The sequence below is a fragment of the Gandjariella thermophila genome, from assembly GCF_005405885.1.
Lineage (GTDB): Bacteria > Actinomycetota > Actinomycetes > Mycobacteriales > Pseudonocardiaceae > Gandjariella > Gandjariella thermophila.
Window position 1 is genome coordinate 1 of record NZ_BJFL01000022.1, and the last position, 57,671, is coordinate 57,671.

Annotated in this window: 49 protein-coding genes and 1 riboswitch (1 of these 50 running past the window's edge); of the genes, 22 read left to right on the top strand and 27 right to left on the bottom strand. The window is 72.2% G+C overall.

Annotated elements, in window-relative coordinates; genetic code table 11:
* Positions 1–85 precede the first annotated feature (85 nt).
* The 4 genes from FFT21_RS18895 to FFT21_RS18910 form a co-directional block, all read right to left on the bottom strand.
* Positions 86–616, bottom strand: a complete 531-nt coding sequence (locus FFT21_RS18895) for a DUF3558 domain-containing protein (protein WP_137815238.1) — start codon at positions 614–616, stop codon at positions 86–88.
* Positions 613–1,011 (bottom strand): hypothetical protein, encoded by a 399-nt coding sequence (locus tag FFT21_RS18900; protein ID WP_137815239.1) that lies wholly within the window; start codon positions 1,009–1,011, stop codon positions 613–615. The genes FFT21_RS18895 and FFT21_RS18900 overlap by 4 nt, the downstream gene beginning before the upstream one ends.
* 103 nt (positions 1,012–1,114) lie before the next feature.
* Positions 1,115–1,303: a DUF397 domain-containing protein gene (locus FFT21_RS18905; RefSeq protein WP_137815240.1), complete on the bottom strand. Its 189-nt coding sequence runs from the start codon at positions 1,301–1,303 to the stop codon at positions 1,115–1,117.
* Between the two features lie 9 nt (positions 1,304–1,312).
* On the bottom strand, positions 1,313–2,161 hold the full coding sequence (locus tag FFT21_RS18910; RefSeq protein ID WP_137815241.1) for a helix-turn-helix domain-containing protein: 849 nt from the start codon (positions 2,159–2,161) through the stop codon (positions 1,313–1,315).
* A 165-nt stretch (positions 2,162–2,326) separates the two neighbouring features.
* Here FFT21_RS18910 and FFT21_RS18915 point away from each other — a divergent pair, with 165 nt between their 5' ends.
* Positions 2,327–2,695: a hypothetical protein gene (locus FFT21_RS18915; RefSeq protein ID WP_137815242.1), complete on the top strand. Its 369-nt coding sequence runs from the start codon at positions 2,327–2,329 to the stop codon at positions 2,693–2,695.
* Here the strand turns inward: FFT21_RS18915 and FFT21_RS29240 are convergent.
* From FFT21_RS29240 to ald, 8 genes are all read right to left on the bottom strand, one after another.
* Positions 2,665–2,838 carry a DUF6104 family protein gene (locus FFT21_RS29240; RefSeq protein ID WP_192909632.1) on the bottom strand — a complete coding sequence of 58 codons (174 nt, stop codon included), beginning with the start codon at positions 2,836–2,838 and terminating at the stop codon, positions 2,665–2,667. The genes FFT21_RS18915 and FFT21_RS29240 overlap by 31 nt on opposite strands.
* A gap of 85 nt (positions 2,839–2,923) precedes the next feature.
* The gene (locus FFT21_RS18920) at positions 2,924–6,733 is read right to left on the bottom strand and encodes a multifunctional oxoglutarate decarboxylase/oxoglutarate dehydrogenase thiamine pyrophosphate-binding subunit/dihydrolipoyllysine-residue succinyltransferase subunit (RefSeq protein ID WP_137815243.1); all 3,810 of its coding nucleotides are present in this window, start codon (positions 6,731–6,733) and stop codon (positions 2,924–2,926) included.
* A 236-nt stretch (positions 6,734–6,969) separates the two neighbouring features.
* Positions 6,970–10,785: an ABC transporter ATP-binding protein gene (locus FFT21_RS18925; RefSeq protein ID WP_137815244.1), complete on the bottom strand. Its 3,816-nt coding sequence runs from the start codon at positions 10,783–10,785 to the stop codon at positions 6,970–6,972.
* A 70-nt stretch (positions 10,786–10,855) separates the two neighbouring features.
* Positions 10,856–11,713, bottom strand: coding sequence for an ABC transporter permease (locus tag FFT21_RS18930; RefSeq protein WP_137815245.1), 858 nt, complete (start codon positions 11,711–11,713; stop codon positions 10,856–10,858).
* Positions 11,695–12,768, bottom strand: a complete 1,074-nt coding sequence (locus FFT21_RS18935) for an ABC transporter ATP-binding protein (RefSeq protein ID WP_137815246.1) — start codon at positions 12,766–12,768, stop codon at positions 11,695–11,697. The genes FFT21_RS18930 and FFT21_RS18935 overlap by 19 nt, the downstream gene beginning before the upstream one ends.
* A 313-nt stretch (positions 12,769–13,081) precedes the next feature.
* Positions 13,082–13,534: a hypothetical protein gene (locus FFT21_RS18940; protein ID WP_225978552.1), complete on the bottom strand. Its 453-nt coding sequence runs from the start codon at positions 13,532–13,534 to the stop codon at positions 13,082–13,084.
* A gap of 55 nt (positions 13,535–13,589) precedes the next feature.
* Complete coding sequence (locus FFT21_RS18945; protein WP_137815247.1) at positions 13,590–13,805, bottom strand: hypothetical protein; 216 nt, start codon at positions 13,803–13,805, stop codon at positions 13,590–13,592.
* Between the two features lie 347 nt (positions 13,806–14,152).
* On the bottom strand, positions 14,153–15,277 hold the full coding sequence (ald, locus tag FFT21_RS18950; protein WP_137815248.1) for an alanine dehydrogenase: 1,125 nt from the start codon (positions 15,275–15,277) through the stop codon (positions 14,153–14,155).
* A gap of 323 nt (positions 15,278–15,600) precedes the next feature.
* Positions 15,601–15,694, top strand: a riboswitch (glycine riboswitch).
* A gap of 142 nt (positions 15,695–15,836) precedes the next feature.
* Between ald and FFT21_RS18955 the strand changes: the two genes are divergently transcribed.
* The 3 genes from FFT21_RS18955 to FFT21_RS28875 all read left to right on the top strand — a co-directional run bounded on the left by FFT21_RS18955 (position 15,837) and on the right by FFT21_RS28875 (position 18,722).
* Positions 15,837–17,210: an L-serine ammonia-lyase gene (locus tag FFT21_RS18955; protein ID WP_137815249.1), complete on the top strand. Its 1,374-nt coding sequence runs from the start codon at positions 15,837–15,839 to the stop codon at positions 17,208–17,210.
* A 452-nt stretch (positions 17,211–17,662) separates the two neighbouring features.
* Complete coding sequence (locus FFT21_RS18960) at positions 17,663–17,983, top strand: GYD domain-containing protein (protein ID WP_137815250.1); 321 nt, start codon at positions 17,663–17,665, stop codon at positions 17,981–17,983.
* A gap of 565 nt (positions 17,984–18,548) precedes the next feature.
* Positions 18,549–18,722 carry a hypothetical protein gene (locus tag FFT21_RS28875; protein ID WP_153816561.1) on the top strand — a complete coding sequence of 58 codons (174 nt, stop codon included), beginning with the start codon at positions 18,549–18,551 and terminating at the stop codon, positions 18,720–18,722.
* A gap of 6 nt (positions 18,723–18,728) precedes the next feature.
* Here the strand turns inward: FFT21_RS28875 and FFT21_RS18965 are convergent, their stop codons facing one another.
* Entirely contained in the window at positions 18,729–19,145 is a 417-nt protein-coding gene (locus FFT21_RS18965) for an SSI family serine proteinase inhibitor (protein WP_137815251.1), read from the bottom strand.
* Positions 19,146–19,346: 201 nt separating this feature from the next.
* Between FFT21_RS18965 and FFT21_RS18970 the strand changes: the two genes are divergently transcribed.
* The gene (locus FFT21_RS18970; RefSeq protein ID WP_137815252.1) at positions 19,347–19,862 is read left to right on the top strand and encodes a hypothetical protein; all 516 of its coding nucleotides are present in this window, start codon (positions 19,347–19,349) and stop codon (positions 19,860–19,862) included.
* A gap of 77 nt (positions 19,863–19,939) precedes the next feature.
* On the opposite strand, the gene FFT21_RS18975 is transcribed toward FFT21_RS18970, so the two are convergent.
* Complete coding sequence (locus tag FFT21_RS18975) at positions 19,940–20,860, bottom strand: SGNH/GDSL hydrolase family protein (protein ID WP_137815253.1); 921 nt, start codon at positions 20,858–20,860, stop codon at positions 19,940–19,942.
* 208 nt (positions 20,861–21,068) lie between these two features.
* Here FFT21_RS18975 and FFT21_RS18980 point away from each other — a divergent pair, with 208 nt between their 5' ends.
* Positions 21,069–22,373, top strand: coding sequence for an MFS transporter (locus tag FFT21_RS18980; protein WP_137815254.1), 1,305 nt, complete (start codon positions 21,069–21,071; stop codon positions 22,371–22,373).
* Here the strand turns inward: FFT21_RS18980 and rdmE are convergent, their stop codons facing one another.
* Both rdmE and FFT21_RS18990 read right to left on the bottom strand, forming a co-directional pair.
* Positions 22,374–23,987 carry an aklavinone 12-hydroxylase RdmE gene (gene rdmE, locus FFT21_RS18985; protein WP_137815255.1) on the bottom strand — a complete coding sequence of 538 codons (1,614 nt, stop codon included), beginning with the start codon at positions 23,985–23,987 and terminating at the stop codon, positions 22,374–22,376.
* 230 nt (positions 23,988–24,217) lie between these two features.
* Positions 24,218–25,084, bottom strand: coding sequence for a hypothetical protein (locus FFT21_RS18990; RefSeq protein WP_137815315.1), 867 nt, complete (start codon positions 25,082–25,084; stop codon positions 24,218–24,220).
* A 266-nt stretch (positions 25,085–25,350) separates the two neighbouring features.
* Between FFT21_RS18990 and nicT the strand changes: the two genes are divergently transcribed.
* Positions 25,351–26,457: a Nickel transporter NicT gene (gene nicT / locus FFT21_RS18995; protein WP_137815256.1), complete on the top strand. Its 1,107-nt coding sequence runs from the start codon at positions 25,351–25,353 to the stop codon at positions 26,455–26,457.
* Positions 26,458–26,460: 3 nt separating this feature from the next.
* Here nicT and FFT21_RS19000 read toward each other — a convergent pair whose 3' ends face one another.
* The 4 genes from FFT21_RS19000 to FFT21_RS19015 form a co-directional block, all read right to left on the bottom strand.
* A complete protein-coding gene (locus FFT21_RS19000; protein ID WP_137815257.1) occupies positions 26,461–28,671 on the bottom strand; it encodes a phospholipase A2 in 2,211 nt (736 codons plus the stop codon).
* Positions 28,672–28,886: 215 nt separating this feature from the next.
* Positions 28,887–29,009, bottom strand: a complete 123-nt coding sequence (locus FFT21_RS30345; protein WP_192909633.1) for a twitching motility protein PilT — start codon at positions 29,007–29,009, stop codon at positions 28,887–28,889.
* 15 nt (positions 29,010–29,024) lie between these two features.
* Positions 29,025–29,630: a class I SAM-dependent methyltransferase gene (locus FFT21_RS19010; RefSeq protein WP_137815258.1), complete on the bottom strand. Its 606-nt coding sequence runs from the start codon at positions 29,628–29,630 to the stop codon at positions 29,025–29,027.
* Between the two features lie 70 nt (positions 29,631–29,700).
* A complete protein-coding gene (locus FFT21_RS19015) occupies positions 29,701–29,910 on the bottom strand; it encodes an MHS family MFS transporter (RefSeq protein ID WP_137815259.1) in 210 nt (69 codons plus the stop codon).
* Positions 29,911–29,963: 53 nt separating this feature from the next.
* Between FFT21_RS19015 and FFT21_RS19020 the strand changes: the two genes are divergently transcribed.
* Positions 29,964–30,470 (top strand): hypothetical protein, encoded by a 507-nt coding sequence (locus FFT21_RS19020; RefSeq protein WP_137815260.1) that lies wholly within the window; start codon positions 29,964–29,966, stop codon positions 30,468–30,470.
* Positions 30,471–30,695: 225 nt separating this feature from the next.
* Here the strand turns inward: FFT21_RS19020 and FFT21_RS19025 are convergent, their stop codons facing one another.
* Together FFT21_RS19025 and FFT21_RS19030 are read right to left on the bottom strand one after the other, a co-directional pair.
* Positions 30,696–31,454, bottom strand: a complete 759-nt coding sequence (locus FFT21_RS19025) for a class I SAM-dependent methyltransferase (protein ID WP_225978553.1) — start codon at positions 31,452–31,454, stop codon at positions 30,696–30,698.
* 545 nt (positions 31,455–31,999) lie between these two features.
* Positions 32,000–32,638: an SACE_7040 family transcriptional regulator gene (locus tag FFT21_RS19030; RefSeq protein ID WP_137815261.1), complete on the bottom strand. Its 639-nt coding sequence runs from the start codon at positions 32,636–32,638 to the stop codon at positions 32,000–32,002.
* 75 nt (positions 32,639–32,713) lie between these two features.
* Between FFT21_RS19030 and FFT21_RS19035 the strand changes: the two genes are divergently transcribed.
* The 9 genes from FFT21_RS19035 to FFT21_RS19075 all read left to right on the top strand — a co-directional run bounded on the left by FFT21_RS19035 (position 32,714) and on the right by FFT21_RS19075 (position 44,547).
* On the top strand, positions 32,714–34,327 hold the full coding sequence (locus tag FFT21_RS19035; RefSeq protein WP_137815262.1) for a carboxyl transferase domain-containing protein: 1,614 nt from the start codon (positions 32,714–32,716) through the stop codon (positions 34,325–34,327).
* A 5-nt stretch (positions 34,328–34,332) separates the two neighbouring features.
* Positions 34,333–36,333, top strand: coding sequence for an acetyl-CoA carboxylase biotin carboxylase subunit (locus FFT21_RS19040; protein WP_137815263.1), 2,001 nt, complete (start codon positions 34,333–34,335; stop codon positions 36,331–36,333).
* Between the two features lie 57 nt (positions 36,334–36,390).
* Entirely contained in the window at positions 36,391–37,554 is a 1,164-nt protein-coding gene (locus FFT21_RS19045) for an acyl-CoA dehydrogenase family protein (RefSeq protein WP_137815264.1), read from the top strand.
* A gap of 184 nt (positions 37,555–37,738) precedes the next feature.
* Positions 37,739–38,584 (top strand): helix-turn-helix domain-containing protein, encoded by an 846-nt coding sequence (locus FFT21_RS19050; RefSeq protein ID WP_225978554.1) that lies wholly within the window; start codon positions 37,739–37,741, stop codon positions 38,582–38,584.
* A gap of 2 nt (positions 38,585–38,586) precedes the next feature.
* Positions 38,587–38,757 carry a DUF397 domain-containing protein gene (locus FFT21_RS19055; RefSeq protein WP_137815266.1) on the top strand — a complete coding sequence of 57 codons (171 nt, stop codon included), beginning with the start codon at positions 38,587–38,589 and terminating at the stop codon, positions 38,755–38,757.
* A 396-nt stretch (positions 38,758–39,153) separates the two neighbouring features.
* Entirely contained in the window at positions 39,154–41,118 is a 1,965-nt protein-coding gene (locus FFT21_RS19060) for a S53 family peptidase (RefSeq protein ID WP_137815267.1), read from the top strand.
* 108 nt (positions 41,119–41,226) lie between these two features.
* Positions 41,227–42,891, top strand: a complete 1,665-nt coding sequence (locus FFT21_RS19065; protein WP_137815268.1) for a S53 family peptidase — start codon at positions 41,227–41,229, stop codon at positions 42,889–42,891.
* Between the two features lie 236 nt (positions 42,892–43,127).
* Positions 43,128–43,493 (top strand): hypothetical protein, encoded by a 366-nt coding sequence (locus FFT21_RS19070; protein WP_137815269.1) that lies wholly within the window; start codon positions 43,128–43,130, stop codon positions 43,491–43,493.
* Between the two features lie 97 nt (positions 43,494–43,590).
* Positions 43,591–44,547, top strand: coding sequence for a VWA domain-containing protein (locus FFT21_RS19075; RefSeq protein WP_137815317.1), 957 nt, complete (start codon positions 43,591–43,593; stop codon positions 44,545–44,547).
* A gap of 163 nt (positions 44,548–44,710) precedes the next feature.
* Here the strand turns inward: FFT21_RS19075 and FFT21_RS19080 are convergent, their stop codons facing one another.
* The gene (locus tag FFT21_RS19080; protein WP_137815270.1) at positions 44,711–46,393 is read right to left on the bottom strand and encodes a potassium channel protein; all 1,683 of its coding nucleotides are present in this window, start codon (positions 46,391–46,393) and stop codon (positions 44,711–44,713) included.
* Between the two features lie 814 nt (positions 46,394–47,207).
* On the bottom strand, positions 47,208–47,978 hold the full coding sequence (locus tag FFT21_RS19085) for a crotonase/enoyl-CoA hydratase family protein (protein ID WP_137815271.1): 771 nt from the start codon (positions 47,976–47,978) through the stop codon (positions 47,208–47,210).
* A gap of 340 nt (positions 47,979–48,318) precedes the next feature.
* Between FFT21_RS19085 and FFT21_RS19090 the strand changes: the two genes are divergently transcribed.
* Positions 48,319–49,176, top strand: coding sequence for a hypothetical protein (locus tag FFT21_RS19090; protein WP_225978555.1), 858 nt, complete (start codon positions 48,319–48,321; stop codon positions 49,174–49,176).
* A gap of 4 nt (positions 49,177–49,180) precedes the next feature.
* Here the strand turns inward: FFT21_RS19090 and FFT21_RS19095 are convergent, their stop codons facing one another.
* Together FFT21_RS19095 and FFT21_RS19100 are read right to left on the bottom strand one after the other, a co-directional pair.
* A complete protein-coding gene (locus FFT21_RS19095) occupies positions 49,181–50,812 on the bottom strand; it encodes an acyl-CoA dehydrogenase family protein (protein ID WP_137815272.1) in 1,632 nt (543 codons plus the stop codon).
* A 2-nt stretch (positions 50,813–50,814) separates the two neighbouring features.
* Positions 50,815–51,444, bottom strand: a complete 630-nt coding sequence (locus FFT21_RS19100; RefSeq protein ID WP_137815273.1) for a TetR/AcrR family transcriptional regulator — start codon at positions 51,442–51,444, stop codon at positions 50,815–50,817.
* 134 nt (positions 51,445–51,578) lie between these two features.
* Between FFT21_RS19100 and FFT21_RS19105 the strand changes: the two genes are divergently transcribed.
* Positions 51,579–52,979, top strand: a complete 1,401-nt coding sequence (locus tag FFT21_RS19105; protein ID WP_371856829.1) for an FAD-binding oxidoreductase — start codon at positions 51,579–51,581, stop codon at positions 52,977–52,979.
* Positions 52,980–53,035: 56 nt separating this feature from the next.
* Positions 53,036–54,280: an SAM-dependent methyltransferase gene (locus tag FFT21_RS19110; protein WP_137815274.1), complete on the top strand. Its 1,245-nt coding sequence runs from the start codon at positions 53,036–53,038 to the stop codon at positions 54,278–54,280.
* A 186-nt stretch (positions 54,281–54,466) separates the two neighbouring features.
* Here the strand turns inward: FFT21_RS19110 and FFT21_RS19115 are convergent, their stop codons facing one another.
* Positions 54,467–55,789 carry an acyltransferase family protein gene (locus FFT21_RS19115; RefSeq protein ID WP_137815275.1) on the bottom strand — a complete coding sequence of 441 codons (1,323 nt, stop codon included), beginning with the start codon at positions 55,787–55,789 and terminating at the stop codon, positions 54,467–54,469.
* A 254-nt stretch (positions 55,790–56,043) separates the two neighbouring features.
* On the opposite strand from FFT21_RS19115, the gene FFT21_RS19120 reads away from it, so the two are divergent.
* Together FFT21_RS19120 and FFT21_RS19125 are read left to right on the top strand one after the other, a co-directional pair.
* Entirely contained in the window at positions 56,044–57,396 is a 1,353-nt protein-coding gene (locus tag FFT21_RS19120; RefSeq protein ID WP_137815276.1) for a dihydrolipoyl dehydrogenase family protein, read from the top strand.
* Between the two features lie 2 nt (positions 57,397–57,398).
* A protein-coding gene (locus tag FFT21_RS19125) for a DUF488 domain-containing protein (RefSeq protein WP_137815277.1) crosses the window boundary here: on the top strand, positions 57,399–57,671 show its beginning. It continues 276 nt past the right edge of the window; only the first 273 of its 549 coding nucleotides appear in the window; it begins with the start codon at positions 57,399–57,401; its stop codon lies beyond the right edge, outside the window.

Sequence of the window (57,671 nt, forward strand, 5' to 3'; positions counted from 1 at the left end):
GCTTCTTCATCCCCAACAGCGACGCGGCCCCGTCCTCCGCGTCGTGCCACCGGTCCTCCCACCACCCCATTCGAAACGCCCCCCTTTACCTCGGCAACCTCGGCTCAACCATCTGCGCGATCTGCAAAGCCTGCGCGCACGGATCGCCCTGCTTATCGAAGTAGCCTACGGCTATCGCAACGTACCCGGTACCAACAGCCATCGCCTGCGTGCATTCAGTGTTCGACCGCGAGATCTGGAAATGGACGCCCGGTCGATCGTTTACGGTGTTCTTCGCTAGGTTGACGTACTGTTCAGGATGTTTCGTGAAGTAGTCCAGGCCGTCCTTGGCTTTAGTTGAACTCACGAACAATTTCTTGCTGGTCCACGCACACCCGGTCTCTCCGGAAGCGTTGGCGGGCTCGCTCTGAGTAGGAACCTCAAGCTGCTGCAGTTCTTGCGGCTTGAGCAAGCCGCATGGGTCGACCGTGTCGATCATGCGGAGGGATGCCGAATTGGCCGAAGAGGCACCGGTCGGACTCGGCTGCCCGCTCACAGAACTTCCGCACGCGGCCACGCACAGCACCACTGTTCCGCCCAGCAACAACCGACATGCTGCAAGACCCTGCACGCTCACGCCTTTCCGCTGAACGACTGGGAGTTGGTCTCCTCGGCCTGCTGGTACGCCCGGCCGGCGTCCTCGTAGGTGCTGGCCAGATTCTCAACGATTTGAGCAGCCTTGTTGAGCACGTCCCAGGCCGAGTTCGGTCCGCCCTGCGCCTTGTTGGCGAACTTCGCTGACAGTGCGTTGCCCTCAGCGCAGTCACCGAAGTTCTGCCGACGGGCCAACTGCTGCGCTCGCCGGGCGAACCTACGTAGCTGGTTGGCGTAGTCGTGGCAGGCCTGGGCGGCCTTCTGGGCGCTGTCGGGGTTGATGAAGAGTTGGCCGCCGTCGACGGCGGCGCGGAGGTTGACGGACTGCTGCTGGAGGTTCGCTAACCCAGCGGCGGACTGCATGAACCCATCGGCCATGGTCAACGTCCTCCCTCGGTGATCTGGCCGCCCCGTAGCGTAGCTGAGACGCAACGCGCCGGGTGGCCGGTTCCGAGAAACCAGCCACCCGGCGAGCGGGGGCTCAGCGGTCGACCGTACGGAGGAAGGCTCGCCATTCGGCGGGGGCGAAGGCCAGCAGTGGGCCCGTTGGGTTCTTGGAGTCGCGCACAGCCACCAGCGAAGTGGTGAAGGCCACTTCCACGCAGTTGGTGTCAGAGGCGCTGTAGCTGCTCTTGTGCCAGGTCAGCGCGGATGTCTCGGGTGCCGCCATGACATGCTCCTAACGATCGCCCAGCTCACGTGCCACGCCGGCGATCAGCTCGACTGACTCGCGCTGGTCCAGGGCCAGATCTATGAGGCTCATGACCAGCTTCCGGTAGGTTTTCACGTACCCCGGGTCCTCCAGGAAGAGGCTGGACGTGCGATTCTCAAGATGCACGATCGGCGCGTTGTCGAAATCCAAGATCACGAAGGGGCCGTCTGAGCCCGCATGCGCACCTGCGGACAGCGGTACGACATGTACTCGGATGCGCGGTCGGGTTGCCATCGTCACCAGATGCCCCAACTGCTGCAGCATGATGTCCGTGTTGCCGACGGGCCGGCGGAGTGCGGGCTCATCGATGATGGCGACGAGCTGCGGCGGGAACTCGCGGCTGAGGACGGACTTCCGGGCCAACCGGGCGGCCACGCGGCCTTCGATACGTTCTTCCGGGACATCGAGGCCGCGCATGACGGCGCGGGTGTACTCGGCCGTCTGTAAGAGCCCTGGGATGAGCATGGACTCGAAGTTGGTGATGAGTTTGGCGTCGGCTTCGAAGCCGACGTACGTGCGGAAGCGGGCCGACAGGGTGTCGCCGTAGGCGCGTTGCCACCAGCCGCGGTCGTTCGCCTCCCGGGCAAGGTCGAGTAACTCCTCGCGGCGGCGGCCGTGGACGCGGTAGAGGGCGAGCAGCGCGGCGACGTCCTCGACCCGGGCGCCGCGCCGGCCGTTCTCGATGCGGCTGATCTTGCTTGCCGACATGCCGACCTGGCGGCCGGCCTCCTGGCAGGTCAACCGTCTGCCTTCGCGGAGCGTGCGAAGTTCGGTGCCGAGTTGACGGCCCTTCACGGTCGGGTTGGGTTCGGGCATGGTGGTTTCCCCCTGGGTGATGCGCGAGGTGGCGCAACATTAGGAGCCCGGCGCGGCGGAATGTGAGTGGTGTCACCCGGGAGTGTTATTGCGTGCCAGGCTGGCATGGCGGGCGACTCATTCTCGGTGGGGCATGGGTTCCCGCCGAGAAGGAGATGTTTCGTGATGGAAGCCCTCTCGCCGGCGCTGGTCGGCGTATTTTCCCGGCTGCGCAATGATTTGTACCGGTACCTGGACGGTGTCGAGGAACTTGCCCGGGACGGGGAGGACGACGAATTCCTGAACGCGCGGGCGGACGTGGAGACGCTGGTCGGTTGTGTGCGGACGCTGCTGGCCGAGCATCGTCCGGACGCGGACGGTTGCTGTGCCGTCTGCCCGCCCGGCGGGATCGGCTGGCGGTACGGCAGGTCGCCGTGGCCCTGCCCGGTGGTCAACACCGTCTACCGGTTCCTCGAAGCGCCGCACCGGGCGCTGATCGAGAAGGAGTTCGCCGACGAGTGGGGTCACTCGTCGGCGTCGTCGCGGGCGAGGTAGGTGGCCAGCCGTTCGACGGCGTTCTCGAACTCGGGGTGGTCGTCGACGAAGTCGCGCATCTTGTCCGCCAGCCAGGCCAGCGACACCTGCTCGTCGCCGCGCCGGTCCGCCAGTTCTTCGATGCCCCGGTCTGTGAAGTACACCGAGCCTCCCTAGCCTCATGACCGCGCCGCCGGACCCGGGCGGGTCCGGCGGCGCGTACAGGGTATATCGGCGCTGGTCAGCGGCTCACTCGAAGGCCTTGGTGATGATCTCCCGCTGCTCCACCTCGTGCACCTTCCCGGACCCGGCCGACGGCGCGGCCATCGGCCGCCGGGACACCCGGCGCAGCCGGGAGAGCTGGTCGGGCAGCATCTCCGGCAGGATCAGACCGAAGAACGGCCACGGACCCTGGTTCGCCGGCTCCTCCTGCACCCAGCGGATGTCGGTGGCATTCGGGTACCGCTGCAGCGCCTTGCTCAGCTTGGCGTCGGGCACCGGGTAGAGCTGCTCGACGCGGATGATCGCGGTGTCGGTGATGCCGCGGGTCTCCCGCTCGGCGTTCAGCTCGTAGGCGACCTTCCCGCTGCACAGCAGAATGCGGCGGATCGCGCTCGGGTCGGATACCTTCGGGTCGTCCAGCACCGAGCGGAACTTGCCCTCGGTGAACTCCCGCAGGCCGCTGACCGCGGCCTTCAGCCGCAGCATCGACTTCGGCGTGAACACCACCATCGGCCGCTGCACGCCGTCCAGCGCGTGCCGGCGCAGCAGGTGGAAATAGTTCGCCGGGGTGGACGGCAGCGCCACGGTCATCGAACCCTCGGCGCACAGCTGCAGCCACCGCTCGATCCGGCCGGAGGTGTGGTCCGGCCCCTGACCCTCGTGCCCGTGCGGCAACAGCACGACCACGTTGGACCGCTGGCCCCACTTGGCCTCACCGGAGGAGATGAACTCGTCGATGATCGACTGGGCGCCGTTGACGAAGTCACCGAACTGTGCCTCCCACAGCACCAGTGCCTCCGAGTTGGCCACCGAGTAGCCGTACTCGAAGCCCAGCGCGGCGAACTCGGACAGCGCCGAGTCATAGGCGAGGAACTTGCCCTGCTCGGCGGCGAGGTTCTGCAGCGGGGTGTACTCCTCGCTGGTCTTCCGGTCGATCAGCACCGAGTGCCGCTGGCCGAACGTGCCGCGCCGGGAGTCCTGGCCGGCGAGTCGCACGGTGCGGCCCTCCAGCACCAGCGAGCCGAACGCGAGCAGCTCGGCGAACGCCCAGTCGATGCCGCCCTCGCGGGCCATCTTGGCCCGGCGTTCCAGCACCGGCTTGACCCTTGGGTGCGGCACGAACCCGTCGGGCAGCTTGACGTGCGCGTCGGCGATCCGCTCGATGGTCTCCAGCGGCACCGCGGTGTTCACCTTGGCCGGCACCTGCTGCTCGGACTCCACCGAGGGGCTGGGCGCCGGTGGGTGCTTCTCCAGCTCGCGGACCTCGTTGAACACGTGTTCCAGCTGGCTGGCGTAGTCGCGCAGGGCGCGTTCCGCCTCGTCCACGGTGATGTCGCCGCGGCCGATCAGCGCCTCGGTGTAGGTCTTCCGGACGCTGCGCTTGGTGTCGATGATGTCGTACATCGCCGGCTGCGTCATCGACGGGTCGTCACCCTCGTTGTGGCCGCGCCGCCGGTAGCAGATCATGTCGATGACGACGTCCTTGTTGAACCGCTGCCGGTACTCCACGGCCAGCTTGGCCACCCAGTAGCAGGCCTCCGGGTCGTCACCGTTCACGTGGAACACCGGGGCCTGGATCATCTTGGCCACGTCCGTGCAGTACTTGCTGGACCGGGCGTGCTCCGGGTTGGTGGTGAAGCCGACCTGGTTGTTGATGACCACGTGCACGGTGCCGCCAGTGCGGTAGCCGCGCAGCAGCGCCAGGTTCAGCGTCTCCGCGACCACGCCCTGGCCGGCGAAGGCGGCGTCGCCGTGCAGCGCGACCGGCAGCACGGTGAAGCCCTCCTTGCCCTTGTCCAGCAGGTCCTGCTTGGCCCGGACGATGCCCTCCAGCACCGGGTCCACGGCCTCCAGGTGGGACGGGTTACTGGCCAGGGACACCTTGACCTCGCCGTCACCGAACATCCGGAAGTACTTGCCCTCGGCGCCGAGGTGGTACTTCACGTCGCCGGAGCCGTGCGCCTGGCCAGGGTCGAGGTTGCCCTCGAACTCGCGGAAGATCTGCGAGATCGGCTTGCCGACGATGTTGGCCAGCACATTCAGCCGGCCGCGGTGCGGCATGCCGACGACGACCTCGTCCAGTTCGTGCTCGGCGGCCTTGTCCAGCACCGCGTCCAGCAGCGGGATCACCGTCTCGCTGCCCTCCAGCGAGAACCGCTTCTGGCCGACGTACTTGGTCTGCAGGAAGGTCTCGAACGCCTCGGCCGCGTTGAGCTTGGACAGGATGTACTTCTGCACCGCCGTTGGCGGCTTCTCGTGCGGCACCTCGACGCGTTCCTGGATCCACCGGCGCTCGCCCGGGTCCAGGATGTGCATGTACTCCACGCCGACCGTGCGGCAGTAGGAGTTGCGCAGCACGCCAAGGATGTCGCGCAGCTTCATCCGCTCCTGGCCGGCGAACCCGCCGACCGGGAACTCCCGGTCCAGGTCCCACAGGGTCAGCCCGTGGGAGAGCACGTCCAGGTCCTCGTGCCGCCGCTGCCGGTAGTTCAGCGGGTCGATGTCGGCCATCAGGTGGCCGAGGGTGCGGTAGGCGTCGATCAGTTCGAGCACCCGCGCGGTCTTGTCGACCGCGCCCTCGGGGATGTCCTGCACCCAGCGGACCGGCTCGTAGGGCAGCCGCAGCGAGGTGAAGACGTCGTCGTAGAACCGGTCCTCGCCGAGCAGGAGCTGGTGCACCCGCTTGAGGAACTCGCCGGATTCCGCGCCCTGGATGATCCGGTGGTCGTACGTCGAGGTCAGCGTGATGATCTTGCTGACGCCCATGTCGACCAGGGCCTGCTCGCTGGCGCCCTGGAACTCCGCCGGGTACTCCATCGCGCCGACGCCGATGATGGCGCCCTGCCCGGCGGTCAGCCTCGGCACCGAGTGGTTCGTGCCGATCGTGCCCGGGTTGGTCAGCGAGATCGTGGTGCCGGCGAAGTCGTCGCTGGTCAGGCTGCCGGCGCGGGCCTTGCGGATGATCTCCTCGTAGGCCTGCCAGAACTGCGAGAAGGTCATGTTCTCGCAGCCCTTGATGGACGCGACGACCAGTGACCGCTGCCCGTCCTTGCCCGGCAGGTCGATGGCCAGCCCGAGGTTGACGTGCTCCGGCGCCACCACCATCGGCTTGCCGTCCACCTCGGCGAAGTGCCGGTTCATGTTCGGGAAGTCGGCCAGCGCCCGGACCACCGCGTAGCCGATCAGGTGGGTGAAGGACACCTTCCCGCCGCGGGTCCGCTTGAGGTGGTTGTTGATGACGATGCGGTTGTCCGCGAGCAGCTTCGCCGGCACCGCGCGCACGCTGGTCGCGGTCGGCACGGTCAGCGACTGCTGCATGTTCTTGGCGATCGCCGCGGCGGCGCCGCGCAGCGGCTTGCGCTCCTCACCGGGCGTGGGTCGCACCGGGGCGCTCGCGGCCGCCGCCGAGGGCGACGGCTTGCCGGTGCTGGGCAGCGTCGGCGTGCCGGCCGGCTTGGCGGGTGCCGCGGTGCCGGCGGTGTCGCTCGGGGCGCGCCCGTTGGCGCCCCGGTCGGTGCCCGGCGCCGGCTGGCTCGGCTTGCTCGGCGCCGGTGTGCTGGGCGCCGGGGCACTCGCGGACGGGCGACTCGACGTGGACGTGCCGCCCGCCGGGGTCTCGGTGGTGGTCCGCGTGGTGCTGGTCGTGGTGCTCGTTCCGCCGGCCTGGCTGGCGGCCGCACCGCCGTTCCCGCTGGATCGCTGCGTCGGCTTGTAGTCGGCGAAGAAGTCGTGCCACGCCTCGTCTACGGACGACGGGTCGGCGAGGAACTGCTCGTACATCTCCTCGACAAGCCACTCATTGGGGCCGAACTGCGACGCAGGACTGCTTGTGGACACGGCTGGCGCTCGCCTCTATCCATCTCGCTCTTGGTATTGACACACTCTGCTGTCAGATTAGTCCTCCGAGGTGGCCTCTTCACATGGCGGCAACGCCGCGCAACGAGGGGTGGGTCACACGGTTGACCCTGGCAGACGGGCCGTGCCCGGGGCTGACACGCTCCGTTATCCAGATGTTGTTCAGTTCACCGATCGGTCGGAGTGGCGGTTTTCACTCTCCCGGGGTATGTGCGCGATCATGCCGCCGCGGTGTCGTCCGGTGAGCCATCGGAGGACTCGATCTGCCCGCCGTAGCGCCACAGCCTTGCGTAGTGCCCACCCGCGGCGATCAAGTCGGCGTGGCTGCCGTCCTCGACGATCCGGCCCGCGTCCAGGACCACGATCCGATCCGCCCTGGCGGCGGTGGCCAGCCGGTGCGCGACCACGAAGGTGGTGCGCCGCCTGGCCAGCCGGTCGCTGGCGGCGAGCACCGCGGCCTCGGTGGCCGGGTCCAGCGCCGCGGTGGCCTCGTCCAGCAGCAGCACGTCCGGTTCCACCAGTTCCGCCCTGGCCAGCGCGACAAGCTGGCGCTGCCCGGCGGACAACCCCTGACCGCGCTCGCCGACCGGCTGCCGGAACGCCAGCGGCAGCGAGGCCACCACGTCCAGCGCGCCCACCGCGCGGGTGGCCCGCTCCACCGCCGCGGGCGGCGCGTCCGGCCGGCCGTAGCCGATGTTGCCGGCCACGTCGCCGGTGAACAGGTGCGCCTCCTGCGGCACGATGCCGAGCCGCTGCCGGTAGCCGGCGAGGTCGTACTCCCGCACGTCCACCCCGTCGACGAGCACCCGGCCGCCGGTCGCGTCGTAGAACCGGGCCAGCAGCTTGACCAGGGTGGACTTCCCGGCGCCGGTGGCGCCGACTAGGGCCACCGTCTCGCCCGGCGCCACCCGCAGCGAAACGCGGTCCAGCGCCGGCGTGTCCACCCCGGGGTAGTGGAAGGACACGTCGCGTAGTTCGATCTCGCCGCGCAGCCGCGGCGGCACCGGCACCGGGCGCTCCGCGGCCCGCACGCTGGTCGGGGTGCGCAGCAGTTCGGCGATCCGGCGCAGGCCCACCTTGGCCTGCTGGTAGCCGTCGAACACGCCGGAGAGCTGCTGCACCGGGCTGAAGAACAGCTCCAGGTAGAGCATGAACGCGAGCAGCACGCCCGGGGTGAGCGTGGCCGCGGCGACCCGCCGCGCACCGACCGCCAGCACCGCGGCCTGCACCAGCCCGGAGAGCAGGGTGACGAACGGGAAGTAGGTGGCGATGTAGCGCTGGGCGCGCAGCCGGGACCGGCGGTAGGCGTCGCTGCGCTCGGCGAACGCCCTGGCCGAGTGCGCCTCCCGGGTGTAGGCCTGGGCCACCCGCAGCCCGGAGACGTTCTCCTGCATGTCCGCGTTCACCGCGCTGACCCGCTCCCTGGCCTCGGCGTAGGCCACCGAGGACAGCCGGCGGAACGCCACCGTGGCGGCCACCAGCACGGGCAGCGCGGCCAGCGCGACCAGGGCCAGCGACAGATCGGTGAGCACCAGCGCGACCGTGATGCCCAGCACCGTGAGGATGCTGACCACCGCGGTGATCAACCCGGTCTGCAGGAACGTGGACAGCGCGTCCACGTCGGTGGTCATCCTGGTCATGATCCGGCCGGCCATCTCCCGCTCGTAGTAGTCGAGGCCGAGCCGCTGGAGGTGCGCGTAGCTGCGCAGGCGCAGCAGGTACAGCAGCCGCTCGCCGACCCGGGCGGTGAGCACGGTGTTCGTGGCCAGCTCGCCCCAGCCCACCGCGACCAGCAGCGCGCCCAGCCCGGCGGCCGTCCACAGCGCGGACGTGGCGTGCCCGACCACGCCGCCGTCGATGCCGTGCCGCACCAGGGACGGCACCGCCATCGAGGTGACCGTGTCGACCACCACCAGCAGGCCGACCACCAGCAGCGCCCATCGCGCCGGGTACAGCAGCCGGGCCAGCCCGAAGCGCGGGTCCGGGGCGGTCGGGTTGACGCCGGACAGCCGGGGCTGCGCGGTGGCCGGCGGCAGCGCGTTCACCCTGGCCAGCAGCTCCGGGGTGGCCGGCTGGCCACCGAGCGCGGCGGAGCCGGAACTCAGCGCGCCGCGGATGGCCGGCGCCCTGCCGCTCGAAGCGGCGCGGGTCGCTGCCGGGGCCGACTCCGGCTCCGCCGGCCGCGGCTCGGCCGGCTCCGCCCACAGCGTGGGGGTGGTGCCGTCCGGGCCCGGTTCCAGCGCCGCGCCGGCCCGCAGGTTCGGCGCCTCGATCGCCTCGCCCGGGCCGGCCAGCAGCTCCCGGAACAGCTCGCAGCGCTGCTCCAGCTCCTCCCGGGTGCCCACGTCGACCAGGCGGCCGGCGTCCAGCACGGCGATCCGGTCGGCCAGGGCGAGGGTGGACCGGCGGTGCGCGATCAGCAGCGTGGTGCGCTGCGCGGTCACCGAGCGCAGCGTGGCGTGGATGGCCGACTCGGTCGCCGTGTCCACCGCCGAGGTGGCGTCGTCCAGCACCAGCACCCTCGGGTTGGACAGCAGCGCCCTGGCCAGCGCGATCCGCTGCCGTTGCCCGCCGGAGAGGGTCAGCCCGCGCTCGCCGACCACGGTGTCGTAGCCCTGCGGCAGCGCCTCGATGAAACCGTGCGCCTCGGCCGCCCTCGCGGCGGCGACGATCTCCTCCTCCGTGGCGTCCGGCCGGCCGTAGGCGATGTTCGCCCGGACCGTGTCGGAGAACAGGAACGCCTCCTCGAACACCACGCCCACGGCCTGCCGCAGCGAGCGCAGCCGCAGCTCGCGGATGTCGACCGGGGCGCCGGGCGGGCCGACCCGGATCACGCCGGACTGGACGTCGTAGAAGCGGGGCAGCAGCAGCGAGACCGTGGACTTGCCGGACCCGGGCGTGCCGACCAGGGCGAGGGTTTCGCCGGGCCGCACCCGCAGCGACACCCCGTCCAGCACCGGTTCGCTGCGGGTGTAGCCGAACCGCACGGCGTCCAACTCGACCTCCAGCGGGCCGCCGGGCACGGCCACCGCGCCCGGCCGGTCGACCACCTCGGGCTGCGAGTCGATCAGCTCGTAGACCCGCTCCACGCCGGCCCTGGCGAGCTGGGCGGTGACCATCAGGCTGCCCAGCATCCGGGCCGGGCCGACCAGCCCGGCGACGTAGCTGGCGAAGGCCAGGAAGGTGCCCAGGCTGACCTGACCGTGCAGCGCCATCCAGCCGCCCAGCGCGAGCACCCCGACCTGCCCGGCCGCGGGCAGCGCGCTCAGCGTGGCCTGCGGCTTCGCCGTCAGCCGCGCGGCGCGCAACCGCTCCGCGTACAGCCGCCGGGCCCGGCTCTCCAGCCGGGCCACCTCCCGCGCCTCCTGGCCGAAGCCCTTGACCACCCGGACCCCGGTGACCGTCTCCTCGACGTGCTGCGCCAGGTCGGCGGCGCGCTGCTGGGCCGACCAGGTGGCCGGGAACAGCCGCCGCCGGCTGTGCACCGCGATCACCGCCACGGTGGGCGAGACGACCAGCGCGATCAGCGTCAGCGTCGGGGACAGCCACAGCATCGCGCCGAGCGAGGCCACCGCGAACACCGCGGTGCCCACCGACAGCGGGATCATCGACAGCAGCCCCTGCAGCAGTTGCAGGTCGCTGATCGACCGGGACACCACCTGGCCGGTGCGCAGCGCGTCCTGCTTGCCGCCGTCCAGCCGCTGCACCGCACGGAACACCGCCTGCCGCAGGTCGTGCTGGACGTCCAGGGACAGCCGGCCACCGAGGTAGCGGCGGACGAACGCGGTGCCGAAGGTGAGCAGGTGCATGCCGACCAGGCCGGCGATCAGCCAGGACAGGCCCGTGGTGCGCCCGCCGACCGCGTCGTCCACCACGACGCGGACCAGCAGGGGGCCGGCCGCCTGCAGGCCGACACCGACCATCGACGCGGCCAGCGACAGCACCACCAGGCCGCGGTGCCGCCAGCACGCCGCCCACAGCCGGCGGATCCAGCCGTGCCGCCGCGGCGCGGGGCTGCTCTCGGTTCCCGACACAAGGTCAGGCTAAGGAACCGCACCGACAGTCTGCCGGCGTGCTGGCGGCCGCCCGGTCGCCGGACCGGGTTCAGGTGATGTCCCGCTCCCTGGCGACCACCCAGCCGGCGAGGCCGAGGACCAGCGCGTATGCGGCGAACACCAGCGCGCTGCCCCACCACGGCGGCGTGTCCGCCAGCGTCAGCAGGTCCTTGAGCTGCTGGAAGTTGGCGTGGCTGCGCACCGCGCCCGGCATCTCGTCGAAGAACAGCCGCAACGACAGTTCGGTGGTCGCGTTGCTGCCGGCCGCGTTCGGCAGGTAGGGCGGCACCTTGTCCAGATGCTGGTGGCCGAGCACGGTGGCGAGGACCCGCTCCACCAGCAGCGTGTAGAGCAGCAGCGTGAGAACGGCGCCGATCTGGCTGCCGACCAGCGCGCCCAGGCCCACGCCGAGCAGCGTCCACAGCACCATGACCAGCACGCCCACCCCGCACATGGCCAGCCACGAGCCGAGCCCGGGAAAGTCCGTGCCGTGCGCGCCGGCGGCCGCGCCGATCGTGCCGAACACCGCGCAGGCCAGCCCGTACGCCACGCCGACGACCGCGTAGGCGACCACCTTCGCGACCAGCACCGCGCCCCGGGACGAGCCGGTGAGGTACGTCGTGGTGATCGTGCGGTGCCGGATCTCCCCGGTCAGCGCGGTGGCGCCGTAGACGGCGGGGAAGATGCTGGCGAAGTTCAGGCCGAACGCGAACGTGGGCAGCACCGTCGGCAGCGAGGCCCCCAGCTCCGACTTGAGCGCGTCCAGCGTGCCGAACGCCGCGCCCAGCCAGGTGAAGCCCAGCGCGATCAGTGCGGCCGGGATCATCAGCCCCCACCACATCTTGGTGGAGAGGATCTTCCGGAGCTCGGCCTTGATCAGCGCGCCCATCACGCGTTGCCTCCCCATCCGGTGCCCTGCTGCGGGTGCTGCGGGTTCTGCTGCGGGTAGCCGGGTTGCTGGTACGTCGGTGCCTGGTAGGCCTGCTGCGGTGCGCCACCCGCCGGCGGCCCCCAGCCACCGCCCGGCGGCTGCCCGTACGGGTTGTGCTGGGCCGCGGTGAACTGGCCGCTGGTCAGCCGGAAGAACAGCTGCTCGAGGTCGAGTTGCTCCTCCTGCATGCCGTAGACGGCCACACCCGCGGCGAGCGCGATGTCCGCGATCCGCATGCTGTCCGCGCCGCTCACCGCGAGTTGACCGTCCGGAGTGGACTCCACCTCGGTGATGCCGTCCTCCTGCAGTGCCTTCACCAGGGCGTGCGGATCGGCCGGGCGGACCAGCACCCGGGTCTGCTGCTGCCTGCGCAGGTCGTCCAACTGCCCGTAGTACATGGTCTGGCCGCGGCTGATGATGACGACCTGGTCGACCGTCTGCTCGATCTCCGCGAGCAGGTGGCTGGACACCAGCACGGTCCGGCCGCTGCGGGCGAAGGACTGCAGGAAGCTCCGCAGCCAGGCGATGCCCTCCGGGTCCAGGCCGTTGGCGGGTTCGTCCAGGACCAGCACCTGCGGGTCGCCGAGCAGCGCGGTGGCCAGCGCCAGCCGCTGCTTCATGCCCATGGAGAAGCCGCCCGCCTTGCGGTCGGCCGCCGCGTCAAGCCCGACGAGCTGCAGCACCTGCTCGGCGCGCTCGTCCGGCACCCCCATCGCCGCCGCGTACACCCGCAGGTGGTTGCGCGCGCTGCGGTTCGGGTGGAAGCCCTGCGCCTCCAGCACCGCGCCGACCACCCTGGCCGGGTTGCCGAGTCGGTGGAACGGCTGGCCGTTGATCGTGGCCGTGCCCGAGGTGGGCTTCACCAGGCCCAGCAGCATGCGCAGCGTCGTGGTCTTTCCGGCGCCGTTGGGACCGAGGAAACCGGTCACCGAGCCGGGCTCCACGGTGAAGCTGAGATTCTGTACCGCGGTGACCTGGCCGAACTGCTTGGTCAGCCCCTGCACCACGATGCGGCCGCTGCCGTCGTGCACGGTTTCTCCCCTTTCGGGTGCGCCTGAGAGCGGCGTCCACGCGTCCTGACGGACGCCGACAGGCCATGCTTCGGTCGCTCGTGTGGTGGCGCCCATCCTGCACCATCCACCCGGACCGGGGCGTACCCGCCAGGGGTCGAGGGTGTCAGTCCTTGTTCCGGAACGCGCGCCGCGATCGCGTCGCCGGGGCGCGACGGGGACATGGCACTCCGGTTGTTCCTGATGGGGCGCCCCGCCCCCGCGATCGCGGGGTTTCGCGCTGGCGCGTTCCCATACTCGTCATCGCAGCTCAGTCCCGTTCCGGAACAGGCTGTCAGGCGCGCTCGTCGGGCAGCGCGTGGCGGGCGCCGCTCTCCGGCAGGGCGTGCCGGGGCGCGCGGGCCGGCGCGGGCAGGGCGGGCGGCGCGGCCCGGCGAAACTCGGCCGGGCGCCGGGCGGCCGATCCCGCGGCTCGCCAGCGGCCGAGCGGGTTGCGCAGCGGGAGCCGGCGTTCCCGGTGCGGCAGGCCCTCACCGATCAGGTGGCGGTGCGCCATCACCCACACCCGGCAGGGCCAGCGGCGGTGGCGCAGCCAACCCTGGCAGGCGCCGCACCGGCCGCGCTCGTCCGGCTGGTGCACGGACAGCAGCAGCCGCCAGCCGTCGGTGAGCCGGTGGATCTCGGTGCGGGCCAGCGGCAGCAGGTCGCCCGCGTCGCCCTGCTCCGCGGCCTCGTCGAGCAGGGCCAGCCGGTGCAGCACGGCCTCGCGCAGCCCGTCGTCGATCACGCGGCCTTCCTTTCCGCGAGTTCGCGCGCGACCGCGATCACGTCGCCAGGGCGCATCACGGCGTCCCCTCCGGGTCGCGGGTGTCCAGCGCCGGACTGTGCGCCACCTCATCGAGCAGGGTGCGCAGCCGCCGGGTCTGCTGCGCGGAAAGAACCGCGGACGCGCCGGGCGGGGAGACCAGCAGCACCCGATCGTCCTCGACGAACACGGTCATCGACCGGTCGCGTCCGAACGGGTCGTGGCAGTGCACCCACCCTTGGGGCTCGGCCATCCCACCTCCCGAATCGCCGGTCGCCGCGGCCGTCGCGGGCCGTCAGCGCCTTCCGTAGGGACTCATCGGTCGGTGCCCCCCATTCGTGCACCACGCGGGGTCCAATTCACTCTTTTGCGAGGCCGCTCACCCTCTGGAGTGGTCCGATCGGCGGGTATTGGTCAAGTATGGGCGGGTCGGATGGGCGTGTCGCGGTGTTATTGCCTAAGCTTGCACCGGCGGCTCGCTCCCGGTGACCCCCAGGCCGGTTGAGCGGGCCGCCCCCTTTTGTGCGCACCGAGGTGAAACGGCGGCCCGGCCCCGGCGACATCGCGCCGGGGCCGGGCCGACCGGGTGGGTGGCGACGCTCAGCGGGCGGTGCCGACGACGTCGGCGAGCGGGGTGTGCGCCAGGTCGTGCGCCTGCGCGACCGGGAGGCTGGTCAGCGCGCCCGCGTGCGTGGTAAGGCCCCTGGCCAGCGCACCGTCCGCGCGCAGCGCGTCCTGCCAGCCGCGGTCGGCGAGCGCGACCGCGTGCGGCAGAGTGACGTTGGTCAGCGCGTAGGTCGACGTGCTGGGCACCGCGCCGGGCATGTTGGCCACGCAGTAGAACAACGACTCGTGCACCCGGTAGGTCGGGTCGTCGTGCGTGGTCGGCCGGGAGTCGGCGAAGCAGCCGCCCTGGTCGATGGAGATGTCCACGAGCACCGAGCCCGGCTTCATCCTGGCCACCACCTCGTTGGAGACCAGTTTCGGCGCGCGGGCGCCGGGCACCAGCACCGCGCCGATCACCATGTCGGCGTCCAGCACGGCGCGCTCCAGCATGTAGGCGTTGGAGGTGATCGTGCGGATCTGGCCCCGGTAGGTACGGTCCACCTGGCGCAGCCGGTCGACGTTGGTGTCCAGCACCTGCACGTCGGCGCCCATGCCCAGGGCGATGGTGGCCGCGTTCAGCCCGGCCACCCCGGCGCCGATCACCACGACCCGGGCCGGCGCCACCCCGGGCACGCCGCCCGGCAGTACGCCGCGCCCGCCCGATGGCCGCATCAGCGCGTACGCGCCGACCTGCGGCGCGAGCCGGCCGGCGACCTCCGACATCGGGGCGAGCAGCGGCAGCGTGCCGTCCGGCAGTTGCACCGTCTCGTACGCGATCGACGTCGTCCCGGCGTCGAGCAACGCCCTGGTCAGCGCGGCGTCGGCGGCGAGGTGCAGGTAGGTGAACAGCACCTGGTCGCGGCGCAGCCGGGGATACTCCTCGGCGATCGGCTCCTTGACCTTGAGCACCAGGTCGCCCTCGGCCCAGACGTCGTCGGCGTGCGGCAGCACCTTCGCGCCCGCGCCGAGGTACTCCTCGTCCGGGATGGCGGAGCCGGCGCCGGCGTCGGCCTCCACGAACACCTGGTGCCCGCGACTGGTCAACTCGTGCACCCCGGCCGGGGTCAGCGCGACGCGGTACTCGTGGTTCTTGATCTCCCGCGGGACGGCGATCCGCATGGCGGCCTCCCTCTCCTCATCTCCGTGGGCGCGCCGCGCCGCGCACCGATCGTTTGCCTCTGGCTGCCGCCAACGGTCGAGGACATTGTGGCCGGTGTCATCGTGTGTATCGCACCATCACGACCCCCCGCCATTGTTCGGGCCGAACAGGGCGCCCGTCCCCGCGCGCGCTCCTCGCCAGCGCGGGTTCCGCCCCGCTGACGGCGCGTTGACAGCCGGGAAGCGGCGGGCCTACCGTCCTTGCCGCTCGACACCCGTGCCGCCGCACGGCGTGTCGCACAACCGAAAACCGGCCGCGGCGCCGTGCCTACCGCGCACGGCCCACAACCCAGGCGGGAGAGACCCCGGCGCCAGCCGGGGCGCCGAAGGAGCAAGCTGCCCCACACACTCTCAGGCCCGAAAGACCGTCCGGGTGAGGCAACTCTGGAAAGCGTGCGCCGTGCGGCGCGCGCACCCACGGTGCAAGCCGCAGCAGCGGTGAAGCTCTCAGGTTCGGCAACAGAGGGGGCGGGGGCCGGGCCGCCGGGCCCGGCTCAGTCACAACACCGTGGAGTGCGCCATGGCGATCAGCGTCTTCGACCTGTTCTCGGTGGGTATCGGACCGTCCAGCTCGCACACCGTGGGCCCGATGCGGGCGGCCGGCATGTTCGTCGCCCGGCTGCGGTCCGCCGGTGCGCTGCCCAGGGTGACGCGGGTGCGGGTCGAGTTGTTCGGCTCGCTCGGCGCCACCGGGCACGGGCACGGCAGCCCGAAGGCGGTGATCCTCGGGCTTTCCGGTGAGCGCCCGGAGGCGGTGGACCCGGACAAGGCCGAGGCCAGGGTGGACGACGTGCGCCGAAGCGGGCAGCTGCTGCTGGCCGGCGACCACGAGATCGCCTTCTCCCAGGACGACGACGTGGTGATGCACCGCAGGAAGCGGCTCCCGGTGCACCCCAACGGGATACGCTTCGCCGCGTTCGACGCTGAAGGGTCCGAAGTGGACGCCGCGACGTACTACTCGGTCGGCGGCGGGTTCGTGGTGGACGGCGACGCCAGCGGTACCGACCGGATCAAGCAGGATCGCACCCCGCTGCGGTACCCGTTCCGCACCGCGGCGGAACTGCTCGCGCACACCAGGAAGGCCCGCCAACCGATCAGCCGGATCATGCTTGCCAACGAGCTGTCCTGGCGCCGGGAGCCCGACGTCCGGCACGGCCTGCTGCACATCTGGACGGTGATGCAGGAGTGCGTGGAACGCGGCTGCGCCCGGGAAGGGGTGCTGCCCGGCGGGCTGCGGGTCCGCCGCCGCGCTCCCGACCTGCACCGCCGGCTGGTCGGCGACTACTTCGCCACCGACCCGCTGCGGGTCATGGACTGGGTGACGCTGTTCGCCCTGGCGGTCAACGAGGAGAACGCCTCGGGCGGCCGGGTGGTCACCGCGCCGACCAACGGCGCGGCCGGCATCGTGCCGGCGGTGCTGCACTACTACACCCGGTTCGTGCCCGGGGCCAGCGACGACGGCGTGGTGCGGTTCCTGCTCACCGCGGGCGCGATCGGTGTGCTGTTCAAGGAGAACGCGTCCATCTCCGGTGCCGAGGTCGGCTGCCAGGGCGAGGTGGGCTCGGCGTGCTCGATGGCCGCCGCCGGGCTGGCCGAGGTGCTGGGCGGCAGCCCCGAGCAGGTGGAGAACGCCGCCGAGATCGCCATGGAGCACAACCTCGGGCTCACCTGCGACCCGGTCGGCGGGCTGGTTCAGGTGCCCTGCATCGAGCGCAACGCCCTGGCCGCGATCAAGGCGATCAGCGCCGCCCGGATGGCACTCCGCGGTGACGGCGCGCACTTCGTCTCGCTGGACAAGGTGATCAAGACGATGCGCGACACCGGCCGGGACATGAAGGACAAGTACAAGGAAACCGCCCGCGGCGGCCTCGCCGTCAACGTCATCGAGTGCTGAAAATCGCCACCGGCTCGCTGCGACGCCTCGCGCTAGTGCTCGCGGGTTTTCGGCACTGCGCAACGTCTGACGGTCTGGAGACGGCCTGATCTTGGTCCGCCCGCTCCTCGGTCATCGCCCCCGGCACGGAGCCGATCACATGGTTGGTGGTGCCGTGTCAGGTTTGCGGCTTGAGGTGTTTCCGTACCGGTCACGGGCGGTGTGGACGACGTGCATGACCGGGGCTCCGGTCGAGAGTTGCGGGCAGTCCTCACGAAGAGGTGAGGACAGGCGGGAGGGCAGTCTCGTGCCACGGAGTGGCGAAAGGCCCGCGCCCACCCGACGGTCCGTGACTGGCCGCATGGCACCGTATCCAGGCCGTGACATCGGTGCGGCTTTCGGATGGTGGCGGGTGTGCCGGCGCGGGCGGATACTCGGACGCGAGGGTCCGGACAATCGGGGGAGTTGTCATCATGGCCAAGTTCCTGCTGCAGGCCAGCTACCTGGGAGAAGGGGCCAAGGGACTGCTCAGGGAGGGCGGCAGCGGCCGCCGCGCCGCCATCGAGGAGGCGGTGGCCAGCGTGGGCGGCCGGGTGGAGTCGATGTACTTCACGTTCGGGGACCACGACGTCTGCCTGGTCGTCGACTTCCCGGACAACGTGTCGTCCAGCGCGTTCAGCCTGACCGCGCGGGCGAGCGGCCTGGTGAGCACCAGCACCACTCCGCTGCTCACCGTGGAGGAGATCGACGAGGCGGCACGGAAGTCCGTCAGGTACCGCGCTCCGGGAACGTGAGCGTGCGGAGCGACCCGACTCCGTGCACCTAGCCGGAGACCACTGCGAGACGCCCGCCGCGAGCGACACGACCGTCCCGGTACCGGCCGAACCGGTTCCGCCCGGGCGCCTGTCGGCGGACGGTTCGCCGTTCCGCCTGCCCGCGCCACCGCGACGGTGGCGACCGCGGGGTCCGGTCGCGGTGGACGCCGCGGTCGCGCTGTGCTGCGAATGGGTCGACACCGGCGTGCGCAACGGGGTCGAGCTGTACGGCCCGTTGCCGCCCGCTGGCGCCGCCGCCACCCGACCGCGGTCGCGGCGTGCTCGGTCGCGCTGGTTCCGTTCGTGCTCCCGCTGTTCTCCACGCTGCCCGTCTGCCTGAACTCCTGGCCAGGTGCGGGCGTTCCCGGCCGACCCCGCTCGTCACGTCCACCGCGGCGGTGCCGATGGTCACCGCGGCGGTGCCGTGGCTGCAGCGGGGCGAGGCGCAGGGCCAGGTGGCCAACGCCGCGTTCGTCGCCGGGTTCACCGTGGTGGTGCCGGGGATGCCCGGGCGCAGCACGCACGGCGCGCCGGCCTCCTGGTGGTGCGGGACGCGGCCGGCCGCACCCGGGACCATCGCGACCTCGGCGGCGGCACCATCCAGGTCGACCTGCGCCGCGGCGAGGAGACCGTGGTGTACCGGGCCGGCGACCGGCCGCACCTCGAGGTCGGCCCGGTGCCGTGCGCCCCGGCCGACCCGTGGGGCCTGCCGAGCTGAACCCCGCTAGAACCGGAACACCGGACCGGTCCGCTGGGTGAGCACGCAGCCGTTCGGGTAGGTGGCGGTGTAGGTCACCGGCCGGCCGCGCCAGGTGCCATGCGCGCTGGCGGTGACCGGCCGGTACATCATCGGGCAGTACGGGTGTGCGGTGTCACCCGGCAGCCTGTCGAAGTTGCCCTGCGCGCGGCTGAGGTCGGCGCAGGCCGCGACGGCCGAGGGATGCGTGCCACCGGGCGGGTCACAGTTCAGCTCCGACGTTCGGTTCGCCCCGCCCTGTTCGGCGACGCTGAGCAGCAACATGGCCCTCGGCTCGGCGGGGCGGGTCGCCGCGGTGCCCGGCGCCGCCGTCAGCAGGGTGGTCGCGGTCAGCAGAGCGGTGCCGGCGAGCAGGGTGCCGGCAGTCGATCTGTGCGGTCTCATGCGTCCACAGTGGACCGCCTTGGCGGGATCCGGGTACGCCGACCATGCCAACGGGTGTCACCCGGCAAGGGTCACGAATGCGTCGCGACGCCGGGAACCCCACCAAGGTTCGTTAACAATTAACGAACTATTCCTTGTCTGCGGTTTATTAGCAACGGTACCTGATACCGGGACGGAGAACCGTCGACAAGGAGGATCACCATGCACCGGCTTCCCGCGCTCACCCTGTCCGCAGTCCTTGCCGTGGCCGGCATCGCCGCCACCGGCCTGAGCGAGGCTGCTCCCTCGGCCGCCGCGGCCCAGCAGTGCACGATCGTGAACGGCCGGGCCGACGCCTCGTGCACCCCCGGGTCGTTCAACCCGGACGTCACCCAGGACACCATCAACCACACCATCTGCGTGTCGGGTTGGACATCCACCGTTCGGCCGCCCGCGTCGTACACAACGTCGTTGAAGGAGCAGCAGAAGCCGCTCTACGGCGAGGCTGGCGTGCCCAACTCGGAACTGGAGGAGGACCACCTCGTCCCGCTGGAACTCGGTGGCGCGCCGCGCGACCCGCGCAACCTCTGGCCGGAGCCGCGGGCGGAGGTCGCCACCTCCGGGCAGGCCGCGGAGGACAAGGACAAGGAGGAGAACGCCCTGAAGAAGGCGGTGTGCGCCGGTTCCATGACGCTGGCCGCCGCCCGGCAGAAGATTCTCGCCGACTGGACCCACTGACCGGCTGACCGTTCGGCGGGCTGAATGCGCCCCCGGCGAACACCGGAACGCGCATCCAGCCCGCCGAATGCGGTGGATCAGGCGCTCGGCAGCGGCGCGCTCGCGGCGCCGAGCGCGCCGAGCACGGCGCCGGCCACCGCCGCCATGCCCGCCGCGTTGGGATGCACCGGGAACGCCGGCGAGGTCGGGATCAGACCCTCCACCCATCGGGCGGCCGGTGCCTCACACACGTCGTGGCCGGAGGAGGCCGGGTACGGGTCGACGAACCCGGCGTGGTGCGCCACGGCCTGGGCGCCCAGCATGGCGTTCAGTTGCCGTTCCACGCCGTCCAGGTACGGCACGTCGCCGCGGGCGAACGGCGCCAGCGGCCAGCATCCCCGGCCCTCCGGCAGGATCCGCAGGTAGCCGACCAGCAGCACGCGCGCCCTCGGCGAGCGCCGGTGGATGCCGTCCAGCACGCGGGCGATCTTCGGCGCGGTGGCGGCGATCCGCGCCGCCAACTCGTCCGTGCCGTCCTTCTCGGTGTACTGCTCCCGGCACGGTGCGCCGAGTGGGTTGACCAGGCTGGCCGCGGCGCAGCGCAGCACGATGTCGCTGAACCCGATGTCGTTCCCGCCGATGGTCACGGTGACCAGCCGGGTGTCCGGCCGCAGCGCGTCGAACTGCGGCGGGTTGCTGCCGAACAGGATGGACTGCGACTCGGTCATGTCGGCGGTGGTGGCGCCGCCGCAACTCGCGTCCGAGAACGCGGTGACGTGCAGCGCCTTCGCCACCAGCGAGGGGTAGTTGCGGTCGGAACGGAAGCAGCCCACCGGATCGGTGCGCTGGTAGGGGATGAACGGTCCGGAGGCGTACGAGTCGCCCAGGGCGACATAGCCGGAGTACGGGTTGCTCGCCGCCGCCACGCCGGGCGTGCCGAGCAGGAGTCCGAAGAGGACGGTGAGGGCGCCGAGCACGGTCAGTGATCGGCGTCTGGCCACGGTGACAGGGCCGCTCATGGCAACCTCGCTACGCACGAGTAGTGGCAGGCCGACTGATCGTTACCGTTACCCGACGTATCGTCAACACTCCGTAGGGTGATTACCGGTGAGGAGATACGGCCGTCGGGCCGGACGGCCCAGCCGGCAGCGCCGGTTCGGCGCAGTGACACCGTCCGCCGAAGGCGGCCACCCTGGAACGCGGCGGCAGACCGGAAACGAGGGACACATGGCGAACGAGGTGCGCCGGGCGGCGCTGGCCAGTTCGGTGGGCAACGCGATCGAGTTCTACGACTTCCTCATCTACGGCACGGCCTCCGCGGTGGCGTTCAACCGGCTGTTCTTCCCCGGCAGCGACCCGCGGGTGGGCACGCTGCTGGCGTTCGCCACGTTCGGCGCCGGTTTCCTCGCCCGGCCGCTGGGCGGCGCGGTGATCGGCCACTTCGGGGACCTGCTGGGCCGCAAGGCGATGCTGGTGCTCACCCTGACCGCGACCGGCACCTGCACCACGCTGATCGGCCTGCTGCCGGGCTACGCCTCGATCGGCGTGTGGGCGCCGCTGCTGCTCGTGGTGCTGCGCGTGGTGCAGGGCTTCTTCCTCGGCGGGGAGCAGGGCGGCGCGGCCCTGATGGCGGTGGAGCACGCGCCCACCGGCCGCGCCGGCTGGTACGGCAGCTGGACGTTCCTCGGTTCGCCGCTCGGCCTGGTGCTGGCCACCGGGGCGTTCGCCGCGGCCACCGCCGTCTCCGGGTCGGAGTTCCTGCGCTGGGGCTGGCGGCTGCCGTTCCTGGCCAGCGTGCTGCTCGTCGCGGTGGGCCTGTACGTGCGGCTCGGACTGGCGGAAAGCCCGGTGTTCCAGCGGGTCCCGCGGCAGGGCCGCAGCCGGATGCCGGTGGTGGAGGTGCTGCGCGGGTCGTGGCACCGGGTGCTGCTCGGCGCCGGGGTGAACATCGGGTTCAACGCGTTCATCTTCGTGCTGGCCACGTTCGCGCTGTCGTACGGCACCACCAGCCTCGGGCTGCCCCGTTCGACGCTGCTCGACGCGAGCCTGGCCGGCGGGATCGCGCAGGCGGTCGCCGTGCTCGCGTTCGCCCGGCTGTCGGACCGGCTGGGCCGGCTGCCGGTGATGCTCGGCGGCGCGGTGTTCCTGGCCGCGTTCGCCTTTCCGCTGTTCTCGCTGCTGGACACCCGGCAGCCGGCCCTGGTGGCGGTGGCCCTGGTGGTCGGGTATGCCGGCTCGGCGGCGATCTTCGCGCCGATGCCCGCGTACTACGCGGAACTGTTCGACAGCCGGGTCCGCTACAGCGGGATCTCGGTGAGCTACCAGGTCGGCTCGGTGCTCGGCGGCGGGCTGTCCCCGTTCGTGGCGGCCGCGTTGCTCGGCGCGGCCGGCGGGCGGGCCTGGCCGGTGGCGCTGTACCTGGTCGGGCTGGCCGGGGTGAGCGCGGCCTGCCTGCTCGGGCTCGGCGAACCGGCCGCCGGCCGGCCGGGCGCGAGCGTCGGCGCGCCCGCGGCCCGGCCGGCCACCCCCTGATCAGGCCGCCCTGGCCACGTTCCCCCGGTCGAGCAGCCGGGACAGCACGCCGTGCAGCGTGGTGAACGGGTCGCGGACCTCGTGCGCCGACCGCCAGGCGACGATCCCGTCCGGCCGAACGAGGCTGGCTCCGCCGCTGCCGATGCCGTACCGGCGGCCGAGCGCGTCGTCCGGGTCGAGCAGCCGCGGCTCCAGCCCGTGCGCCCGCAGCGGGACACCGAGCCGCGCCGCGGCGTGCTGCGCCGCCTGGTGCCACACCCCACCCTCGGCGCCGGTCAGCAGCACCCACTCCGGCCCGAACAGGTCCACTGTGGACACCTCGGTGCCGTCTCGCAGCAGCCGGACGTGCGGCGCGCGGAACCCGGGCCGGCCGCTCGGCCGGAACGGGTCCTCCACCATCGCCGGGTCGTCGTCCTCGGCCAGCACGGCGTTCGACCGGTAGCGGAAGCCGAGCACCAGCTTCAGGTAGCCGACCGGCTCGGCGACGCCGTCCAGGGACAGTCCCGGCGCCATCCGCTCCGCGTAGTTGTGCAGCGACTCGGCCACCACCAGCTCCGCGACGGGCGCGCGCTCCGCCTGGTAGGAGTCCAGCAGGCCACCTCCGGCCTCGCCGCGCAGCACCGCGGCCAGCTTCCAGGCCAGGTCGTAGCCGTCCTGCACGGCGGTGTTGCCGCCCAGGCCGCCCGTCGGCGGGGTGACCTTGGCGGCGTCCCCGGCCAGGAACACCCGGCCGGACCGGAACGAGTCCGCGATCCGCGCCGCCATCTCCCAGGACTGCACGCTGAGCAGCTCCGGCCGTAACCCGGGCTCACCGGTCGCGGTGCGGATCAGCTCGACGCACCGCTCGGCGGTGAACTCGTCCCGCGACTCGCCCCGCCCCGGGTGGTACTCGACGGACAGCAGGTACCGGCCGGCCACCCCGGTGCTGCTGAACGCCCCGGTGAAGGTCGGGTTTCTCAGGTAGTACAGGCACGTACCGGGCTCTTCCGGCAGTTCGGGCAGGTCCGCCTCGAAGATCATCCCGATGTGGTGGGCCAGCGAACCGTGCCCGTGCCGGCCGATGCCCAGCCACTCCCGGATGCGGCTGCGGTTACCGTCCGCGGCGACCAGGTAGTCGGCCCGGACCGTGTCGACCCGCTCGCTGGGCAGGTGCAGCAGCCGGGCCGTGACGCTGTCCGGGTCCTGCGCGAGGGACACCAACTCGGTGTCGAACCGGATTTCGGCACCCAGTTCCCGCGCGCGGGCCAGCAGGATCGGCTCCACCCGGTCCTGCGTGGCCATGCCCCACGGGGCCGGCGAGATCGACGCGGTGTCCGCGTCGGCGAGGCTCTGCACGAGCGTTCGGAACACCGGGCCGCGCCGGCTCTCCGCGATCCGGATGGTCAACTCGCTCCGCGCGGTGCCGCTCGCGGCGAGCACCGCGCCGGCGACGCCGCCGATCCGCAGCAGTTCCATCGTGCGCGGGTTCTGCCCGGCCGCCCGCGGATGTACCGAGGTGCCCGCATGCCGCTCCACGACCAGCACCTCGACGCCGCGCTGCGCCAGGAACATCGCCGTGGACAGCCCGGCGAGCCCCGCCCCCACCACGAGCACCTGCACCCGATGTTCGCCCATGATTCCTCCCACCCTCGAACCCAAAGTATCTTAGCAATAAAGATATCTTGCGCAAGAGGGTTCTACCGGGAGACGCGAGCGGCCCGGGAGATCCGGCCCCAGGGCTTGACCACCGCGAGCGCGGTGGCCACCAGCAGCAGCGTCGACCCCACGGAGAGCACGCCCGCCGCCGTAGCGAAGCCGCGCTCGAACTCGCCCCCGTGGGGTCGGCCGCGCTCCGCGGTAGCCCGTCACGACGTGCGGAACCGCCACGTCTTGCTGTCGATGACGACGCAGATGCCGGGGGACATGACGATCACCCGCAGCGTGCCGTCCCGCCCGTCGTAGTCGATGCCCTCCACCTCGAAGTCGCCCGAGCACGCGCTCTCCAGCGGCAACCGGCCCAGCGCGGTGACGTGCCCGGTCACGTCGCTCCCGCCGGGCGGGGCGGCGAGGTCGATCCGCAGCAGCGGCTTGGTGACGCCGAACAGCGACCCGTCCGGGTCGTCCGAGGAGCACAGCAGCCGGGTGGCCGAGACGAAGTCGCAGCCCTGCACGTCGCGCACCGGATGATCCAGCCGGATGGCGAACGCGTACGGCAGGTTCCTCGTCGGATCGGTGTCGGCGATGCCCGGGCTGGGATAGCCGAGCAGGCGGTCCATCGTGCCCCACTCACCGGAGACCAGCCAGCGGCCGTCCATGGACAGCGTGGCGAACGAGTTGTTCGGCGCCTCCCAGGACTCCAGCGCGTGTACGTACTCCGACCACGTGCCGTCCGGCGCCTGGACGCGGAACATCTTCGCCCCGTTGCCGTCGCTCTGGTACGGCTCCACGTAGAAGCCCAGCCGCGAACCCGGGTCGCCGACGTGGTTCCAGCCGCGGGCGGCGTCGTCGGCCGGGATCGTGCCCACCCCGGTGTAGCGGATGAAGCCACCGTCCGGCCGCACCACGGTGGCCAGCCCCTGGCTCTCGTCCAGCGGCCGTGCCCGATCGGATCCGATCGGCGTCCACGGTCCCACGGCGTTCGCCGCGAACGCGGTCGCCGGTAACACCGCGGCCGCCGCCACCGCCAGCACGCTCGCCACCGCGAGCCGGCTCCACCCTGCCCTGCGCCGCATGCCCGCCGATCGCGGGACATCGCGGGCCTGGCGGCCCGGGCGCGCGGCGTGTTCGTCGTGCCGGTTGCGGCGGGATGCGGTCATCGGCGACCTCCCGAGTGAACTCGTTCGGCGGCGGGTCCTGCCTACCGTGACGTCGATCACTCGGACAGGTCCGTTCGTCGGTTGACATCAACTCGGTGCGCGAGGGCGCCCGGGCACTGTTGCAAAAAAGTGGCAAGTGCCAGATCCTGTCTGTAGTCACCCGAACGCGTGGGAGGGCAGGCATGGCGGCGGAGGCAGGCACATCTCGCCGGGGCATCCGGCTGGGCCGGCGCGAGTGGGCGGGAGTCGGCGGCATGGCCGGCTTCGTCGCCCTGCTGCACGTGCTGGGCTGGGGAACGCTCGCGCTCGTCGTCGCGCCGCACCACTACGCGCTGGGCAGCGGCGGCGTGTTCGGCCTGGGCCTGGGGCTGGCCGCCTACACCCTGGGCATGCGGCACGCCTTCGACGCCGACCACATCGCGGCCATCGACAACACCACGCGGAAGCTGATGGCCGACGGCCGCCGCCCGCTGTCCACCGGGTTCTGGTTCTCCCTGGGGCACTCGACGATCGTGTTCGGGATGTGCGTGCTGCTCGGCGTCGGCGTGCGCGCGGTCGCCGGCGAGGCCACCGACGAGGCCTCGCCGCTGCACGAGGTCGGCGGGCTGATCGGCACCCTGGTCTCCGGGGTGTTCCTGCTGCTGATCGGGATCATCAACCTGGTCGTGCTGGCCGGGATCGTCCGGGTGTTCCGGCGGATGCGCCGCGGCGAGTTCGACGAGCGGGAACTGGAGCGCCGGCTCGACGAGCGGGGCTTCCTCAACCGGTTCCTGGGCGGGGTGACCAGGGCGATCCGCGCGCCGTGGCAGATGTACCCGCTGGGCATGCTGTTCGGGCTCGGCTTCGACACGTTCACCGAGATCTCGCTGCTGGTACTGGCCGGGGGCGCGGCCGCGGTGAACCTGCCCTGGTACGCGATCCTCACGCTGCCGGTGCTGTTCGCCGCCGGGATGAGCCTGCTCGACTCGATCGACGGCTGCTTCATGAACTTCGCCTACGGCTGGGCGTTCGCCAATCCGGTGCGCAAGGTGTTCTACAACATCACGGTGACGGCGCTGTCCGTGGCGGTCGCCCTGGTGATCGGCATGGTGGAACTGCTCGGGCTGGTCGCGGAGAAGCTGGACGTGCACCGTGGCCCGCTGGCGTGGCTCGCCGGCCTGGACCTCAACGCGGTCGGCTACGGCGTGGTCGGCCTGTTCGTGGTCACCTGGCTGGTCGCGCTCGCGGTGTACCGGCTGGCCCGGGTGGAGGAGCGCTGGTCCGCCGTGGAGCCGGCGGCGGAGACCTGACGATCAGTGGGCGACCCGCAGCGTGCGGGGACGGGCCGCGGCGGCCAGCGCCGCGACGGTGATCGTCGCGCCGTGCAGCAGCACGCCCGCCGTGCTGAACCCGGGCGCCAGCAGCGCGGGCAGGCAGGCTAGGGCGGTGAGCAGCCACGGCAGCCGGTTCCCGCTCGTGCCGACCCGCGCGGTGTGCACCAGGTACCAGCCGAGCAGCAGGTGCACCAGGTTCTGCAGCGGGTCCACCGGCAGCACCAGCAGCCAGCCCTCGCCGGGCACTCCGGCGAAGCCGGTGACCACGAAGCCGAGCACCCCCAGAGCGCCGTAGAGCACGCCGAGCGTGGCGGCCAGCCGGCCGCGGTAGGACTCCACCGGCGCCGGCCACGTGAACCGCCGCGGCCGCTCGAACCGCAGGAACGCGGCCAGCAGCGGGACGAGCAGCAGCACCAGGGCCACCAGCCAGCGGGGCTGGCCCAGCCAGGCCAGCGCCCGCCCCAGCCCCACCCGGGCGCTCAGCGCGCCCACCACGCCGGTGCCGACCAGCAGCCCGGCCAGGTAGCCGAGGTAGAGCGTCATCGGCGCGGACCGGATGAACGACACCGCATGCCACGGGCCGTGCCGGTCCAGCCAACCGGCGGCCCGGTCACGTAGCAGCACGGCCAGGCCGATCTGGCTGACCGCGAGCGCGAGCAGGCAGATCGTCGGTGGATTGCCGCCGCGGCCGGCCATCATCGTCGCCGAGTACCCGGCCACGATGATCAGCCAGGCCAACCCGAGCGCGCCGAGCGCGGCCGCCCCGCCGAGCACCGGTCCGGGCAGCCGCTGCAACACGCCGTCGGCGTAGAGGAACCCGCACTGCTGCAGCAGCAGGGCCAGCACCACGACGTTGACCGCGCCGAGCAGCCCCCAACCGGGCAGCGTCCGGAGCACGTCCAGCGCCGGCACGGCCACCGCCAGCACCGCCGGGGTGGCCAGCCTGGCGTGCCGGTGCAGCCAGGCCATCACCGGCGTGGCCGCGACCACGACCAGGTACACGCCGAGCGACCACAGCGGGTGCGCGATCAGCCGGCCGATCTCCTCCAGCCGCTCCCTGGGCACCCCGAGCACCTCCAGCGGCAGCGGCACCACCAGCCAGGCCAGCACGAACGCCAGCACCGGGCGGAGCAGCCAGGACGTCCGGCCGGCCAGGTAGCGGCCGAAGCCGCCGGCCCGTTCCCGCACCGCCCGCCAGCCGGCCAGGTTGGCCTGGCCACCGGCGAAGAAGAACACCGGCACGGCCTGCAACACCCAGGTCAGCCAGGCGAGTCGGGCGGTGTCCACGCCCGCCCAGTGCGCCACGGTGGACAGCGACTCGCCGAGCACCGGCAGCGCCAACCCGACCAGCCGGAGGAAGGTCAGGTAGCGGTCCGGCCGCACCGCTACCGGCGCCGCCCTGGCCGCCCGCCGCCGCACCCGCTTCGGCGGTGCCCGCTCCGCGTTCTCCGTGCCGGCCAGGCCCGGCGCGGATCGGCGGGACGGCCGCCCGCCGGGCAGCCGGGCCAGCAGCAGCGCGGCCACCGCGGCGAAGCCCACCACCCAGGCCCAGACCGGTTCCAGGTTGGGCGGGCCCCAGCGCTGCCGCCAGGAGTTGAACTCCGCACCCGCCGCGTATACGTCCGCGACCACGTGGCACTCCCGCGCCGAGCCGCGCGGGTTGGCCTCGCACTGGGCGTGCATGTCCCGCGCCAGCCGGGCGTCCAGCGCCCTGCGGGTGTCCTGGCCGAGCGGCTGACCCTTGCGTTCCTCGTAGCGCAGCAGGTCGTAGCCGAGGTCGTGGGCCTTGCAGGCGATGCCGAAGTCCCACGGCGTGTTGTCCTCGCCCCACGGCGCCGAGCAGCCGCCGGCTGGGTTCACGGTGCGCAGTAATCCGTCCGGGGTGCGCACGGTCACCGGCGCCGGCGCCCCGGTCGTCGCGGTGAAGTCGGCCGGAATGTCCGGGCGCGCGTCGCGTGTCGCGCTCGGCTGGACCAGGTCGTCCACCGCGTGCGCGGCCTGCGCCGGCTCACCCGAGGTCGGCTGCGCCGCCGCCGGCGGCACGGGCCGGGACACCAGCACGCCGCAGACGAAGACGATCAGCGCGATCACCAGCACGCGGAAGTGCTTCGGTAGCCGACACAGCGCCGCCAGCCCCGGCCAGCTTCCCGGCGCCACCGCCTCGACCCGTGTGTCCGCTCCCGCGCTCATTGGCCGGTCAGGTTACGAAATCGCATCGGTGATCGTCGCGGCACCCCGTCTTTCGTGCGAGTCGGGGCCCCGACCCGCCCAGTCCTCGACGCCCGCGGGCCATCGCCTCGTCGCGCGGCTTGCCGCTGTACACGCGGAACCCCAGCGACTTCAAGGGACTGGCGGGAATGCTCAGGGTTGTCGCGGTGTGACTCGGGAACCCGCGCCCCGCGACCTCAGTTCTCGCTGGTATCCGCGGTCGCCATGCCGAACGCGGCACGTGCGGTCAGCAGCTTTCGGCCACCGCTGACGACGACCAGTTCCTCGTCGGTCACCTCCTCGGCGGACGCGCAGCTCACCGGCCGTCGCCCGCATCATGCTGGGCGTAGGAGGGCAACGAGGAAGCTCGAGTCGTCGGTGAACGGACGCAGGTCCCACGTGGACAGCAGCAGATCGGGCTCGAGAGCGGCGGCTGCCGCGTCCTCGAAGAACTCACTGAACTCGTAGCCGCGGCCGGCGCCGAAGCCGATCGCGGCTCGGCCGCCCGGCGCGAGGTGCGCGCGGAGGCGCTTCAGCACCTCACCGCGGGTGCTTGGCGCCAGGAAGGTCATCACGTGCCCGACGCAGACGATGGCGTCGAACGGTGCGGTGATGCCCTGTGCGGGCAGGTCGAGTTCGGCGAGGTCGCCCACGATCCACAGCGGGCCGGGATGGTCGTGCTCAGCAGCCTCGATCAGCTTCGGGTCGACATCGACGCCGACGACGTCGTGGCCGGCATCGGCCAACGCGCCACCGACCCGGCCGGGTCCGCAGCCGGCGTCGAGGATGCGGGCGTGGCGGGGCACCATGGCGTCCACCAGGCGGGCTTCCCCGGCGAGGTCCTCACCGGCGCGAGCCATCGAGCGGAAGCGCTCGATATACCAGGTGGAGTGACCGGGGTCAGCGGTGACCTTCTGCATCCAGATGCTCTGCTCGGCCATGTCCGCCATTCTCCCGGAGCAGAGTGGGCGGTTGCGGTGCCGTGGTGGCCACGAGAGAACGTTGCCGGGCCTACGCCCAGGAGGTCTGGTGCAGATCCCGGCGGAACGTCTCGCGGATCCCGAGCACCGCGACGAAGGTGACCGCCGACATCGCCACGATGTACAGCGACACCGGCCAGGCGGACCCGGTCGCGGCCAGCAGCGCGGTCATCACGAACGGGGCGAAACCGCCAAACACCGCGGCGATCTGGTAGCCAAGCGAGGCCCCGGAGTAACGCACGTCGGCCCGAACATCTCCGCGTACCTCGCGGCCAGCGGCCCGTACATGGTGGCGTGGATGGTGAACGCGGTGACGAGGGCCAGCAGCACCACCGCTACCGCGCCGGTGTTCTCGCCGACGCCGAACTGCCCGCCGGCGCGATGCTGGAACAGCTCACCGGGCTGATCGACAAGTCGGTGCTCGGCCGGGATGCCGGAGGCGTCGTGGCCCGCTACCGCATGCTGGAGACGGTGCGGCAGTACGGCGGCGAACGACTGCGCGGCCGCGGGGAGACAGCCGCCCTGCGCCGCCGCCACGGTGACCACTACCTGCGACTCGCCGAGTGGGCCGACCGGGCTGCGCCTGGCCGGGACGCTGTGGTTCTTCTGGATCGCCTGCGGGAACCTGCCCGAGTGGAGGTACTGGCTCGACCGCGCGCTCGCGGCTGGCACCGCATCCAGCCCGGAGCGGGCCACCACGCTGTGGGTCAACGGGTGGGTGGCCGCGCTGCAGGGCGACAACGCGGCGGCCGACACCCTCCCTGCTGGCGCAGTGCCGGGGCTGGCGCGCCGGCTCGGTGACGACATCGCGTTGGCGTACGCCGTGCAACACGAGGGTCAGGCCGCCTGGCTGCGCGGCAACCTGCCACGCGCGGCGGCGTCGGCGGCAAGCTCGGGTTCAACTCCCGTACACAGATCGCGAGCTGGATCGCGGCGCGGCGGGCCGCACAGGCGTGGCGGCCGGCTCACGAGTAGGGACGTACGCCTCCGGTCCCAGGTACTGGGCCCTACCAGCCGCCGGGCTGGTCAGATACGCCGGCCGAGCAGGAACACGAAGCGGTCGTTGAACGTCAACTGCTGTTCGCCGCGGTGGTCGCGGCGCATCTGTTCCAGCCCGGCGGCCAGTTCGGCGTCGGAAAAGGTGTCCAGCACTGACATCCAACGTCGACGCACGAGCTCTCGGTAATAGGCGGCGTCTACCCGGACGGTGAACTGGTGTCGTGTTTCCTCGACCGATAGCCCCGCGTTGCGCATCGCCGTCGCGATCGCCTCAGGGTGGGGTTGGCGGCTGGCGAAACGTTGGAGTGCGGCGTCGAAAAGCGGATACTCGAGGTTCCGCGGCAAGGTGATGACGAGCAGCCGACCCTCGGGGGCGAGCCGGTCGGCAAGTCCTCGCACGGTAGCCGGAATATCGGGAACGTGGTGGACGACTTCCTTCAGCAGGATGGCGTCGAATTTTTCGTAGGGCAGTTGTAGGGAGCCGTTGGCAAGATCTTCCGCGTTGGCGTGTACGGGCTGAAGCCGCGGGTCCGGTGGAAGCTGGGCGAGCATCGCCTCGCACGGGTCGAGGCACAGAATCGGCGTGGTGGCGGACGTGCGCGCCGCCAGGCTGCGGAGAAACAGCCCCGTGCCCGCACCGATGTCGGCAACGCGATCACCGGGCGTCACCGCGAGGTGTTGGGCGATCTGGTGGTTCATCCATTGGACGTACGCCGGAGAGTGGGCCCAGTTGTCGTCGTAGTGGCACGCGATACGCTGATAATGATCTGCCGACTGGCCATACACGGGATCAGTCTCCCTCCCAACTGCTGCCGGCGGCGCCCTCGCCGTGTTTTCGGCGTGCCTCGGACAGACGCTGAGGCACACTGCTCCGACACCGTGCTGCGGCGGAGATCCGCGCAGGACCCTCCCCAAGCTACTGACACAGGTCCACCGTGGTGTGACTCCGCGGAATCGACCGTTGCTTTCCCGGCGGTCCAGGGCAGCCAGTTGCGCCAGTACCCACGACGACCGTGGCCGCGGGTGCGTCACGCCGCCGTCACCACCCGCGGTGCGCCGGGCGGCAGGGTACGGGATCGGCCCAGCCTGTCGGCTGTGGCTGTTCCGGCCTGGGCGGTCAGGGCTCGGGCTGCTGGATGCTGTCCTGGGTGCTGCCGCCCAGGAGGCCCCGGCAGGGCTAGACCGGACGGGACGAAGGGACGGGGGCCGTTGGCCCGCCCGGAGCGGGCCCTTTGGCATTCCTTCGTCCCCTTGGCCGCGGATCGAGGGTGAACCGTGTGCCCCGGGTCGGCGGACCGCGTGTGGTTGCCGCCGCGGGGCATCCCTCCGGGTCAACCCGTGGCGAGGTCGGTGTCGTCGGCGAGGCGGGCCGAGGGGAGATCGGGGGCGGCGATGGCGGCGACGGCCATCCGGTAGAGCAGCGCGGCCATCTGGTCACGGTCCAGGTGGCGGCTGTGCGGCGTGGAGTTGATCAGCCCGAAGACGGCGTGCGCGGCGGCGCGGGCGGTGGGCTCGTCCAGGTCGGGGTGCACCTTGCGGATAGCCTCCACCCAGACCTCCACGTAGCGGCGCTGCAGGCCGCGTACCCGCCGCTGGTCCGGCTCGGTGAGGTTGGCCAGGTTGCGGGCCTGCACGCTGATCAGCGACGGGTTGTCCAGCGCGAAGTCGACGTGGAAGCGGACCAGCCGGTGCAGCGCCGCCTCCGCGTCGCCAGCCGCGGCCTCGACGGTCCGCTGCCCGGCCTCGAGCAGGTGCTCGCTCACCGAGGTCAGCATCTCGCTGAGCATCGCGTCCTTGTTGCGGAAGTGCCGGTACAGCGCCGGCCCGGAGACGCCGACCGCGGCGCCGATCTCGTCGATGCCCACCCCGTGGAAGCCGTGCCGGGCGAACAGTCCCGCCGCCGCGTTGAGGATCTGGTCGCGGCGGTGCGGCTTCGCCGCCGGGGGACCACCGGCTGAGGTGAACGGCACGGGGCCATCCTAGACGGGCGAGGTTAGCCGGCGCTAACATCGGGTGTGTTAACGAGCGCTAACCCAGGGGTGCTGATGGACGTACCGGTCCTGCGCAGCCACGCCGACCCGACCAGCGAGGCGTTCCTGCGCAACAGCAAGGAGCACGCCGCCCTGGTCGACGAGTTGCGGGCCCGGCTGGCCGAGGTGCGGCCGGGTGGCCCGGAGAAGGCCAGGCGGCGGCACGTCGAGCGGGGCAAGCTGCTGCCCCGGGAGCGGGTGGACGCGCTGGTCGACCCGGGGTCGCCGTTCCTGGAGCTGTCCCCGCTGGCGGCGAACGGGATGTACGACGACGAGGCGCCCGCGGCCGGGATCATCACCGGGGTCGGCCGGATCGCCGGCCGCGAGTGCGTGGTGGTGGCCAACGACGCCACGGTCAAGGGCGGCACCTACTACCCGATCACGGTGAAGAAGCACCTCCGCGCGCAGGAGGTGGCCCTGCACAACCACCTGCCGTGCGTCTACCTGGTGGACTCCGGCGGTGCCTTCCTGCCCCGGCAGGACGAGGTGTTCCCGGACCGCGAGCACTTCGGCCGGATCTTCTACAACCAGGCCACCATGTCGGCGCGCGGCATCCCGCAGATCGCCGCGGTGCTCGGCTCGTGCACCGCGGGTGGCGCGTACGTGCCGGCGATGAGCGACGAGGCGGTCATCGTGCGCGGCCAGGGAACCATCTTCCTGGGCGGCCCGCCGCTGGTGAAGGCGGCCACCGGCGAGGTGGTCACCGCGGAGGAACTGGGCGGGGGAGAGCTGCACGCGAAGACCTCCGGGGTCACCGACCACCTCGCCGAGGACGACGCGCACGCGCTGCAGATCGTCCGCTCCATCGTCAGCACGCTCGGCCCGCGCGTGGAAAAGCCATGGCAGGTTGGGCCCACCGAGGAGCCGGTGGTCGACCCGGACGAGCTGTACGGCGTCGTGCCCACCGACTCGCGCACCCCGTACGACGTGCGCGAGGTGATCGCCCGGATCACCGACGGCAGCCGGTTCGGCGAGTTCAAGCGGGAGTACGGCACCACGCTGGTCACCGGCTTCGCCCGGATCCACGGCCACCCGGTCGGCATCGTGGCCAACAACGGCATCCTGTTCGGCGAGTCGGCGCTCAAGGGCGCGCACTTCATCCAGCTCTGCGACCAGCGCTCCATCCCGCTGGTGTTCCTGCAGAACATCAGCGGCTTCATGGTCGGGCGGGAGTACGAGGCCGGCGGCATCGCCAAGCACGGCGCCAAGATGGTCACCGCGGTGGCCTGCGCACGGGTGCCCAAGTTCACCGTGATCATCGGCGGCTCGTTCGGTGCCGGCAACTACTCGATGTGCGGCCGCGCGTACTCGCCCCGGTTTCTGTGGATGTGGCCGAACGCACGGATCTCGGTGATGGGCGGCGAGCAGGCCGCCTCGGTGCTGGCCACGGTCCGCCGGGACGCGTTCGAGGCGCGCGGCGAGGAGTGGTCCGCCGAGGACGAGGAGGCGTTCAAGCAGCCGATCCGGGACCAGTACGAGCGGCAGGGCAACCCGTACTACTCCACCGCGCGGCTGTGGGACGACGGCGTGATCGACCCGAAGGACACCCGCACCGTGCTCGGCCTGGCGCTGTCCGCCGCCGCCAACGCCCCGATCGAACCCGTCCACTACGGCGTTTTCCGGATGTGAGAGGCATGTTCGACACCGTGCTCGTGGCGAACCGGGGCGAGATCGCGGTTCGCGTGATCCGCACCCTGCGCCGGATGGGTATCCGCTCGGTCGCCGTCTACAGCGATGCCGATGCCGGCGGCCGGCACGTGCGCGAGGCCGACGTGGCGGTGCGGATCGGTCCGGCCGCGGCGGCGGAGAGCTACCTGTCGGCCGAGCGCATCCTGGACGCGGCCCGGCGCACCGGCGCGGCAGCGGTGCACCCCGGGTACGGCTTCCTCGCCGAGAACGCCGCGTTCGCCACCGCCTGCGCGGCCGAGGGGCTGGTGTTCGTCGGCCCGCCGGCCGCCGCGATCGAGGCGATGGGCGACAAGATCCGGGCTAAGCAGACGGTGACCGCGGCCGGGGTGCCGGTGGTGCCGGGCCGCACCGAGCCGGGCATGACCGACGACGACCTCGTCGCCGCAGCCGGGGAGATCGGCTACCCGGTGCTGCTCAAGCCGTCCGCCGGGGGCGGCGGCAAGGGCATGCGGCTGGTGCACGCGAAGGACGAGCTGCTGGACGCGATCGAGTCGGCCCGCCGCGAGGCGCGGGGCGCGTTCGGCGACGGCACGCTGCTGGTCGAGCGGTTCGTCACCGACCCGAGGCACATCGAGATCCAGGTGCTGGCCGACGCGCACGGCAACGTGGTGCACCTCGGCGAGCGCGAGTGCAGTCTGCAGCGCCGGCACCAGAAGATCGTCGAGGAGGCGCCGTCCCCGCTGCTCGACCCGGCCACCCGGCACCGGATGGGCCAGGCCGCGGTGGACGCCGCCAAGGCGGTCGGCTACGTCGGTGCCGGCACCGTCGAGTTCGTCGTGCCCGGCCACGACCCGGCCGAGTTCTTCTTCATGGAGATGAACACCCGGCTGCAGGTCGAGCACCCGGTCACCGAACTGGTCACCGGGCTGGACCTGGTGGAGTGGCAGATCCGGGTGGCAGCCGGCGAGCGGCTCGGCTTCGCCCAGGAGGACGTGCGGCTCGACGGGCACGCCGTGGAGGCCCGGATCTACGCCGAGGACCCGACCCGCGGGTTCCTGCCCACCGGCGGCCGGGTGCTCGCCCTGCGCGAGCCCGAGGACCTCGTCAGGGTGGATTCCGGGCTGGTCGAGGGCGCGGTGGTGACCAGCGACTACGACCCGATGCTGGCCAAGTACGTGGCGCACGCCGGCAGCCGGGAGGACGCGCTGCGGCTGCTGCGCGCCGGCCTCGGCGGCGCGGTGATGCTCGGCGTGGTCACCAACGTGCCGTTCCTGCGCGCCCTGCTGTCCGATGTGGACGTGGTCGCCGGCCGGCTGGACACCGGGCTGGTCGAGCGCCGCCTCGCCGACCTGGTCACCACGGACGTGCCGGAGCACGTGCTGGCCGCCGCCGGCCTGGAACGCCTGGCCGCGCTGGAACCCGCTGGCGGCGTGGTGGACCCGTGGGATGTGCCCGGCGGCTGGCGGATCGGCGAACCCGCGTGGGCGACCTGGCGGATCGAGGTGGCCGGCCGGGACGCCGTCGAGGTGCGGGTACGCGGCCGGGCCTGCGCCGCCGAGGTGGCCGTCGGCGGCGGCGAACCGGTGCCCGCCCGGGTCGAACGGCACGGCACCGACCTCTTGGTCGACCTCGCCGGCCGGGTGCGGCGCTACGCCATGGCCCGGGACGGCCAGGTGCTCTGGCTCGGCGCGGGCGGCCGGGTGTGGGCGCTCACCGAGACCGGGCGGCTGGCCGCGGCCCGGCACGAGACGGCCGCCTCGGCCGGGCCGGTGACCAGCCCGATGCCCGGCACCGTCCTGGTGGTTCGGGTCGCCCGCGGTGAGCGGGTCCGCGCCGGCCAGCCGATGCTGGTGGTGGAGGCGATGAAGATGGAGCACACCCTGGTCGCCCCGATCGACGGCGTCGTCGCCGAACTGGACGTGCGCGCCGGTACCCAGGTCGCCCTGGACCAGCGGCTCGCCCTCGTCCTTCCCGAGGAAACCCAGGCCACCCCCGACCGGGGATAGGCGCGACACCGGGCGGCGCGAGAACCCGCGAGCCGCCCCAGCCGAACAGGAGTCACCATGCTCGACTATCGCCTCGACGAGGAATACGAAGCGCTACGCAAGACGGTCCGGGAGTTCGCCCGCGCCGAGGTCGCGCCGGTCATCGGCGATTTCTACGAGCGCGAGGAGTTCCCCTACGAACTGGTCCGGAAGATGGGCGCGATGGGGCTGTTCGGCCTACCGTTTCCGGAGGAATACGGCGGCATGGGCGGCGATTACTTCGCGCTCTGCCTCGCGCTTGAGGAGTTGGCGAGGGTGGACTCCTCGGTGGCGATCACCCTGGAGGCCGGGGTGTCGCTGGGAAGCATGCCGATCTACCGGTTCGGCACGGCTGAGCAGAAGCGGCGCTGGCTGCCGGAACTGTGCCGGGGCGAGGCGCTCGGCGCGTTCGGCCTCACCGAACCGGGCGGCGGGTCGGACGCCGGCGCGCTGCGCACCACGGCCCGGCTGGACGGCGACGACTGGGTGCTGCGCGGCAGCAAGGCGTTCATCACCAACTCCGGCACGGACATCACCGCGCTGGTCACCGTCGCCGCGGTGACCGGGACGACGGCGGACGGCGGCAAGGAGATCTCCGCGATCATCGTGCCCAGCGGCACGCCGGGCTTCACCGTGGCCGGCAGGTACTCCAAGGTCGGCTGGAACGCCTCGGACACCCACGAGCTGTCCTTTGTGGACTGCCGGGTGCCGGCGGAGAACCTGCTCGGGGCGCGCGGCCGCGGCTACGCGCAGTTCCTGCAGACCCTGGACGAGGGGCGGGTGGCCATCGCCGCGATCGGCGTCGGCCTGGCCCAGGGCTGCGTCGACGAGTGCCTGCGCTACGTCGCCGAGCGGGAGGCGTTCGGTCGCAAGATCGGTATGTACCAGGCGATCCAGTTCAAGATCGCGGACATGGAGGCGCGGGCGCACACCGCCCGGCTGGCCTACTACCACGCGGCCGCGCGGATGCTGCGCGGCGAGTCCTTCAAGAAGGAGGCGGCCATCGCCAAGCTGACCTCCTCCGAGGCGGCGATGGCGAACGCCAGGGAGGCCACCCAGATCTTCGGCGGCTACGGGTTCATGAACGAGTTCCCGGTCGGCCGGTTCTACCGGGACGCCAAGATCCTGGAGATCGGCGAGGGCACCAGCGAGGTGCAGCGCATGCTGATCGCCCGCGAGCTGGGGCTGCCCCGGTCCGCATGACCCTCGGCACCGTGTGGCCGCGTCTGCCCTGGTCGCCCACCTCCTTCCGGTAGGGTTCCTGCTCGGTCGTGGTCGGTTCGATCTCTCCGTGGGAGTTCGTAGGTGTTGGCGTGAACGCGACGCACTACTCCGCCCGGGCGAGACATCGGGCTCCGGGCGGGAGCGGAGAGGGAGGATGACCACCATGACCTCGCCACGGGCACGGGCGCTGTCGGCGGCGTTACGCGAGGTACGCAAGGCGTCCGGGGTCGGGCTGCGCGAACTCGGCCGCATGCTGCGTATCTCGCCCACGGACATCTCGCACTGGGAGTCCGGTGCCCGGGTTCCGCGACTGGAGACCGTGGCCCTGATTCTGGGGGTCCTCCGCGCGTCCCCGGAGGAGCGGGAGCACATCCTCAACCTGGCGCGCGGGGCGCGGGAACGGACGTGGCTCACCGTTGGCGAGGACGGCATTCCGGCGCAGATGGCCGGCGTGGTCGAGTGCGAGCGGCAGGCGTCCGCCATCGCCGCGTGGGAACCCAACTACGTTCCCGGGCTGCTGCAGACCAGCGACTACACCCGCACGATCATGTCCGCGGGTGACCGGCTCGGCGCGGACGACGTGGCGCTGCGCACGATGATCCACAGCAGCCGCTGCGAGGTCATCACGCGTCGAGACGCCCCGGTTCCGCTGCACGCGCTGATCGGCGAGACGGGGCTGACCGAACCCATCGGCCCGCCGGACGTGATGGCCGGGCAACTGCGGCACCTCGCGGCCATGGCCGGGCGGCCCAACGTCGAGCTGCGGGTGGTGCCGCGCCGGGTGGGCTGGCATCCCGGGCTGATGGGGCCGTTCACCCTGTTCGACTTCGCGGACGCGCCCACGGTGCTCTACCTGGAACACCACTCGTCGGGCGCGTTCATCACCACCGAGCACGACGTGTCCGCGTACCGCCGGGTGGTGGACTGGCTGCGGGAGCTGGCCTGGAGCCCGGAGGAGTCCTCGGCGTTCATCGCCGACCTGGCGGGAGAGCCCACGAAGAGGGAGTGACCATGAGTACGTGGCGGAAGTCCACCCGGTCCGGGCAGAACGGCGGGTGTGTCGAGCTGGCCGGCACGCTGGACGCGGTGCGGGACTCCAAGAACCCGCACGGCCCGGTGCTGCGCGGCGTGGACGTGCGCAGCCTGGTGCGCGCGGCGAAGGCTGGCGACCTCGACCGGTGAGGCGGCCGGTGCGGGTGGGCCAGGTGGAGTAGTCCCGCTCTTGGATCCACTGTGGACGGTTGGGGAGCTGGACGGGTGACGTGCCGACGACGGCTGTCCGGCTGCCCGCGTACCCGCCAATACCGGACAAAACGGGACCACGGATGCTACGGATAGTAGTTTCCCCAGGTCCGGAAATAGTTACGGTTAAATAACGGGCGCGGCCGTCCCGGGACGGCCGCGCCAATTCAGTTAATCGCGACGAGTTGGTAATCGAATCCCATTACGTGCGCGGCTGATCGTCGTTAATCTCTCCCGCTAGTTGCCGGCGGCGGTGTCGGCGTGCTCGTCCCCGTGGCGGCGCGAGTTTGTAGGAAGGGGTCAGCCGTGCGAAGAGTGCCAGCGGTGTTACTGGCTATGGCCGTGGTCGGAGGTGTGGCCAGCGCGGTTCCCGCCGCGGCGGCCGACGACGGCCGCGCCACGATTCCAGCGTCCCATCCGCTCTGGGCCGCCCCCCATGCGCGGGTATCCGACGCCCCGGCCCAGCAGCAGATGACCTTCCGGGTCTACCTCAACCTGCGCGACCCGCAGGGTGCCGAGCAGGCGGCTCGCGCGGTGTCCGACCCGTCCAGCCCGTCGTACCGGCAGTACCTGAGCGCCGACCAGGTGCGCGCCCGGTTCGCCCCGGCACAGTCCTCGGTGGACGCGGTGCGCAACTGGCTGTCCTCGGCCGGTTTCCGCGTCGGCGAGGTGCCCGCGAACAACCAGTACGTCGAGGCGACCGGCAGCGTGGCGCAGGCCCAGCAGGCCTTCGCGGTGAACCTGGGCGAGTACGCCGTGCAGGGGCTGCGGCTGCGCGGCACCGACCGGGACCTCACCGTGCCGCGCTCGCTGTCCTCGCTGGTGGCCAGCGTGGTCGGGGTGGACCAGTCGCAGGAGCTGATGCGGCCGGGCCTGGTGGGCGGCTCTGACGAGGCGGCGAACGGGCGCTTCCGGCCGCACGCCGCGCCGGGCACCGTGGCCCCACCGGCCGGCTTCCGCAACGCCCGGCCGTGCTCGGCCTACTGGGGTGAGCAACTCGACACCACCGACCCGGCCTACGGCGGCGGCTTCCCGGCGCCGCTGCCCTATGCGCCGTGCGGGTACAAGCCGGGCCAGTTGCGCGCCGCGTACGGCGTGGACGACCTGGTGCGGCGCGGCGTGGACGGCCGGGGCACCACCGTGGCGATCATCGACGCGTTCGCCTCGCCCACCATCTACGAGGACGCCAGCGAGTACGCCAAGCGCAACGACCCGGCGTACCCGCTGCGCCAGTCGCAGTTCAGGCAGCTCGTCTTCCCGACGACGCCGGGCTCCGAGGGCCCGGACCAGTGCGACGCCGCCGGGTGGTACGGCGAGGAGTCGCTGGACGTGGAGGCGGTGCACGCGATGGCGCCCGCCGCCAACATCCTCTACGTGGGCGGCTCGGACTGCCAGGATCTCTCCCTGGACAAAGCGCTGAACACGGTGGTCGCCGGCCACCTGGCGCAGATCGTGTCCAATTCCTACGGCGACACCGGCGAGGACCTGCCGGCCGCCGAGGTGAAGGCGTTCGAGTCGATCGCCATCCAGGCCGCGCTCCAGGGCATCGGCCTGTACTTCTCCTCCGGGGACAACGGTGACGAGGTGGCCCGGCTGGGCAAGCCGGAGACCGACTTCGCCGCGTCCAGCCCGTGGGTGACCGCGGTCGGCGGCACCAGCCTCGGTATCGGCAAGAACGGTCGCAAGGTGCTGGAGACCGGCTGGGAGACCGGTAAGAGCACGCTGACGGGCGGAGCGTGGAACCCGGCTGCCCCGGGCGCCTACCTCTACGGCTCGGGCGGCGGCACGAGCACCCTGTTCGATGAGCCGTTCTACCAGCGCGGCGTGGTGCCCGACGCGCTGGCCGCGCAGAACCAGAAGGGCAAGAACCAGCGCGGCCGCGTGGTGCCGGACATCTCCATGCTCGGCGACCCGAACACCGGCATGCTCATCGGGCTGACCCAGACCTTCCCGGAGGGCGCGCACTACGACGAGTACCGCATCGGCGGGACCAGCCTCGCGTGCCCACTGCTCGCCGGGGAGATGGCGCTGGCCGACCAGTACGCCGGCCGGGCGCACGGGTTCATCAACCCGGCGCTGTACATGTACCTGTCGCGCACCGGCGCGATCAGCGACGTGACCCACGTGCAGTCGGGTGACGTCCGGGTCGACTACGTCAACGGGCTGGACCCGAGCGCCGGGTACGTGCGGTCGGTGCGCAGCTTCGACTTCACCGGCCTGACGATCCACACTGCGCCCGGCTACGACAACGTCACCGGGCTCGGCACCCCGAACGGGGCAGCCTTCGTCCTGCGGATCTGACCGGGACGGGTACGACGACCGCGGCCCCGTCACCCGATCGCGGGTGACGGGGCCGCTTCTACCTGTTCGGACCTGTGCGCGCTGCGCCAACGGGGCCAAACTCGCTGCATGTCCGATTCAGCCGCGCTTGTCCTTCTTCCGGGCAGCGAACGAGCAGCGATTCCCGGCGCCGTACCCGCCGGCGCCGTCGACCCCGCCGAGCGGATCGAGTTGACCCTCGTGCTGCGCCGGCGGGCGGATCTTCCCGACGAGTTCGTCACCGGTCCGGCCACGCTGACCAGCGCCGAACTGGCCGCCGGCTACGGCGCCGCGGACAGCGACGTCGATTTGGTGCGTTCCGTGCTGGCGGAGCGCGGGGTGGAGGTCGTGTCGGTGCGGCCCGGCGCCGGGTCCGTGGCGGTGGCCGGCCCGGCCGAGGCGGTCTGTGCCGCGTTCGGCACCACGCTCAGCCGGGTGGCGAGCACCGTCCCCGGCGGCCGCGTGGAACACCGGCACCGCGAGGGGCGGCTGTCCGTCCCGGCCGAGCTGGACGGCGTGGTCACCGCCGTGCTCGGCCTGGACGACCGGCCGCAGGCCCGCAGCTACCTTCGCCGCGCCGCCGAGCCGGCCGCGCGCCGCTCCTACACCCCTCCGCAGCTGGGCTCGGTGTACCGGTTCCCCGCCGACACCGACGGCACCGGGCAGGTGATCGCGATCCTGGAACTGGGCGGCGGGTACACCGAGGACGACCTGTCCGGGTACTTCCGCTCGCTGGGCGTGCCGGCGCCCAGGGTCACCGCCGTCGGTGTGGACGGCGGCGCCAACCAGCCCGGCCAGCAGCCGGACGCGGACACCGAGGTGCTGCTGGACATCGAGGTGGCCGGGGCGCTCGCCCCGGGCGCGGACATCGTCGTCTACTTCGCGCCGAACACCGACCGCGGCTTCCTCGACGCGCTGAACGCCGCCGTCCATGCCACCCCGACACCGACCGCGGTCAGCATCAGCTGGGGGCTATCCGAGGACTCGTGGACCGCGCAGGCCCGCACCGCGATGGACCGGGCCATGGCCGACGCCGCCGCGCTCGGCGTCACCGTGTGCGTGGCCGCCGGTGACTGGGGCAGCGCCGACGGCCAGCAGGACGGCGAGCCGCACGTGGACTTCCCCGCGGCCAGCCCGAACGCGCTGGCCTGCGGCGGCACCACGCTGAACGCCGACCCGGAGACCGGCGCCGTGCACTCCGAGGTGGTGTGGAGCAGCCCGGACGGCTCGGCCACCGGGGGCGGCGTGTCCCGGGTGTTCCCGCTGCCCTCCTGGCAGTCCGGAGTGGACGTGCCCGAACGGCCGGGCGGCGGCACCGGGAGGGGCGTGCCCGACCTCGCCGCGGTCGCCGACCCTGCCACCGGCTACCAGGTGCTGGTCGATGGCAGGCCCACCGTGGTCGGCGGGACCAGTGCGGTCGCCCCGCTGGTCGCCGCGCTCACCTGCCGGCTGGCGCAGCGCCTGGGCCACCGGCTCGGCCTGCTGCAACCGGCGCTGTACGGGAGGGCACGCGCCGGTCACGCCACCCCCGGTTTCCGGGACATCCGCTCCGGCAGCAACGGCGCGTACTCGGCGCGAGCCGGCTGGGACCCGTGCACCGGCCTGGGCGCCGCGCTCGGCGAGGACCTGCTCGACCGGTTGCGCGGCGGCGCGGTGCACGGGCGCGGGTCCACCGGCCACGGCACGCGTGGGAACGACCCCGGAGACGAGGCCGGGCCGGAGCCGACGCCACCGGCCACCCCCGCGGTGTCCTGACCCGGGCCGTTCGCCCGCGGCGGCTCCCGTGAGCGTCATTGCCGAACCGGCCCAGCGACCACGGCCTGCGAGAGCCATTCATTCGGTACGCCCAGCGACCACGGCCTGCGAGGCCCGGGCGAGCGGCCGGTGTGGACCGCGCGGGGTCGCTGAATGACGCGAACTTCTGAAGAAGACACAGGCCGGCGGAGTACGGTGAACCGATGTGATCTAGCTCACGAATTAGGGGGTTAACCGTGCTCGGTCGACGACGCCGGCACCCGCCACCGCGGGTGAAGTGGCTGGTGGACGCCCTGTACCAGCAGTTGGTCGCCGGCGGCATCCAGGGCTACGGCGAGGCGCTGCTGCACGAGTACGGCCAGCCCGGAGAGGTGATCACGCACCTCGGCCTGGGCAACGGGATGGTCAGCCTGATCACCTGGCCGGCGCGGGCCGGTGAGCCGGAGCGGCTCACCCACCTGGTCTACGGCGGGTGCACGCCCACCGAGGTGCGGGCCGACCTGTTAGCCCGAGGCCTCGGCGGGCTGGCCGTGGTCGAGGTGCACCCACCGGACGCCGACCTGGAAGAGGACGAGGAGGACGAGGCCGCGTACGACGACTGAGCGGCCGCGAGCGGTCACCCGGGGCCACCGGCCACGGGTGACCGTTCCGTCGGCTGGCTTCACGGCGGTCGAATGTGCTCCGAGGTTGACTGGACGGGTGCTCATCGACGGCTTCGCGAGCCCCGCGTGGTTCGTACTGCTCGCCGCGGTCGCCGCGGTCGTCGTCGGCTACCTGCTGGTCCAGCGGCGGCGGAAGCGCCACGTGCTGCGGTTCGCCAACCTGGAACTCCTGGACCGGGTGGCACCGGCCCGGCCGGGCTGGCCGAGACACGTGCCGGCCGCGCTGTTCGTGGTGTCCTTCGTGCTGCTCACCGTCGGCCTCGCCGGGCCGACCGCGGAGGCGAAGATCCCGCGCAACCGGGCCACCGTCATGCTCACCGTGGACGTCTCGCTGTCCATGGTGTCCACCGACATCCAGCCGAGCCGGATCAAGGCGGCGCAGGCGTCCGCGAAGTCCTTCGTGGAACACATGACACCCGGCATCAACCTGGGCCTGGAGACCTTCGGCGGTGCGGCGACCATCGACGTCTCGCCCACCACCGACCGGCACCCGGTGATGGCCGCGATCGACGCGATGAAGCTCCAGCCGTCCACCGCCACCGGGGACGCCATCGCCGCGGCGCTGCAGGCCATCCAGAGCTTCGGCAACGTCATCCCCGGCGGCCCGCCGCCCGCGGTGATCGTGCTGATGAGCGACGGCAAGCAGACCGTGGGGCGGGACGAGTTCGAGATGGCCCAGGAGGCCGCCCGGCAGAAGATCCCAATCAACACCATCTCGTTCGGCACCGAGGACGGCACCATCGAGCTGGACGGCAAGGAGGTGCCGGTGCCGGTGGACGACGACTCGCTGCACAAGCTGGCCGACATCTCCGGTGGCCAGTTCTTCAAGGCCGACACCAGCGAGAAGCTCCAGCAGATCTACGACAACCTGGGCGAGCAGATCGGTTACGAGACCACCGAAAGGGATGTCAGCAAACCGTTCTTCGCGCTCGGATCGCTGGTCGCGATCAGCGCCGCCGGTGCCGCCCTGCTGATCTCCCAGCGCCTGCCCTGACGCGCCGGGCGAAGCCCCCGCGAGCGCGGGCGCGGGGCGACCCGAACGGAAACCGGCGTGCGACGTCACCTCCGAGCCCCGGCAGCGCGATCGCGGCGCGCGTCCCGGGGAGAAGCACTGCGCTGCCTCAACGGCTGACCCGGGCGGCGCGGCCGGCTGCCCGCTACGCCACCGCGGTCGGGTCCTTCGGCGCCGACGCGCTCCCGGCGAGCAGCCGCGCCAGGCCGGCTCGGCTGGCCACCACCAGCACCCGGTCGTCCGGCGCCAGGGTGTGCTCCGCGTCCGGCTCCCAGTTCATCGCCTGCTCGCCGGCGGGTCGCAGGGCGAGCACCTGGGCGTCGCGCCGCCGCCGAAGCTCGACCAGCCGCCGCCCGCTCAGCGGGGACTCCGCGGTCACCGGCGCCTCGGCGATCAGCAGCACCCGGCGCCCCACCGCGATCGTGCCGACCACCTGGCGCTCCAGCAGGGCGGCGACGAACGCCGGAGCGGCCAGGTAGGACACGCTGCGGGACACCTCGATCCCGAACGCGCCCTCCACCCGCCTGGCCAGGTCGGTGTCGAACAGCCGCAGCACCACGCGCACGTCCTTGCGGGTCTCCCTGGCGTGCAGCACCGCCCGCAGGTTGGTGACGTCGTCACTGGTCACGGCGACCAGTGCGCGGGCGGTGTCCAGCCAGGCGGAGCGCAGCGTCTCCTCCCGGTTGGCGTCGCCGAAGATCACGGTGGCACCGAGCCGGCGGGCCAGGGACACCCCCTGGGCGTTCTCGTGGCGCTCGATACACACCACCGGCACGCCGAGGTCCCGCAGTTGGCCCACCACCCGGTAGCCCACGTTGCCCAGGCCGACCACGACGATGTGGCCGCGCAGCGGTCGCCGCACCGGCCCGGTGGACAGCCGGGCGCGGACCACCCCGTCCACCACCGCGGCGGTGATCAACGGGATCGCCGAGATGCCCACCAGGGTCACCATCACCTGGGTCACCTTGTTGAGCCTGGTCAGCCCAGGGTCGGGCTGTGCGGCACCGGCCGCGTCCAGCAGCGTGTTGTAGATCGCCTCGCCCCACGAGTAGCCGCCGAACGCGGTGAACAGCACGGTGCCCAGCGCGAGGACCCCGACCATGAACAGCAGCGCGAAGACGATCTTGCGGTCGAGCACCGCGCGCAGCGCGGCCAGCACCGCCGCCGGTCGCGGCAGACCACGGCGGCGGGTCAGCGGATCGCGCTGGGAACGGTTCGCGACGGCCAGCACGAGGTCCGGCTCGCCCTCCCCGGGCGGAAGCAGTCGCAGCGACCCGGACTGCGGGTCGGGCGAGCCGATCCCGCACAGCACGTGGCTGGGCGGCGTCTCGCGGCGCGGGTAGACGCAGAGCGTGCGCCCGGCCACCCGGATGTGGTTGGGGGTCAGCTCGCCGAGCGCCGCGGCGACGAACCAGGGCGCCGCCATGTCCGCGTCGGAGAGCACCGCGCAGTCGTCGAACAGCGGGCGGATCTGGTTGCCCAGCCGGGTGTTGAACATCCGAAGGACCAACCGGATGCCCGGCTTGATCTCGTGTGCCCGCAGCGCGGCGTGGATGTTGCCGACGTCGTCCTGGGCGACCAGGGCGAGCGCGCGGGCGCGGTCCAGCTTCGCGCTGATGAACGCCTCGCCGGTCAGCTCCGCCGACTCGATCACCCGCACGTTGGGCAACGCGGCGATCTGCGGGCCGTGGTTGCGCCTCCTGCTGGGCAAGATGACCACCACGTCCTCGCCGACCTGGGACAGCTCCTCGGCGAGCCGGTGCGCCAGCGGACTGTCCCCGCACACCACGAAGTGCGGCTGCGTGCTCCTGCGCATCGGGTTGGGCACGGCCGGATGGTAGATCGACTGGGTGACCCCTCGTCGCGGTTCGCGCGATTTCGTGCGTCGGGTCAGCGGGGCGTGCGCAGATATCCAGCCCCCGACCGAGCCCCGGGATCATCTCGACACTCGCGTTCACCATGGCCTCGAAATCGTCGAGTGCGGCGCACACGTTCCGCTTGGCCTGCTCCTCCGCCTCCGGCGGGAGATCCTGTCCGGAGATCAGCAGCGCGCATTCCGCCTGGACCTGGCCGGCGATGCTGCGCCCATCGCGTGCCGCGTTCCTGGCCAGCGAGTTCAGGCCATCGGCGATCCGGTTTGCCTCCTTGGCCTGGTTCCCGCTCCGGTTCGTGGCCTGCTCGCAGGACCAGGAGAGCTTCCCGCAACGGGCTCGGAAGCGTTCCCCGGCCTGGCCCTTCCAGCCGCGCATGGCCTTCTGCGCGGCGTCGACGTCCTGCCGTGCGCTGGTCAGGAGTTCGGCGGCGTTTCTTATCTGCTGCCCGTATGCCTCGACCTGGTCGGGCGCACAGTCCAGCCGGTAGAGCTGGACCACGGGATCGATCGTGGACCCGGCCAACGGGCCGGCCAGGGCCAGGTTCTGCACCTCATCGGACTCCGCGGCCATGAGGAGATCGCGCGAAGCGGCTGTCCTCTGCCATGGCCATCCCCCTCGCGGAGAGCCCAGGCGGGCCCGAGCATGACGTGGTGACGCGCGGCGGCGGGGCAACCGGGTAGGCGCCCGTCAGCCGGCCGCGTCGCGCACCGAACGCTAGCGCATGATCTTCCGCCGTTTCGGCGATTCCGGCAGTTCCGGCCACTGGATTCATCCGGTTCCCGGGAACTCGCCGTGCCGCCCGGCGCCCGCGGCGAACCGCGCCGCCCCGGCGGCGGCGTCCGCGCTCAGCGACTCCATGCCCAGCCGCAGTTCCTCGGCCATGGCGGTGGCCTCGTCCACGCCCTCCTGCGCGAGCAGCGAGCGCCGGTCGTTACGCAGGCAGGTCTGCGGGAACGCGGCGATCTCCGCGGCGAGCGCCTCCGCCTCCGCCCGCGCCCTGCCGGCCGGCACGACCCGGTTGACCAGACCCATCCGCAACGCCTCCGCGGCGCCCACGCCTCGGCCGGTGAGCACCATGTCCATCGCCCGGCTGGTGCCGATCAACCGGGGCAGCCGTACCGTGCCGCCGTCGATCAGCGGGACTCCCCAGCGGCGGCAGAACACCCCGAGCACCGCGTCCTCCTCGGCCACCCGCAGGTCGCACCACAGCGCCAGTTCCAGGCCGCCGGCGACGGCGTACCCGGCGATCGCCGCGATCACCGGCTTGCCCAGCCGCATGCGGGTCGGCCCCATCGGCCCGTCGCCGTCCGGCTGCACCCGGTTGCCGCGCGGGGTGCCCACCGCCTTGAGGTCCGCGCCCGCGCAGAACGAGCCGCCCTCGCCGTAGAGGACCGCGACCCGGGCCGCGTCGTCGGCGTCGAACTCGCGGAACGCGTCGGCCAGCGCCCGCGCGGTCGGCCCGTCCACCGCGTTGCGCGCCTGCGGCCGGGACAGCACCACGGTGGTCACCGCTCCGTTGCGGTCGACGCGCACGGTCATCGCGGTTCCCGCCCTGAGTTCGCGCGCCCGCGATCCCACCGGCCCGGCGCCTCCCCCATGCGCGTCGCGCCCTGCCGACCGGCGATGCGGGCCGAACGGCGCCGCCGCAGGACGCGAACCCCTCCGGAAGCACAGTGCGCACCGTGGTCGTTTCGGGTGCCGTGGCTCCGCAATGTCATCGTGGCGTCCTCCATTCGTGTAGTCAGGATCACCCCACTGAGCAGGGCTTTTCGGCCGACTGGCGCTATAGGGTCGCGCTGGTCGCGCCTTACGCTCCTGGCAATTTGCTGTTCGTCTTTTGCGCATCGTCGGGATGGGGCGCGGGTGGTGCGGGGGGAACATGGGCCGCGAGGGGGGACCGACCGGCACCGGGGCCGGCGTCCGGCGCCGCTGGTCGCTGCTCGGCCTGGTCGCCATGATCACCGTGCTGGCATTACCCGCCCGGCCGGCGACCGCCGCGCCGCACCGCAGCCCTGCGGACTGCGCCGCCCGCCTGGACTGCGGGGTGGCCGACCTGGACGTGATGAGCATGCCCGAGCGGCTGGACTTCCTCCGCAGGCTGCAGCGCGGGCCCGCGTCCGACCTGGTACCCGGGTTCGACCGGTGGCGCAACATCGAGGGCGTGCTGGAGTTCTTCGCCAGCGACCACGTCGGCCGACCCGGAAGCTGGGTGTCCATTGTGGACGCTGCCATCCTGGAGGGCGCGGAGCGCGGCACCGCCATCGCGCTGGGCGTGACCGGCGACACCTTCGGCAATCCGGGCGCGCCGCTGTGGGCGTCGTACCTGACCCAACTCCGGGCGGGTGCGCTGGCCCAGCGGGCGGTGCACGACGCCGCGTGGAGCCGGGCCGAGCAGGCGTCCACCGAGCACGGGCTGGCGGTGGCCGCCGCGCTCGGCGTCCGGCCCTCCGTGGTGGACCGGCGCTTCTTCCTGATCTCGCAGGTGTACCGGTGGACGCTGCGCAACGAGCGCGGGGTGCTGGTGGCGGCCTCCGCGCCGGCCGCGGGCGGGTTGCCCCCGGCGGCCCGGGCCTCGTGGCTGGCCTGGTTCACCGACGTGCGCGCGACCGAGCCGACCCGGGACGGCTCCGCGCTGGCGTACCGGATCGCCAACCTGGACCCCTTCGGTGCCGCGGTGAGCGCCGTCGACCTGCTGGCCGCCTCGCTGCCCGCGCTGTTCCACGACTTCGTCTCCTGACCTGCTAACTCTTGGGCCGGGCGCGTTCCACGATCGCGGCGACGTCCAGGCCGGTGGGCAGGGTGCCGAACGCGTTGCCCCAGTCCCCGGCGAGCCGGGAGGCGCAGAACGCGTCGGCGACCGCCGGATGCCCGTGCCGGACCAGCAGCGCGCCCTGCAACACCAGCGCCATCCGCTCCACCAGCCGCCGGGCCCGCGTCTCGAGGTCGGCCAGGTCGCCCAGTTCGGTGCGCAGGTCGTGGACGGCCTCGGCGAGCCGGGGATCGCCGCCGGCCGACTCGTCCAGTTCGGCGAGGAACGCCTCCACCGAGTCCGGCTGCCTGGCCATGGCGCGCAACGCGTCCAGCGCCGCCACGTTGCCGGAACCCTCCCAGATGGACGAAAGCGGCGACTCGCGGAACAGCCGCGGCATGCCGGACTCCTCGATGTACCCGTTGCCGCCCAGGCATTCCAGCGCCTCGGCGGCGTGCGCCGGGCCGCGCTTGCACACCCAGTACTTGGTCACCGCGAGCGCCAGCCGGCGGAACGCGGCCTCCCGCTCGTCCCCGGCCGCGGCCCGGTCGGTGGCGGCGGCCAGCCGCAGCGCCACCGTGGTCGCCGCCTCCGACTCCACCGCCAGGTCGGCAAGCACGTTGCGCATCAGCGGCTGCTCGACCAGGTAGCGGCCGAACGCCCTACGGTGGGCCGCGTGATGGCTGGCCTGGGCGACGCCGAGCCGCATGCCGGCCGCGGTGCCCAGCACGCAGTCCAGCCGGGTCATGTTGACCATCTCGATGATGGTGCGCACGCCCGCGCCCTCGTCGCCGACCCGCCAGGCCACGGCGTCCTCGTACTCCAGCTCGGCCGACGCGTTGGACCGGTTGCCCAGCTTGTCCTTCAACCGCTGCAGGAACAACCGGTTCCGGCTGCCGTCGGGCAGCACCCGGGGGACCAGGAAGCAGGTCAACCCGCCGGGTGCCTGGGCCAGGGTGAGGAAGGCGTCAGACATCGGCGCGGAGGTGAACCACTTGTGTCCGGTGAGCAGGTACCCGTCCGCGCCGTCGGGCACCGCCCGGGTGGCATTCGCCCGCACGTCCGAGCCGCCCTGCTTCTCGGTCATGGACATGCCGAAGATCAGGCCTTGCTTGCTCTCCGGCGGCCGCAGCCCGAAGTCGTACTCGCGGGCGGCGAGCAGCGGCTCGAACCGCCCGGCCAGTTCGGCGTTGTGCCGCAGCGCGGGCACCGCGGCGTAGGTCATCGAGATCGGGCAGCCGTGCCCGGCCTCGACCTGGCTCCACACCAGGAATTTCGCCGCCCGAGCCAGGTGCGCGCCCGGCCGGTCGTCCCGCCACGGCGCGGCATGCAGCCCGTGCGCCACCGCCACGCGCATCAGCTCGTGCCAGTACGGGTGGAACTCCACCTCGTCGACGCGGTGGCCGTAGCGGTCGTGGGTGTGCAGCACCGGTGGGTTGGCGTTGGCCACCCGGCCCCACTCCTGGGCCTGCTCGGTACCCGCCAGCAGGCCCAGCTCGCGCACCTCGGGCACGGCCCGGTCGGCACCGTGCGCGGCCAGCGCGGCAAGCAGCGCCGGGTCGTCCGACACGTCGTGCCCGACCAGCGGCGGAACCTGGTTGGTGACCTCGTGCGTGGGCGGCACTGTTACCTCTCCTTCCCCGACAGGGACGCGTGGTGGTCTGTCACTCCCGCGGCTCGCAGCAGGAAGTTGACGATCGAAGGGAGGGTGGCGTCGTCGGCCCGGCCGTCGGCAAGCGGCACGACCAGTGCCCCGCCGATCGCTCCGACCAGGCCAGCGGCGGTGACCTGGAGATCCTGCTCGGGTAGCTCGCCGGCGCGGACGCCGTCCGCCAGCACCCTGGCGATGATCTCCCGGTAGGCCCGGTTGAGTGCCAGCCGCTCGGCGTCCACCGCCGGGTCGGCCGGTTCGGCGAGCAGCGCGAACGCCAGCCGCGGCGCACGCAGCGCCCGCCCGGCGAAGGTGGTGATCATGGCGGTCAGCCGCTGGCGCGCGCTGCCCGGCGTGGCCGCCGCCCTGGCCACCAGGTCCACCTCGTGGTTGGCCGCCCGCCGGAACACCTCCGCGACCAGGGTCGCCTTGCCCGGAAAGTGGGTGTAGACGGTGCCGGTGGCCACCTCCGCGCGCGCCGCCACGGCCGCGACCGTGCACGCCGCGTAGCCCTGCTCGCCCACGATGGCCAGCGCCGCGGACAGGATGCGCTCCCGCGAGGCGTCGAGCCGGGCCTGGACCCCGGCGGTACGGCGGTAGGGCACGCCAGTAGTGAAGCATGTTCACCCTGGCACGCAAGGCCGTCCGGTCTCCCGCCGGCCGAACCTCTGGACCAGCACGGTGACGTTCGACCGACTGACCGTGTTCGGGCTGCCGAAACGGTGGCCACGGTAATAAGTTGACCTGTGTGGACTCAAGCGGCCGGGGCACGGTAGTCGACCAGCACCTCGAAGCGCACCGCGCGGCGGTGGCCGCGTTGCGGGAACAGTACGCCGCGCTGCCACCCGGGTCACCGATCCGGTTGGCCAAGAAGACGTCCAACCTCTTCCGGTTCCGCGAACCCGCCGGCGGTGGTCTGGACGTGCGCCGGTTCAACCGGGTACTCAGCGTCGACCCGGAGGCCCGCACCGCCGATGTGCAGGGCATGACCACCTACGAGGACCTGGCCGACGCCACCCTCGCACACGGGCTGATGCCGCTGGTCGTGCCGCAGCTGAAGACCATCACCATCGGCGGCGCGGTGGCTGGGCTCGGCATCGAGTCCTCGTCGTTCCGCAACGGCCTGCCGCACGAGTCGGTGCGGGAGTTGGAGGTGCTCACCCCGGACGGCCGGGTGGTGGTGGCGCGGCCGGATGGCGAGCACGCCACGCTGTTCCGCGCCTTCCCGAACTCCTACGGCACCCTCGGCTACGCGCTGCGGGTGTCCATCGAACTGGAGCCGGTGCGCCCCTACGTGCGGCTCCGCCACGTGCGGTTCACCGACGCGGAGCAGTGCGCGGCGACCATCGCCGAGGTGTGCGCCGCGCGGGAGTTCCGCGGCGAGCCGGTGGACTTCGTGGACGGCACGGTGTTCGAGCGCGGCGAGCTGTACCTGACGCTGGGCAGCTTCGCCGACCGCGCGCCCGGGGTCAGCGACTACACCGGCAGGGACATCTACTACCGGTCCATCCGGCGCAAGGAGATCGACCATCTCGCCGTGCGGGACTACCTGTGGCGGTGGGACACCGACTGGTTCTGGTGCTCGGCCGCGCTCGGCGCGCAGCACCCGGTGCTGCGCCGGCTGTGGCCGAAGCGCTACCTGCGTTCCGACGTCTACCGCCGGCTGGTCGCGCTGGACCGCCGGTACGGGCTGTCCACCCGCATCGACGCGCTGGCCCGCCGGCCGGCGCGCGAGCCGGTGATCCAGGACGTCGAGGTGCCGGTAGGCCGGCTCGCCGAGTTCCTCGACTTCTTTCACTCCGACATCGGGATCAGCCCGGTGTGGTTGTGCCCGCTCAAGCTGAGGAACCCCCAGGCGTGGCCGCTGTACCCGCTGGACCCGGACGAGCTGTACGTGAACGTCGGATTCTGGGCGACGGTGCCGCTCGGGCCCGGCCAGCCCGAAGACACGCACAACCGGTTGATCGAGCGCACGGTGACCGAGTTGGGCGGGCACAAGTCGCTGTACTCGACCGCCCACTACCCGGAGGACGAGTTCTGGCGGCTCTACAACGGAACCGCGTACCGCGCCGTGAAGAGCGAGTACGACCCGGACGGCCGGCTGCCCGACCTCTACCAGAAATGCGTACGGGCCCAGTAGATCCACGCGCCCTGCCGGCGTGACGGCGGCGCGGACCGGGAGAAAGGGAGACGCGTATGGGGTTGGCGAATGTCTTCGAACGCGCGGTCGGGGGCAACGCGCCGGTGGAGTTCCGTGCCTACGACGGCAGCCGCGCCGGGCGCGCCGGCGCGGACGTGCGGGTCGAGGTGCGTTCCCCGCTCGCGGTGTCCTACCTCGCCACCGCGCCCGGCGCGCTGGGCCTGGCCAGGGCGTACGTCACCGGCAACATCGAGGTTGTCGGGGACATGTATGCCGCGCTGAAGCAGCTCTCCGAGCTGACCCTGAACGACGTGCCCTGGCGTGAGCGCCTCGGCGTGCTGCGCGAGATCGGCGCCGGCCCGCTGCTGCGCCGGCCGCCGCGCCCGCCGCAGGAGGCCCGGCTGCGCGGGCTGCGCCACTCCAGGGCCCGCGACCAGCAGGCCATCTCGCACCACTACGACGTGTCGAACAGGTTCTACGAGTGGGTGCTGGGCCCGTCCATGGCCTACACCTGCGCGGTGTTCCCGAGCGAGGACGCCACCCTGGAGCAGGCCCAGTTCACCAAGCACGACCTGGTGGCCCGCAAGCTGGCGCTGCGGCCGGGTATGCGGCTGCTGGACGTCGGCTGCGGCTGGGGTGGCATGGTGATGCACGCGGCCAAGCACTACGGCGTGAAGGCGCTCGGCGTGACCCTGTCCCGGGCGCAGGCCGAGTGGGCGCAGAAGGCCATCGCCGAGGCCGGGCTGAGCGAGCTGGCCGAGGTGCGGCACCTGGACTACCGGGACGTCGCCGGCGGCGAGTTCGACGCGGTCAGCTCGATCGGCCTGACCGAGCACATCGGCAAGGCCAAGCAGCCGGCGTACTTCCGGTCGCTGTACGACAAGCTCAAGCCGGGCGGGCGGCTGCTCAACCACTGCATCACCCGGCCGCGCACCGAGCGGGCCCGCGCCAGCGGGTTCATCAACCGGTACGTGTTCCCGGACGGTGAGCTGGTCGCGCCGGGGCACCTGGTCACGCTCATCCACGACACCGGGTTCGAGGTGCGCCACGAGGAGAACCTGCGCGAGCACTACGCGCTGACCCTGGCCGGCTGGTGCGACAACCTGGACAAGCACTGGGCTGACGCGGTGGCCGAGGTCGGCGAGGGGCGGGCCCGGGTGTGGCGGCTGTACATGGCCGCGTCCCGGCTCGGCTTCGAGCTGAACAACATCCAGCTACACCAGATCCTGGCGGTCAAGCTGGACGGCGCCCGCTCCGGCATGCCGCTGCGTCCGGACTGGGAGCCGCCGGCCCACGCCTGACAGCCTGTTCCGGAACTGGCCTGACCTGCGATGCTGATTTCGGGGACGCGCCGGGGCGAAGCCCCTGCGATCGTGGGGGCGGGGCGAGCCACCAGGACGAACAGGGGCGTGCCTTGTCACCCGCGAGCCCCGGCGACACGATCGCGGTGCGCGTTCAGGAACAGGCACTGAGTACGCCGCCGGCGGTCAACTCCGGGGCGCGAGCACCCAGTCGTGCCCGACCGTGCCGATCGCGTCGGTCGCGCCGATGGCCTCGACCGGCCGGCCGTGCTCGTCGACCAGGCCGATCAGGTCGTCCAGCGGCGCCACCTCGGGCACCGCGGGCGGTCCGGTGAACAGCAGCCACCGGGTGGAAAGCCACCCCCGGGCGGTCCGGGCGTGCCGTGGGAACTCGCGGACCAGCCAGCGGTGGGTCGGCCGTTCCACGAACCGGGTCAGCAGCCAGCCGGCGCCGACGGTCATGCCGATGATCGCGGCCAGCCGCCACCACGGACCGAGGCCGATGGCATGCATGCCGAGCGCGAGTTCGTACCCGAGTTGCTGGTTGGCCAGGTACATGCCGAACGAGATGCTGGCCAGCCAGGACATCGGCCGGGCGAGGTGGCGGGCTGGACCGCGCCACTCCGGGCCGGCGGCCAGCAGCACCAGCACCAGCATCACCCCGAGCGCCTTGGTGGAGTGCAGGTCGCCGTCCTGGATGTACTCGGCGAGCAGGCCGCAGCTGAACACCAGGGCCAGGTGCCCGAAGCTGATCCGTCCCCGGGTCCACAGCCACAGCGCCACGCCCATGCCGAACAGCTGCCACCGGTACAGGCCCAGGCCCAGGTAGACGTGGCTGAGCCAACCCGGGTGGTCCACCCAGGCACGCACCACCAGCGGTCCGACGATCAGGCCCCACGCCAGCACCGGCCCCGACCACCTGCGGTGCATCCCGGACCAGCGGACCAGCAGCGCGGCCACGGTGAACGAGAACAGCTGGATGGGCAGCGTCCAGTAGGAGTTGTCCACGTAGCGGACGCCGTCCACCCAGCCCTGCAGCAGAAACAGGTTGGCCAGCAGGTCCTTGCCGGAGGGCAGGGTGATCGGGCTGCCGAGCAGGGTGCCCAGCCAGGTGATCCCGTAGGTGACCAGCACGGCGACCAGGTAGGTGGGCAGCAGCCGGGCCACCCGGTTCCACCACCAGGCCCGGGGGCGGCCGCGGCGCACCGTGACGCACACGAAGAACGCCGAGATCAGCAGCATCGTGTTCGCGCCGATCAGCGGGTCCCACACCACCGGCATCGGGCCGAGCTGGGGGAAGCCCCTCGGCGCGGCGGTGGTGGCGTGCTCCAGCACCACGCTGAAGATGGCCAGCACCCGCACGACGTCCCAGCCCACCCGCCGCCCGGTCCGGCCCGCGCCGCTGCCGGTGGACGCGCCGGCGCTGGCGGCGGTCGTGGTGCCGGTCTCGGGCCCGGTGCCGAACGGGACGGTGGACGCGGTGGTCAACGCGGTGGTCGAGCTGCTCACATCCGCCCTCACGTGATCTCTGCGCTACGAGGCGCCCCCGACGTTAGAGATCCTTCCTGTGTCCTTCCTGAACCTCCCCCTCCGTTTCCTGGGAGTTACCTGGACGTGGCCCCGGGCCGAACGGGCGGTGTGGGCAAACGCACGGCCCCGGCGGGGCGCCCGGCCGGTTGCGCTTGCGGGTCCCGCGGGCACGGAACAGGGTGGAGTCGGGCGGTGCCGAGATGGTCCCGGCGGAGACCAAAGGGGGGTACATGATGGCCGAGCGGGTCGACGTCGTCGTGGTCGGCATGGGTCCCGGCGGCGAGGCGGTCGCCGGGCAGCTCGCCGAGGCGGGGCTCTCCGTGGTAGCCGCGGAGTCCGGGCTGGTCGGCGGGGAGTGCCCGTACTACGGCTGCATCCCGAGCAAGATGATGATCCGCGCCGCGGACCTGCTCGCCGAGGCGCGGCGGGTGCCCGGCATGGCCGGCTCCGCCGAGGTGCGCCCGGCGTTCGCCCCGGTCGCGGAGCGGCTCCGCGAGGCCACCGACGACTGGAACGACGAGGTCGCGGTGCGGCGCTTCGAGGGGCAGGGCGGCCGGCTGGTGCGCGGCCGGGCGCGGATCGTGGGCGAGCGCACCGTGCGGGTCGGCGATCAGGAGTTCACCGCCGAGCGGGCGCTGGTGCTCAACCCGGGCACCGAGCCGGCGCTGCCGTCCATTCCCGGCCTGGCCGACACTCCCTACTGGACCAACCGGGAGGCGTTGCGGACCACCGAGGCGCCGGCGTCGCTCTGCGTGGTCGGCGGCGGAACCGTCGGCCTGGAGCTGGGCCAGGCGTTCGCCCGGTTCGGCACCCAGGTCACCGTGGTGGAGGCGGCCGACCGGCTGCTGCCCGCGGAGGAACCGAGGGCCAGCGAGCTGATCGCCGAGGTGCTCCGCGGCGAGGGCATCGACGTGCGCACCGGCGCCAAGGTGACCGAGGTCAGCCACGACGGTTCCGGCTTCGCGGTCCGGGTGGACGACGAGACGGTCACCGCGCAGCGGCTGCTGATCTCCGTCGGCCGCAAGGCGCCGCTGCACGAACTGGGTGTGGACGCGATCGGCCTCGACCCGGACGCGCGGTTCTTCGACCCCGACGACCACCTGCGGGTCGCGCCCGGCGTGTGGGCGATCGGCGACGCCACCGGCAAGGGCGCGTTCACGCACGTCTCGATGTACCAGGCGGGCATCGTGGTGCGGGACGTGCTGGGCCGGCCCGGCCCGGGCGCGGAGTACCACGCGGTGCCCCGGGTCACCTTCACCGACCCCGAAATCGGCGCCGTCGGGCGGACCGAGGCGCAGGCTAGGGAGCGCGGCATCCGGGTGCGCATCGGCTACACCAACCTGGCCAGCTCCGCCCGGGGCTGGATCCACGGGCCGGGCAACGCCGGCTTCGTGAAGCTGGTCGAGGACGCGGACACCGGGGTGCTGGTCGGCGCCACCTCGGTCGGTCCGTGGGGCGGCGAGGTGCTGTCCGCGCTGGCCGTCGCGGTGCACGCCCGGGTGCCCACCGAGCGGCTGCGGCACATGATCTACGCGTACCCGACCTTCCACCGGGCGATCGAGGACGCCCTGAGCAAGCTGGCCTGACCGTGGTCACGCCGCTGCTGACGTTCGGGCACGGCACGGCCACCGCCGAGCGGATCGTCGAACTGCTCCGCGGCGCCGGCGTCGAGCAGTTGGTCGACGTGCGGACCGCGCCCGGCAGCCGGCGCAACCCGCACGTGGCCCGGACCGCGATCAGCGAGTGGCTGCCCGAGCACGGCATCGGCTACCGATGGGAGAAACGCCTCGGCGGCTTCCGCAGGGCCCGCCCGGACGCGCCGGACACCGCGCTGCGCAACCGAGCGTTCGCCGGCTACGCC

Coding starts and splice junctions, on each gene's coding strand:
- FFT21_RS19050 (WP_225978554.1), top strand. CDS start 37,739: ATGACCTCGCCACGGGCACGGGCGCTGTCGGCGGCGTTACGCGAGGTA.
- FFT21_RS18945 (WP_137815247.1), bottom strand. CDS start 13,805: ATGGCCGAGCCCCAAGGGTGGGTGCACTGCCACGACCCGTTCGGACGC.
- FFT21_RS19045 (WP_137815264.1), top strand. CDS start 36,391: ATGCTCGACTATCGCCTCGACGAGGAATACGAAGCGCTACGCAAGACG.
- FFT21_RS18990 (WP_137815315.1), bottom strand. CDS start 25,084: ATGCGGCGCAGGGCAGGGTGGAGCCGGCTCGCGGTGGCGAGCGTGCTG.
- rdmE (WP_137815255.1), bottom strand. CDS start 23,987: ATGGGCGAACATCGGGTGCAGGTGCTCGTGGTGGGGGCGGGGCTCGCC.
- FFT21_RS18930 (WP_137815245.1), bottom strand. CDS start 11,713: ATGGGGAGGCAACGCGTGATGGGCGCGCTGATCAAGGCCGAGCTCCGG.
- FFT21_RS18980 (WP_137815254.1), top strand. CDS start 21,069: ATGGCGAACGAGGTGCGCCGGGCGGCGCTGGCCAGTTCGGTGGGCAAC.
- FFT21_RS18905 (WP_137815240.1), bottom strand. CDS start 1,303: ATGGCGGCACCCGAGACATCCGCGCTGACCTGGCACAAGAGCAGCTAC.
- FFT21_RS18900 (WP_137815239.1), bottom strand. CDS start 1,011: ATGGCCGATGGGTTCATGCAGTCCGCCGCTGGGTTAGCGAACCTCCAG.
- FFT21_RS19055 (WP_137815266.1), top strand. CDS start 38,587: ATGAGTACGTGGCGGAAGTCCACCCGGTCCGGGCAGAACGGCGGGTGT.
- FFT21_RS18960 (WP_137815250.1), top strand. CDS start 17,663: ATGGCCAAGTTCCTGCTGCAGGCCAGCTACCTGGGAGAAGGGGCCAAG.
- FFT21_RS18910 (WP_137815241.1), bottom strand. CDS start 2,161: ATGCCCGAACCCAACCCGACCGTGAAGGGCCGTCAACTCGGCACCGAA.
- FFT21_RS19120 (WP_137815276.1), top strand. CDS start 56,044: ATGGCCGAGCGGGTCGACGTCGTCGTGGTCGGCATGGGTCCCGGCGGC.
- FFT21_RS19085 (WP_137815271.1), bottom strand. CDS start 47,978: ATGACCGTGCGCGTCGACCGCAACGGAGCGGTGACCACCGTGGTGCTG.
- FFT21_RS18915 (WP_137815242.1), top strand. CDS start 2,327: ATGGAAGCCCTCTCGCCGGCGCTGGTCGGCGTATTTTCCCGGCTGCGC.
- FFT21_RS19035 (WP_137815262.1), top strand. CDS start 32,714: ATGGACGTACCGGTCCTGCGCAGCCACGCCGACCCGACCAGCGAGGCG.
- ald (WP_137815248.1), bottom strand. CDS start 15,277: ATGCGGATCGCCGTCCCGCGGGAGATCAAGAACCACGAGTACCGCGTC.
- FFT21_RS18970 (WP_137815252.1), top strand. CDS start 19,347: ATGCACCGGCTTCCCGCGCTCACCCTGTCCGCAGTCCTTGCCGTGGCC.
- FFT21_RS18975 (WP_137815253.1), bottom strand. CDS start 20,860: ATGAGCGGCCCTGTCACCGTGGCCAGACGCCGATCACTGACCGTGCTC.
- FFT21_RS19000 (WP_137815257.1), bottom strand. CDS start 28,671: ATGAGCGCGGGAGCGGACACACGGGTCGAGGCGGTGGCGCCGGGAAGC.
- FFT21_RS19065 (WP_137815268.1), top strand. CDS start 41,227: ATGTCCGATTCAGCCGCGCTTGTCCTTCTTCCGGGCAGCGAACGAGCA.
- nicT (WP_137815256.1), top strand. CDS start 25,351: ATGGCGGCGGAGGCAGGCACATCTCGCCGGGGCATCCGGCTGGGCCGG.
- FFT21_RS19110 (WP_137815274.1), top strand. CDS start 53,036: ATGGGGTTGGCGAATGTCTTCGAACGCGCGGTCGGGGGCAACGCGCCG.
- FFT21_RS19090 (WP_225978555.1), top strand. CDS start 48,319: ATGGGCCGCGAGGGGGGACCGACCGGCACCGGGGCCGGCGTCCGGCGC.
- FFT21_RS18955 (WP_137815249.1), top strand. CDS start 15,837: ATGGCGATCAGCGTCTTCGACCTGTTCTCGGTGGGTATCGGACCGTCC.
- FFT21_RS19040 (WP_137815263.1), top strand. CDS start 34,333: ATGTTCGACACCGTGCTCGTGGCGAACCGGGGCGAGATCGCGGTTCGC.
- FFT21_RS19010 (WP_137815258.1), bottom strand. CDS start 29,630: ATGGCCGAGCAGAGCATCTGGATGCAGAAGGTCACCGCTGACCCCGGT.
- FFT21_RS19060 (WP_137815267.1), top strand. CDS start 39,154: ATGGCCGTGGTCGGAGGTGTGGCCAGCGCGGTTCCCGCCGCGGCGGCC.
- FFT21_RS18965 (WP_137815251.1), bottom strand. CDS start 19,145: ATGAGACCGCACAGATCGACTGCCGGCACCCTGCTCGCCGGCACCGCT.